59 protein-coding genes, 1 pseudogene, 1 riboswitch and 1 other annotated feature are annotated in these 53,922 nt (G+C 43.1%); of the genes and pseudogenes, 21 read left to right on the top strand and 39 right to left on the bottom strand.

Going from position 1 to position 53,922, the window contains the following annotated elements; all coding sequences use genetic code 11:
* Positions 1 to 279 (top strand): transposase (locus MBEAL2_RS32460; protein WP_082130095.1); only part of this gene is annotated, 279 nt, incomplete at its 5' end.
* A gap of 244 nt (positions 280 to 523) precedes the next feature.
* Here the strand turns inward: MBEAL2_RS32460 and MBEAL2_RS22105 are convergent.
* From MBEAL2_RS22105 to MBEAL2_RS22095, 4 genes are all read right to left on the bottom strand, one after another.
* Positions 524 to 979, bottom strand: coding sequence for a hypothetical protein (locus MBEAL2_RS22105; RefSeq protein WP_047154407.1), 456 nt, complete (start codon positions 977 to 979; stop codon positions 524 to 526).
* 132 nt (positions 980 to 1,111) lie between these two features.
* Entirely contained in the window at positions 1,112 to 1,372 is a 261-nt protein-coding gene (locus MBEAL2_RS34085) for a hypothetical protein (RefSeq protein WP_369405521.1), read from the bottom strand.
* Between the two features lie 189 nt (positions 1,373 to 1,561).
* On the bottom strand, positions 1,562 to 1,777 hold the full coding sequence (locus MBEAL2_RS22100) for an alpha/beta-type small acid-soluble spore protein (protein WP_304511124.1): 216 nt from the start codon (positions 1,775 to 1,777) through the stop codon (positions 1,562 to 1,564).
* 443 nt (positions 1,778 to 2,220) lie between these two features.
* A complete protein-coding gene (locus MBEAL2_RS22095) occupies positions 2,221 to 2,451 on the bottom strand; it encodes an alpha/beta-type small acid-soluble spore protein (protein ID WP_047154405.1) in 231 nt (76 codons plus the stop codon).
* 154 nt (positions 2,452 to 2,605) lie between these two features.
* Here MBEAL2_RS22095 and MBEAL2_RS32315 point away from each other — a divergent pair, with 154 nt between their 5' ends.
* From MBEAL2_RS32315 to MBEAL2_RS22085, 3 genes are all read left to right on the top strand, one after another.
* A complete protein-coding gene (locus MBEAL2_RS32315) occupies positions 2,606 to 2,761 on the top strand; it encodes a hypothetical protein (RefSeq protein ID WP_173427733.1) in 156 nt (51 codons plus the stop codon).
* Positions 2,762 to 2,776: 15 nt separating this feature from the next.
* On the top strand, positions 2,777 to 3,085 hold the full coding sequence (locus tag MBEAL2_RS22090) for a spore coat protein (protein WP_047154404.1): 309 nt from the start codon (positions 2,777 to 2,779) through the stop codon (positions 3,083 to 3,085).
* A 338-nt stretch (positions 3,086 to 3,423) separates the two neighbouring features.
* Positions 3,424 to 4,599 carry a hypothetical protein gene (locus MBEAL2_RS22085; RefSeq protein ID WP_047154403.1) on the top strand — a complete coding sequence of 392 codons (1,176 nt, stop codon included), beginning with the start codon at positions 3,424 to 3,426 and terminating at the stop codon, positions 4,597 to 4,599.
* 569 nt (positions 4,600 to 5,168) lie between these two features.
* Here MBEAL2_RS22085 and MBEAL2_RS22080 read toward each other — a convergent pair.
* A complete protein-coding gene (locus MBEAL2_RS22080) occupies positions 5,169 to 5,750 on the bottom strand; it encodes a C40 family peptidase (protein WP_052947912.1) in 582 nt (193 codons plus the stop codon).
* Between the two features lie 328 nt (positions 5,751 to 6,078).
* Here MBEAL2_RS22080 and MBEAL2_RS22075 point away from each other — a divergent pair, with 328 nt between their 5' ends.
* Complete coding sequence (locus MBEAL2_RS22075) at positions 6,079 to 6,672, top strand: GNAT family N-acetyltransferase (RefSeq protein ID WP_047154402.1); 594 nt, start codon at positions 6,079 to 6,081, stop codon at positions 6,670 to 6,672.
* A 24-nt stretch (positions 6,673 to 6,696) separates the two neighbouring features.
* Here MBEAL2_RS22075 and MBEAL2_RS22070 read toward each other — a convergent pair whose 3' ends face one another.
* Both MBEAL2_RS22070 and MBEAL2_RS33135 read right to left on the bottom strand, forming a co-directional pair.
* On the bottom strand, positions 6,697 to 6,888 hold the full coding sequence (locus MBEAL2_RS22070; protein WP_047154413.1) for a hypothetical protein: 192 nt from the start codon (positions 6,886 to 6,888) through the stop codon (positions 6,697 to 6,699).
* Between the two features lie 333 nt (positions 6,889 to 7,221).
* Complete coding sequence (locus MBEAL2_RS33135; RefSeq protein WP_236692978.1) at positions 7,222 to 7,392, bottom strand: hypothetical protein; 171 nt, start codon at positions 7,390 to 7,392, stop codon at positions 7,222 to 7,224.
* 201 nt (positions 7,393 to 7,593) lie between these two features.
* On the opposite strand from MBEAL2_RS33135, the gene MBEAL2_RS22065 reads away from it, so the two are divergent.
* The gene (locus MBEAL2_RS22065; protein ID WP_152667889.1) at positions 7,594 to 7,773 is read left to right on the top strand and encodes a hypothetical protein; all 180 of its coding nucleotides are present in this window, start codon (positions 7,594 to 7,596) and stop codon (positions 7,771 to 7,773) included.
* A gap of 212 nt (positions 7,774 to 7,985) precedes the next feature.
* Here MBEAL2_RS22065 and MBEAL2_RS29595 read toward each other — a convergent pair whose 3' ends face one another.
* The 6 genes from MBEAL2_RS29595 to MBEAL2_RS33860 all read right to left on the bottom strand — a co-directional run bounded on the left by MBEAL2_RS29595 (position 7,986) and on the right by MBEAL2_RS33860 (position 13,138).
* On the bottom strand, positions 7,986 to 8,912 hold the full coding sequence (locus MBEAL2_RS29595) for a methyl-accepting chemotaxis protein (RefSeq protein WP_052947911.1): 927 nt from the start codon (positions 8,910 to 8,912) through the stop codon (positions 7,986 to 7,988).
* Complete coding sequence (locus MBEAL2_RS29590; RefSeq protein WP_052947910.1) at positions 8,909 to 9,955, bottom strand: HAMP domain-containing protein; 1,047 nt, start codon at positions 9,953 to 9,955, stop codon at positions 8,909 to 8,911. Before MBEAL2_RS29590 ends, MBEAL2_RS29595 begins: the two co-directional genes overlap by 4 nt.
* A gap of 105 nt (positions 9,956 to 10,060) precedes the next feature.
* Positions 10,061 to 10,147, bottom strand: a riboswitch (cyclic di-GMP riboswitch).
* A gap of 474 nt (positions 10,148 to 10,621) precedes the next feature.
* Positions 10,622 to 10,951, bottom strand: coding sequence for a hypothetical protein (locus MBEAL2_RS22055; RefSeq protein ID WP_047154400.1), 330 nt, complete (start codon positions 10,949 to 10,951; stop codon positions 10,622 to 10,624).
* 152 nt (positions 10,952 to 11,103) lie between these two features.
* A complete protein-coding gene (locus MBEAL2_RS29585; protein WP_052947909.1) occupies positions 11,104 to 11,868 on the bottom strand; it encodes a tetratricopeptide repeat protein in 765 nt (254 codons plus the stop codon).
* A gap of 107 nt (positions 11,869 to 11,975) precedes the next feature.
* Positions 11,976 to 12,260 carry a hypothetical protein gene (locus tag MBEAL2_RS22045; RefSeq protein ID WP_047154399.1) on the bottom strand — a complete coding sequence of 95 codons (285 nt, stop codon included), beginning with the start codon at positions 12,258 to 12,260 and terminating at the stop codon, positions 11,976 to 11,978.
* A gap of 410 nt (positions 12,261 to 12,670) precedes the next feature.
* The gene (locus MBEAL2_RS33860; protein WP_304511125.1) at positions 12,671 to 13,138 is read right to left on the bottom strand and encodes a CBO0543 family protein; all 468 of its coding nucleotides are present in this window, start codon (positions 13,136 to 13,138) and stop codon (positions 12,671 to 12,673) included.
* A gap of 287 nt (positions 13,139 to 13,425) precedes the next feature.
* On the opposite strand from MBEAL2_RS33860, the gene MBEAL2_RS22035 reads away from it, so the two are divergent.
* Positions 13,426 to 13,827 (top strand): YkvA family protein, encoded by a 402-nt coding sequence (locus tag MBEAL2_RS22035; RefSeq protein WP_047154397.1) that lies wholly within the window; start codon positions 13,426 to 13,428, stop codon positions 13,825 to 13,827.
* Between the two features lie 110 nt (positions 13,828 to 13,937).
* On the opposite strand, the pseudogene MBEAL2_RS22030 reads toward MBEAL2_RS22035, so the two are convergent.
* The 3 genes and pseudogenes from MBEAL2_RS22030 to cimA all read right to left on the bottom strand — a co-directional run bounded on the left by MBEAL2_RS22030 (position 13,938) and on the right by cimA (position 20,742).
* Positions 13,938 to 15,325 (bottom strand): annotated as a pseudogene (locus tag MBEAL2_RS22030) (peptide MFS transporter).
* A gap of 305 nt (positions 15,326 to 15,630) precedes the next feature.
* Entirely contained in the window at positions 15,631 to 18,732 is a 3,102-nt protein-coding gene (gene ileS / locus MBEAL2_RS22025) for an isoleucine--tRNA ligase (RefSeq protein WP_047154396.1), read from the bottom strand.
* Positions 18,733 to 18,785: 53 nt separating this feature from the next.
* Positions 18,786 to 19,031 (bottom strand) — a binding site (T-box leader).
* 85 nt (positions 19,032 to 19,116) lie between these two features.
* Entirely contained in the window at positions 19,117 to 20,742 is a 1,626-nt protein-coding gene (gene cimA, locus MBEAL2_RS22020; protein ID WP_047154395.1) for a citramalate synthase, read from the bottom strand.
* 175 nt (positions 20,743 to 20,917) lie between these two features.
* Between cimA and MBEAL2_RS22015 the strand changes: the two genes are divergently transcribed.
* Positions 20,918 to 21,664 (top strand): DUF3109 family protein, encoded by a 747-nt coding sequence (locus MBEAL2_RS22015; protein WP_047154394.1) that lies wholly within the window; start codon positions 20,918 to 20,920, stop codon positions 21,662 to 21,664.
* Here the strand turns inward: MBEAL2_RS22015 and MBEAL2_RS22010 are convergent.
* The 6 genes from MBEAL2_RS22010 to MBEAL2_RS21990 form a co-directional block, all read right to left on the bottom strand.
* Positions 21,628 to 22,512: a hypothetical protein gene (locus tag MBEAL2_RS22010; protein WP_152667888.1), complete on the bottom strand. Its 885-nt coding sequence runs from the start codon at positions 22,510 to 22,512 to the stop codon at positions 21,628 to 21,630. The two genes, MBEAL2_RS22015 and MBEAL2_RS22010, sit on opposite strands and share 37 nt — an antisense overlap.
* A gap of 304 nt (positions 22,513 to 22,816) precedes the next feature.
* Entirely contained in the window at positions 22,817 to 23,056 is a 240-nt protein-coding gene (locus tag MBEAL2_RS22005; protein WP_047154392.1) for a hypothetical protein, read from the bottom strand.
* Positions 23,057 to 23,083: 27 nt separating this feature from the next.
* Entirely contained in the window at positions 23,084 to 23,323 is a 240-nt protein-coding gene (locus MBEAL2_RS31990; RefSeq protein WP_161798270.1) for a hypothetical protein, read from the bottom strand.
* Between the two features lie 72 nt (positions 23,324 to 23,395).
* On the bottom strand, positions 23,396 to 24,190 hold the full coding sequence (locus MBEAL2_RS22000; RefSeq protein ID WP_052947908.1) for an ExeA family protein: 795 nt from the start codon (positions 24,188 to 24,190) through the stop codon (positions 23,396 to 23,398).
* Entirely contained in the window at positions 24,190 to 25,572 is a 1,383-nt protein-coding gene (locus MBEAL2_RS21995; protein ID WP_047154391.1) for a DDE-type integrase/transposase/recombinase, read from the bottom strand. Before MBEAL2_RS21995 ends, MBEAL2_RS22000 begins: the two co-directional genes overlap by 1 nt.
* A gap of 151 nt (positions 25,573 to 25,723) precedes the next feature.
* Positions 25,724 to 26,320: a DUF6431 domain-containing protein gene (locus MBEAL2_RS21990; protein ID WP_269082503.1), complete on the bottom strand. Its 597-nt coding sequence runs from the start codon at positions 26,318 to 26,320 to the stop codon at positions 25,724 to 25,726.
* Positions 26,321 to 26,915: 595 nt separating this feature from the next.
* Here MBEAL2_RS21990 and MBEAL2_RS21985 point away from each other — a divergent pair.
* Both MBEAL2_RS21985 and MBEAL2_RS21980 read left to right on the top strand, forming a co-directional pair.
* Positions 26,916 to 27,995 (top strand): N-acetyltransferase DgcN family protein, encoded by a 1,080-nt coding sequence (locus tag MBEAL2_RS21985; protein WP_047154410.1) that lies wholly within the window; start codon positions 26,916 to 26,918, stop codon positions 27,993 to 27,995.
* Positions 27,992 to 29,068, top strand: a complete 1,077-nt coding sequence (locus tag MBEAL2_RS21980) for an alanine/ornithine racemase family PLP-dependent enzyme (protein WP_201780836.1) — start codon at positions 27,992 to 27,994, stop codon at positions 29,066 to 29,068. The genes MBEAL2_RS21985 and MBEAL2_RS21980 overlap by 4 nt, the downstream gene beginning before the upstream one ends.
* 145 nt (positions 29,069 to 29,213) lie before the next feature.
* Here the strand turns inward: MBEAL2_RS21980 and MBEAL2_RS21975 are convergent, their stop codons facing one another.
* Positions 29,214 to 30,446: an MFS transporter gene (locus MBEAL2_RS21975; RefSeq protein WP_047154389.1), complete on the bottom strand. Its 1,233-nt coding sequence runs from the start codon at positions 30,444 to 30,446 to the stop codon at positions 29,214 to 29,216.
* 232 nt (positions 30,447 to 30,678) lie between these two features.
* Between MBEAL2_RS21975 and MBEAL2_RS21970 the strand changes: the two genes are divergently transcribed.
* Entirely contained in the window at positions 30,679 to 31,002 is a 324-nt protein-coding gene (locus tag MBEAL2_RS21970) for a 2Fe-2S iron-sulfur cluster-binding protein (RefSeq protein WP_047154388.1), read from the top strand.
* A gap of 45 nt (positions 31,003 to 31,047) precedes the next feature.
* Here MBEAL2_RS21970 and MBEAL2_RS21965 read toward each other — a convergent pair whose 3' ends face one another.
* Together MBEAL2_RS21965 and MBEAL2_RS21960 are read right to left on the bottom strand one after the other, a co-directional pair.
* Positions 31,048 to 31,242 (bottom strand): twin-arginine translocase TatA/TatE family subunit, encoded by a 195-nt coding sequence (locus tag MBEAL2_RS21965; protein WP_047154387.1) that lies wholly within the window; start codon positions 31,240 to 31,242, stop codon positions 31,048 to 31,050.
* Positions 31,243 to 31,346: 104 nt separating this feature from the next.
* On the bottom strand, positions 31,347 to 32,192 hold the full coding sequence (locus MBEAL2_RS21960; RefSeq protein WP_047154386.1) for a metallophosphoesterase: 846 nt from the start codon (positions 32,190 to 32,192) through the stop codon (positions 31,347 to 31,349).
* A 122-nt stretch (positions 32,193 to 32,314) separates the two neighbouring features.
* Between MBEAL2_RS21960 and MBEAL2_RS21955 the strand changes: the two genes are divergently transcribed.
* Positions 32,315 to 32,677: a hypothetical protein gene (locus MBEAL2_RS21955; RefSeq protein WP_047154385.1), complete on the top strand. Its 363-nt coding sequence runs from the start codon at positions 32,315 to 32,317 to the stop codon at positions 32,675 to 32,677.
* 31 nt (positions 32,678 to 32,708) lie between these two features.
* Positions 32,709 to 33,230, top strand: a complete 522-nt coding sequence (locus tag MBEAL2_RS21950; protein WP_047154384.1) for a PCYCGC motif-containing (lipo)protein — start codon at positions 32,709 to 32,711, stop codon at positions 33,228 to 33,230.
* Positions 33,231 to 33,247: 17 nt separating this feature from the next.
* Here the strand turns inward: MBEAL2_RS21950 and mnmL are convergent, their stop codons facing one another.
* The 3 genes from mnmL to cshA form a co-directional block, all read right to left on the bottom strand.
* Complete coding sequence (gene mnmL / locus MBEAL2_RS21945) at positions 33,248 to 34,204, bottom strand: tRNA modification radical SAM protein MnmL/YtqA (protein ID WP_047154383.1); 957 nt, start codon at positions 34,202 to 34,204, stop codon at positions 33,248 to 33,250.
* A 31-nt stretch (positions 34,205 to 34,235) separates the two neighbouring features.
* Positions 34,236 to 34,679, bottom strand: coding sequence for a DUF441 domain-containing protein (locus MBEAL2_RS21940; RefSeq protein WP_047154382.1), 444 nt, complete (start codon positions 34,677 to 34,679; stop codon positions 34,236 to 34,238).
* 72 nt (positions 34,680 to 34,751) lie between these two features.
* Entirely contained in the window at positions 34,752 to 36,308 is a 1,557-nt protein-coding gene (gene cshA / locus MBEAL2_RS21935; RefSeq protein WP_047154381.1) for a degradosome RNA helicase CshA, read from the bottom strand.
* Positions 36,309 to 36,589: 281 nt separating this feature from the next.
* Here cshA and typA point away from each other — a divergent pair, with 281 nt between their 5' ends.
* On the top strand, positions 36,590 to 38,425 hold the full coding sequence (gene typA, locus MBEAL2_RS21930; RefSeq protein WP_047154380.1) for a translational GTPase TypA: 1,836 nt from the start codon (positions 36,590 to 36,592) through the stop codon (positions 38,423 to 38,425).
* Between the two features lie 175 nt (positions 38,426 to 38,600).
* Here typA and MBEAL2_RS21925 read toward each other — a convergent pair whose 3' ends face one another.
* Positions 38,601 to 40,061 (bottom strand): LCP family protein, encoded by a 1,461-nt coding sequence (locus MBEAL2_RS21925; RefSeq protein ID WP_052947907.1) that lies wholly within the window; start codon positions 40,059 to 40,061, stop codon positions 38,601 to 38,603.
* 228 nt (positions 40,062 to 40,289) lie between these two features.
* Between MBEAL2_RS21925 and cspD the strand changes: the two genes are divergently transcribed.
* Positions 40,290 to 40,490: a cold-shock protein CspD gene (gene cspD / locus MBEAL2_RS21920; RefSeq protein ID WP_201780837.1), complete on the top strand. Its 201-nt coding sequence runs from the start codon at positions 40,290 to 40,292 to the stop codon at positions 40,488 to 40,490.
* Positions 40,491 to 40,532: 42 nt separating this feature from the next.
* Here cspD and MBEAL2_RS21915 read toward each other — a convergent pair whose 3' ends face one another.
* Positions 40,533 to 41,339, bottom strand: coding sequence for an alpha/beta hydrolase (locus MBEAL2_RS21915; RefSeq protein ID WP_047154378.1), 807 nt, complete (start codon positions 41,337 to 41,339; stop codon positions 40,533 to 40,535).
* Positions 41,340 to 41,420: 81 nt separating this feature from the next.
* Positions 41,421 to 41,774, bottom strand: a complete 354-nt coding sequence (locus tag MBEAL2_RS21910) for a hypothetical protein (RefSeq protein ID WP_047154377.1) — start codon at positions 41,772 to 41,774, stop codon at positions 41,421 to 41,423.
* A 386-nt stretch (positions 41,775 to 42,160) separates the two neighbouring features.
* On the opposite strand from MBEAL2_RS21910, the gene pckA reads away from it, so the two are divergent.
* The 4 genes from pckA to MBEAL2_RS21890 all read left to right on the top strand — a co-directional run bounded on the left by pckA (position 42,161) and on the right by MBEAL2_RS21890 (position 46,230).
* The gene (gene pckA / locus MBEAL2_RS21905) at positions 42,161 to 43,741 is read left to right on the top strand and encodes a phosphoenolpyruvate carboxykinase (ATP) (protein ID WP_047154376.1); all 1,581 of its coding nucleotides are present in this window, start codon (positions 42,161 to 42,163) and stop codon (positions 43,739 to 43,741) included.
* Between the two features lie 203 nt (positions 43,742 to 43,944).
* Positions 43,945 to 44,133, top strand: coding sequence for a hypothetical protein (locus tag MBEAL2_RS21900; protein ID WP_052947906.1), 189 nt, complete (start codon positions 43,945 to 43,947; stop codon positions 44,131 to 44,133).
* Between the two features lie 82 nt (positions 44,134 to 44,215).
* Positions 44,216 to 44,467 carry a hypothetical protein gene (locus MBEAL2_RS21895; protein ID WP_047154374.1) on the top strand — a complete coding sequence of 84 codons (252 nt, stop codon included), beginning with the start codon at positions 44,216 to 44,218 and terminating at the stop codon, positions 44,465 to 44,467.
* A gap of 314 nt (positions 44,468 to 44,781) precedes the next feature.
* Positions 44,782 to 46,230 (top strand): amino acid permease, encoded by a 1,449-nt coding sequence (locus MBEAL2_RS21890; RefSeq protein WP_047154373.1) that lies wholly within the window; start codon positions 44,782 to 44,784, stop codon positions 46,228 to 46,230.
* 44 nt (positions 46,231 to 46,274) lie between these two features.
* Here the strand turns inward: MBEAL2_RS21890 and MBEAL2_RS21885 are convergent, their stop codons facing one another.
* The 7 genes from MBEAL2_RS21885 to MBEAL2_RS21855 form a co-directional block, all read right to left on the bottom strand.
* On the bottom strand, positions 46,275 to 47,021 hold the full coding sequence (locus tag MBEAL2_RS21885; RefSeq protein WP_047154372.1) for an HAD-IIB family hydrolase: 747 nt from the start codon (positions 47,019 to 47,021) through the stop codon (positions 46,275 to 46,277).
* Entirely contained in the window at positions 46,960 to 48,225 is a 1,266-nt protein-coding gene (locus MBEAL2_RS21880) for a glycosyltransferase (protein ID WP_047154371.1), read from the bottom strand. The genes MBEAL2_RS21885 and MBEAL2_RS21880 overlap by 62 nt, the downstream gene beginning before the upstream one ends.
* 183 nt (positions 48,226 to 48,408) lie before the next feature.
* A complete protein-coding gene (locus MBEAL2_RS21875; protein ID WP_047154370.1) occupies positions 48,409 to 49,368 on the bottom strand; it encodes an MBL fold metallo-hydrolase in 960 nt (319 codons plus the stop codon).
* Between the two features lie 130 nt (positions 49,369 to 49,498).
* A complete protein-coding gene (locus MBEAL2_RS21870) occupies positions 49,499 to 49,864 on the bottom strand; it encodes a hypothetical protein (RefSeq protein ID WP_047154369.1) in 366 nt (121 codons plus the stop codon).
* 99 nt (positions 49,865 to 49,963) lie between these two features.
* A complete protein-coding gene (locus MBEAL2_RS21865; protein WP_047154368.1) occupies positions 49,964 to 50,938 on the bottom strand; it encodes a methyl-accepting chemotaxis protein in 975 nt (324 codons plus the stop codon).
* On the bottom strand, positions 50,935 to 51,939 hold the full coding sequence (locus MBEAL2_RS21860) for a PDC sensor domain-containing protein (RefSeq protein ID WP_047154367.1): 1,005 nt from the start codon (positions 51,937 to 51,939) through the stop codon (positions 50,935 to 50,937). The genes MBEAL2_RS21865 and MBEAL2_RS21860 overlap by 4 nt, the downstream gene beginning before the upstream one ends.
* A 309-nt stretch (positions 51,940 to 52,248) precedes the next feature.
* Positions 52,249 to 52,527 (bottom strand): DUF1294 domain-containing protein, encoded by a 279-nt coding sequence (locus tag MBEAL2_RS21855; protein WP_047154366.1) that lies wholly within the window; start codon positions 52,525 to 52,527, stop codon positions 52,249 to 52,251.
* A gap of 162 nt (positions 52,528 to 52,689) precedes the next feature.
* Between MBEAL2_RS21855 and MBEAL2_RS31985 the strand changes: the two genes are divergently transcribed.
* On the top strand, positions 52,690 to 52,854 hold the full coding sequence (locus tag MBEAL2_RS31985) for a hypothetical protein (protein ID WP_161798269.1): 165 nt from the start codon (positions 52,690 to 52,692) through the stop codon (positions 52,852 to 52,854).
* Positions 52,855 to 52,976: 122 nt separating this feature from the next.
* On the top strand, positions 52,977 to 53,126 hold the full coding sequence (locus tag MBEAL2_RS30535; protein ID WP_082130092.1) for a YycC family protein: 150 nt from the start codon (positions 52,977 to 52,979) through the stop codon (positions 53,124 to 53,126).
* 74 nt (positions 53,127 to 53,200) lie between these two features.
* Here the strand turns inward: MBEAL2_RS30535 and MBEAL2_RS33855 are convergent, their stop codons facing one another.
* Positions 53,201 to 53,812 (bottom strand): peptidoglycan-binding protein, encoded by a 612-nt coding sequence (locus MBEAL2_RS33855; RefSeq protein WP_047154365.1) that lies wholly within the window; start codon positions 53,810 to 53,812, stop codon positions 53,201 to 53,203.
* Positions 53,813 to 53,922 lie beyond the last annotated feature (110 nt).

Below are 53,922 nucleotides of genomic sequence, written 5' to 3'. Positions count from 1 at the left end.
AGTTCTTCTACTTTCGCTCATGCAGTACAAGGTTTTGAGCGTTGGCTTAATCAAGGCCGTTTCATCCAACATAAAGCGGTCCAATCCTGTCTAAAAACGATGGTCAACTGGCAACAGGAAATCCTTAATTATCACCGTCTTCGTTTTACCAATGCGACCGTGGAAGGTCGCAATAACAAAATTAAAGCCCTTCAGCGCCGCCACTACTTCACACGAAATCCTTTGTATTATAAACAACGGATTCTTCTTGAGTGTAATCAAGAACGTCTAGCTTATTAAATCATGTCAAGATCATTTCGTGGTGTAGAGCCTGAATTCCAATAATATTTAGTGAAAACACGCAACACACTTTTAAGTGTGTTGCGTGTTTTTTGGTATAACTGGAATGCCGATGGCCGTTATGTCAGCTATAAAAGGCCGTATTTTTAGTTCATCCCTTCCGTGATTGTTCTGTTCAATGTATAGATTCGACTACCCTAATGATTTTACTTTCTATTCTTTATCTTTGTTATTCCCGTATACTTTATTTTTCTTCATCATGCAACTGTTCAAACGGACCAAACTTAGAAAAAAGTTCTCTAAACTGTTCAAATTGAACACTATCCAATCCAACACCATGTCCTTCCACTTCAACTACTTTTCCTTGACTGATTATTGGTTTCAATACAACAAACAGAATGACTTTTTCATTTGCAGGTGGGACAAAGTAATACAAGATTTGATTACCTTTCCAGGCCTTATTATATACCTTATACAGTCTATCTGAAATTTCCTTTGGTAGTGTTTCATTATAAATACCTGCTCCAACAAGAAACTCCTGTGGTACATTTGTGATTTCTTCCAGTTTTTTATTTGCTTGTGTACAGATGAAATCATTCTTAACCTTTTCAAAAGTAAAAAAAACTGTTTCGTATTTTCCCCCATATTCCTTTATCATTTTAAGAAGAAGGGTTACCAAATTGATTTCTTTCTTTTCCATAAACGACCCCTTAACTCGTAATTTTCTAACTTCTTATACACAAACACCTATTTAAAAGTTCATCATAAAAAGAACATGCCCGTTTCCCTATTACTCATGGTGCTTAATTCTTTAATGAACGATTCCAATAGTTCATTTCTCCTGACTACTTAGTTTCTCTAATCGAAAGACCCTATGGAAAGAATAAAAAGTCAAATACAAGAACCAGTTTGCAAGATAAGACCACCCATAGTTCCACCATTTTTCATGTGTCATATGATGGGTAGTTATATGAATCCACTCCATTGTGATACCAATTCCAGTGAATAAAAACAAATGGAGAAATACACGCCAGAATGTTTGCTGTTTAGGTAGCCATTGGATAAATAAGTATGCAACAACAATATAGCCCAAGCAATCAAATCCCTAAGTAGAAAGAACACACTGACTTCCCCTGACCACAAACAATATTTGGTAATAATTCTACTGCTGAAAGCGATTCCTATTCAACTGGAAATATAATACATATTCATAAGAGCATACAAAAAAAGGGCACAAACATGCACCCTTTTTCCATCCATCTATCCAGTTTTAAACCCTTGATTAACGAAGAGTTCCAGTAGTTCCACCAATTTGGGACTCGGCTAAAGTAATCATGCGCTTTACCATTTCCCCGCCAACGGAACCGTTCAGACGAGAAACCTGGTCGGCCCCTAATTGGATGCCAAATTCTGTTGCAATCTCATATTTGAACTGCTCCAGCCCTTGGCTTGCTTGAGGAACCAGAAGTTTATTTCGACGACCGCGACTTCCTGACATTCTTTTCATCTCCTTTATGCTAAAGTAGTGACAAGGCTTACACCTTGTTATTGTAGTTTGAGAAGAAAGTGAGCATCGTATGCATAGAATTTTAAGAAAGTACCAAAACAACAAACAAATGGGGAATCTAACAATCGTCATAAAACACATTCCCACGGATGACATGATTTGAGTTATCTTTAGCCTTTGAGAAAAACAAAAAACAGTAAAAGGATAAAATCCGAAGATTTTATCCTTTTACTGTACTAAGGTTCCGTTAGTGGAGAAATGGTAAAACATCCACCCTTTTAGCATGCCCAAGATTTCTTTGTATTATAACAACCGCTGCACTCTTTTGGTCCTTCAAGTTTTGATTTGTTTTTAGGGATACTTCTCTTTTGATGATTACATTTTTTTTAAAGAAAGGGTGCGCCAGCGCACCCTTTTTTCCATTTTATTTGGTTTTAAGCATTCGTTCCACCTGTAGTTCCACCCAGGGTTCCACCGATTTGAGACTCCGCTAGGGTAATCATACGCTTTACCATCTCCCCTCCCACAGAACCATTAAGGCGAGAAACCTGGTCAGCCCCTAACTGGATGCCGAATTCTGTTGCAATCTCATATTTGAACTGCTCCAGCCCTTGGCTTGCTTGAGGAACCAGAAGTTTGTTTCGACGACCGCGACTTCCTGACATTCTTTTCACCTCCTTTACCAAGACTTAGTGACAAGGTTTTATCCTTGTACCTCTAGTTTGGGATGAAACCGGACGTCCTACCCAAGGGAGTTTGAGGATGGACTGCATAGAAAAAGGATGAAATCCCAAGACCTCATCCTTTTTGAATGAACTGATGTCTTTTAAAAGCGTGTGCTGCACAAAGTCTTCTACGATGCAGATGCTGGCAGCAGACGAAGAATTAAAATCTCTTCTACAGCAGGATGTACAAACATCGAAGCGACAAATCCAGGAACTTCAGCAGATTCTATGTCGTGCCAATATCCAATAAAAGAGGGTGAAAACAATGAACCAACTCATGGAAAACATCACTAATACAGGCGCCATGACCGATCAGGTCATCGCTTATGACTTGCCGTTTGCCTCCAAATTCGGGACCACAAGCTATGCAAAGGCGATTACCGAGGCGGCAACTCCGGAAGTTCGAGAGATTTTGCGCAAACATCAGGAAGAAAACATCGCCATGCACGGAAAAGTCACCACCTACATGGTGAACAAAGGGTATTATCATCCATACAATGTGAAGGAACAACTTCAACTTGATATGAAAAAGGCGGACATTTACGTGTCCGCCTTTCCTATTTTTATGCCTTAAGAAAGGCTTGGAATTGGATTGGATTCTTTTGTTTGCCCAACCAAACGGTGTGCTTCCGTTCGGTTGAGTTTAACAAGGAATTACTAGTTGCCACAAACCAAAATTATTGTATCCTACTTCGGCTGTTTTATTCCTTCGTTTTTGAATGGGTTAAAAGTGAGCTTTGTTTTCTTACTGCCTATGTACGTTCATTTTCTACACCCGAAGTCGAGTTTACATCTCATTAGTTTCCCTGTAAAAAGGCCATCCTCCCTTTTAAAGAAAATTTGATACATAAAAAGAAAAACAAAGGAGACGCTATGCTTGTGTATTTGTAACAATAACAAGGAGGAATTACTATGTCTATGTTACCACCATATAACTCATTGGCACAGGTTGGCGGCTTTGCTGGTTCTCCGTCTATGATGGACGGAGCATCCATGATGCAATCAGGATTTGTTGGAGATGGCTCCCCGATTCGGACCGGAATGTTAAATGCGAATCCGGCTTCAGTTATTCAACCTGGATTTGCTAATACGGATGTTCAACGTGTATGGCAGCAAGCGTCCAATGATATTCAACGCCAGCCCATTCAGCGTCAGTTAAACCAAGCACAATTCGGTGGGGTACAAGGTGGTTTCGCTGGAGGTCAAGGCGGCTTCACAGGTGCTTCCATGTATCAACAACCAATGATGGATGGCAATATGATGCAACCAATGATGGATGGCTCGATGATGCAGCAGGGATTTGTTGGGGATGGTTCTCCAATCCGAACAGGAACACTAAATGCCAACCCGGCTTCAGTTATCCAACCTGGGTTTGCCAATACAGATGTTCAGCAGGTAAGACAGCAAATTGCCAATGATATCCGCCGTCAACCGATACAGCGACAATTACAACAAGCTCAATTCGGTGGGGTCCAGGGCGGTTTCGTTGGAGGGCAAGCTCAGTATGGCGGAGTACAGGGTGGTTTTGCAGGCGGTTCCATGTATCAACAGCCTATGATGATGCAGCCCATGATGGATGGCACCATGATGCAGCAAGGATACATGGGAGATGGCTCCCCGATTCGGACAGGAATGTTAAATGCAAATCCGGCTTCAGTTATTCAACCTGGATTTGCTAATACGGATGTTCAACGTGTATGGCAGCAAGCGTCCAATGATATTCAACGCCAGCCCATTCAGCGTCAGTTAAACCAAGCACAATTCGGTGGGGTACAAGGTGGTTTCGCCGGAGGTCAAGGCGGCTTCACAGGTGCTTCCATGTATCAACAACCAATGATGGATGGCAATATGATGCAACCAATGATGGATGGCTCGATGATGCAGCAGGGATTTGTTGGGGATGGTTCTCCAATCCGAACAGGAACACTAAATGCCAACCCGGCTTCAGTTATCCAACCTGGGTTTGCCAACACAGATGTTCAACGTGTATGGCAGCAGGCTTCCAATGACATTCAACGGGGAGCACAACAGAATATGTATCCAGGGCAAGCTGGATATGCAGGAATGCAGGGCGGCTTTATGCGCTAACTTTACGCCACGATTCGATATAAAAACAACGATGTCCTCCTCTTTAAAACGATGGAGGGCATTTTTTTGATAATTCACACCCCCGCTTGATGCTTAGAAAGGACTATCAAAGACTCTAAAACGTAAAATAGATGATTCTATATCACGAAAGAGAATCTGTCCGCCTAATAAAGACGCACTTCGGATTCGATCCAAATGAATATGAAAGTTTCAAGGATTGGGTATTCAAAATAAAAGAACTATCGAAACAACAGGCAGATTGATGAGCTATAAAGATAGTCTTGACCCGCTTAATAATCTATTCTTTTCGGTCTCCCTGGTGAGCAGTCTAAAACTTTATTTTCATCGTTTTAGGCTGATTTCAACGAACAGGAATCGATCGTTCAACTTTCAACCAATGATAAGTTTCATGTTTCGGAGGGTTGCAGGGCATAATAAGATATTTAATACATTATAAACCATGTAGCTAAAAATATATTTCTATCAACAAAAAAAGAGCCTGTAACACAGACTCTTCGTCAACAATCAGTAACCTTATATATTTCTTACACCAGAAACCAAACCATTTCTTATAATACCCGTTTTGCACCAACAAATGTTGATGCCCAGTATTTATCGTTTAAGTTGGCGATAGCTACGCCCCTCTTCGTTGTGGTAGAGATGAAAGTATTATTACCAAGATAGATACCAACAGTGGTTATACCTTTCCCTCCGTTTGTATTAAAGAAGACTAAATCGCCTGCTATAAGAGCGTTTTTATTAACCACCTTGCCTTTTTGAAATAACAGATTAGTTGTACGAGGGATGTTTACGCCGTTCTTCATAAATACATAGTTCACATAACCAGAGGCATCAAATCCTTTAGGACTAGAACCACCCTGTAGGTATCGTGTTCCTTTAAGTGATTGTGCAAGTTTTAAAATTTGGGCTTTTTGCTGCTGTGTGTTAAGTTGAGGTTTTATAGCTGCTTTAGCTGGCACTGTGGCGCGAACAGGTGCTACCGCAGGTGCCTTTGGAGCCGGTTTCGTTATCGTATGCTGCGTAGGAATTGGTGTCACTGTAATCGTATCGGCCGATGCAGAAAAGGCTCCAGATAATAAAAGTGAAGACACTCCAAGACAGGTTGCTGCTTTTTTAAGTTGTTTTTTCATCTTAATATCCTCCTAATTACATGCGATGGAAAGGTTGTTCGTACATTGTACATCTAATAGGCGATTAAATCTTTACAAAAAGGTTAAAAGCAGGTGAAAATTGCTTTTAAACAGGAAAAATATATTTAAACGTGTTGCAGAAATAAATATATGCGGAGGATTAAGAAGTTGTATAGGTGTTTGTCCATTAGGCTTATTAAATAATTTTCAATGGTAAATCCATTTCATTTTCCATGTATACGATTTACACAATAGTAAAGAACCATCCTTTGGGACAAAATGAATATGGCTAAACGTTCATACCATCTGTCATACAGGAGTGAAATATATGTTAGATAAAACGATCCCGTATCATGGCATAATTTTATGCCGCAAAGCCGGCACTCCAATCCCAAAGCCTGCATTACCCAAAGGCTATTCTTTTGTTTCATTCTTTTCAGGAGATGAAAGGGCATGGGCAGAAATTGAAACCTCTGTAGGAGAATTTGAAAATATAGGAGATGCCCTCGCTTGCTTCCAAGAAAATTATCTTCTATATCCAGCTGAGGTAAAACGGCGTACTATTTTTATCCAAAGTGAAAATGGTGAAAAAATGGCTACATTGACGAATTGGTGGGGATACACGGAGGGAAGACGCGATCCATGGATACATTGGGTAGCTGTTAAGCCGGGATATCAAGGCTTAGGCCTTGGTAAGGCTCTTGTGCTTGAGGGGATGTATAGAATGTTACAACTTGAGGGAAATCGGGATATTTACCTCCCGACACAAACATGGAGTTACAAAGCAATTGGCATTTATTTAAAAGCCGGATTTGATTTTATTAATCAAGACAAACAAGTAATGGACGGCTTTATCAATGAATATAAAGATGCAATGTGTGTATTAAGAACAAAGATGAATGTAGCGCCAAACTTTCAATAAGAAAACGATAATTATCTCCTCCCTTCATTTTTTCTTTGCTTCAGAGTCATTACCTACAACAATTAATGGTATGCTCGTTTTTCTTGATGCTAAATAGAGTGAGATAATTTTTCCGTCTTTCTCATTGAAATCTACACCTTTGGCAAATTTAACACTTAATCCAAAACAGGGTTTGTCTTCTCCAATTTTTTTCATGCACCATGCACAGCGCAGCATTAGTAACACCTCAGTTTTTTATTTAGTAATGCTTTTTGTGAAGCTTTCAATTTATGTCAATAGGTTAAACAATAAAAAGTATCTCTATATCCCGAGATACTTTCTATAATCGTACCTGTTAGCTCAATAAAAAACGAGCCGACCGCACTCGGCAGCCAGCTCGTTGATGTTTGGGGAATAATCTTCCCTGTTATGTTAAGAGGTTTCCCATCAATATGATGCGACAGTCGCCTTATCGTTTTTGAAAGTTGTGTAAATGATACAAGCGATAAGAATTAAGATTAGAACGAGAGAAGAGCCGCTCGTACCTAAATCTCCCCCCCCTTTTGCATGTTACTTTGTGAGAAGGTCCCCAAAAGTCGCTCCAAAAGGACGTGTTAAGACAAAGGCAATCCAATAAAGAACTTCAACTTTACGTGTGCTAATATAATTAACATTCAATGACTTCTCACTCAAATACCAATAAGAAAATAGGTTATACTTTTTCGAGATAAGTTGAGACACAAGACTAATCAAAAATAGACTAAATAAAATTAAAGAAAGACGACAGACCCGGGCTGCAGCGTTGTATGATGCGGGGAAAATGACTGTGCCGGAGATAGTCGAAGTTACAGCCCCCGCCTGATGTATCCAAAATCCGCGCAACTTTTAAAACACCGGGTCTTTTTTGTGTACTTGGACATATTAAAATTGGAGGTGAAAAATGTGAAAGAAGATAATTCCCAGCATAAACAGCCTGGAGGCGGAAAAGGACATTCGGAGACTAATACAGAGGGAGGTCGTAATGAAACCCCTTTTGAAAAAAACTCAATTGAAACAGAGAGGGGGACTGCGGTTATAGAACCCTATAGTGACAATCACCCTACCCCTGAAAAGAATTATTAATTTTAATGCAAAATAAAAACCGCTAGGCTAATCGCTACCAGTATATGCTTTGAGTTACAGTCACCTACAAATGGGTGGCTTTTTATTTGCGATTCTTAGTTCTGTTATAATAATAAAAGCCTCCAACCGATAATCCGGCGGAGGCACTGATTGAACCGAGGGGGTCAATTAACGCTATATGTCATCCTTGAGTAACTTCTTTAAACCAAGGGCTATATTTTAAATTTCCCAATCGTCTCTTGTAGTTCTTCTGCCATATTGGTTAAAGAAGAGGCAGAAGCGGAGATTTCTTCCATGGAAGCCAGCTGTTCTTGCGTAGCTGCCGATACATTTTGGGTTCCTGCTGCGGCAACCTCCGCTACTTCTGAAATTAAGTGAATCGAATGAACGACCTGATCCGCAGCAACAGAAATTTGCTGAAGAGAGGAAGACATTTTCTCAACTTGATTCGCCACCTCGCTCACAGAATGCTGGATTTGCGCAAAGGATTCACCTGATAAATTCACAACACCAATCCCCTGTTCCACTTCTTGTGTGGCATAATCCATTGATTGAACGGTCTTATTCGTTTCTTCCTGAATCGCCGTAATCAGCTGTGCAATTTGCTGCGCTGAATTTGAGGGTTGCTCGGCTAGCTTACGTACTTCATCTGCTACTACCGCGAATCCCTTTCCATGTTCTCCGGCTCGTGCTGCTTCAATGGCCGCATTCAAAGCGAGTAGATTCGTTTGAGAGGAAATATCCGTGATGACCTGTACGATTTGGCTAATCTCATGTGAACGCTCGCCTAGGGCTTTGACGGAATCAGAAAGGTTACCGAAAGTATCATTAATCGCACTCATTTGTTTAATCGCCAATTGAATATTTCTTTCACCTTCTGTTGCTCTTTCTAAAGTATGAGTTACAGAAGTGTTAATAGTTTCTCCACCGTTTGCAATATGCTGTATACCTACCGCCAATTCACCAATGGTTCTTGAACTATCCTCCACACTCTGGCTTTGTTTTTCTGTACCTGAAGCAACTTCTTGAACCGTAAAGGCAATTTGTTCTGTCGCTTTATTTGTTTGTTCAGCGCTTGCGGACAGCTCTTCTGCTGAAGCAGCCACTTGCTCGGCATTATTCCCAACCTGTTGAATCACTTCGCGAAATTAGTCGCCATTTGATTGAAACTGTTCCCAAGTTGGCCTAATTCATCATTCGACTTGACCTGGATGACCTCTGTTAAATCACCTTGCCCTATTTTTTCAGAGGCATGAACCAAAGATTTCAAAGGTTTCGTAATGGAATTTACTATAAAGTAGACGATTACAGCTCCAACAAGTAAAGCAATGAACAGAACAAGTACGGTTTTATAAAAAATAGGCTGTGCTTCTTTGCTTACCTCATCCGAATAAAAGGTTCCCCCAACCTTCCAACCTGTTAGTTTATTTGTTGTGAATACCATTGCTTTGGCTTTACCGTTTAATAAATAATCAAAATCCCCAGATTCTGATTGATAAATTTTTTCTGTCGCATCACTATTCATTACCTCCCCAGGTTTAACCGTAGGGTGGACAACGACTTTACGATTCTTATCCTGAATGAAGGCATACCCATCCTGACCAATTTTTACCTGATTCGTAATTGTAGCAATTGCATTAAGATTAACATCAAATCCCAAAACTCCCGAACTGTCTTTTATCACTTTCGCAATCGTTACTACGACATTACCGGTAGTTTTAGATACATATGGACTTGTGATGATTACCTCGCTTTTCCGGTTCATCGCCTCTTGATACCAGGCTCTTTGGCGTGGGTCATACCCATCCGGAACCTTATCTATAGGAGCGTCAATAAATAATCCATCTGTACTTCCCACATAAACCTCTAACATCTCAGGGTTCTTTGAGAGGAAAGGTTTTAGAATATTTGTTTTTAGAATAGGATTTCGACTCTTGTATGTATCAGCTGTAATCCGATCGGCCAGGTAATCGATACTTTGTATTTCAGATTTGAAAAAACTATCAAGGTTGGAGTTTAGTAACTTTACCGTTTCGTTTGCAGAGATTGTCATCTGCTTGTCAACGGTGTCCTTTGCTGTCTGGTAAGACGTCCATCCAATCGTAAGACTTGGAATGAGCAGGATAACGACAAAGGCAATAATTAATCTGCTTCTTACTGTTAAATTTAAAACGTTACGCATAATCCTCTACCTTTCTCTTGTTGTTTTAGCTTATGTAAAGTCTCACAAATAAAAAAGACTAATCCGATATCGGATCAGCCCTGATTATTTCTACTCTAGGGGCTTTTCGGTAACCCGGCTGTCATAGTTTAAGTAAACGTTAGACCCGTGGTTTTGCGTCCCCATTTTTCGATGGGTTTGCTATTATCGAAACAATATTTATTTTTTGCAAGTAACTATTACAAAGTAACACCATTCTACAACTACAAAAGAACCATTACAATAGTTTTGATGTAAAAAAATACAAAATGTATTAAGAACTATTTTTGTTTGTTATTAAATTTGTTTCTCCTTTGTCCCGCTTCACTACAATTTTTTAAACTCCGGTTTTCTTCTTCCTCACGCTTAATACGCTCTGCTTCCTGCTTTTTGCGTTCCGCCTCTTGCTGACGTTTGGCCTAATCCTTCGATTGGGGCCGTTAGAATAGTCCGCAGCCTAATATCCTGCGCCAGAGGTTTCTTACTTCGGTTTTTCGTGTAAAATACAATTCTGGAATATGGGAGCAAATGGTAATGAATCAATCCTTTGTTGTGAAGGTAGCAAGGTGCTGACTGGATTAACTTCTTCCGCTTCAAACTAGCTACGTAACGAGGGATATTGGCCAGTTGTCCTTTTTTTATTGGAATTTAAAGGAACTTTTTTATTTGAATCGCAGATAAACCTTTTCTTCTTCTATCATTATTTGACCAGTTACCTGCTCCATACATTTTATAAGCAATTAAACGAATAATTTCAGCTATATCTCTTCCTTCCTCTTCACTTTTTAACCAATAATACATTTGTCTTAAGTCAGTATTATGTTTTCCAAAGTGAAGATAGTGAACTGGCATTGTCAATTCATCTTGCATGTCATACTTCTTAATAAAGACTATAAGGTCTCCGAAACTAAAAACCACCCTTACATCACAATCATATCCATCTATGAGCATTTTCTCTTCTAGTAAAGCATCTTTCAATTTTATACTTTGCTCCCCCTTTAAAATCACTTTGAATTAATATCATCCTCATTTTACATTTTTTACACTATTGACTCGACACAGACAGTAAAAAAACCCGCATTTTATTGGACTAATGATTCCCATTAGGAAAGCAACGAAAAATTTGCCACTTACTCACTTAAGCGTTTATTTATTGCAGTTATCCCCTCTAAAGCACTTTTATGATGGGGGTCAAGTTTTAAAATTTCATTGAGCAACTTTAAAGCAGTAGGGTGCTCTTTCAGTTTAAAGTACGCGTAGGCCATTTCATTGAGGTTTTCTATATCATTAGGGTCGTGTTTATAAACTTTTTTAAAACATAGGATTGCTTTATCAAACTGCTCAAGCGAACATAACACTAATCCCTTGTTCCACAACGCATCAAAACAATCATTATCATAATGGTAAGCTAAGTCAAACTCTTTTAAGGCTTTCTCCTTGCCATCTAAATACCAATACATCATTCCAAGATTCAAATGAGTTTCTGCCTGTTCAAAGTTTATTTCTAATGACTTCTGGTAATACTGTTTTGCTATTTCGTATTCACTTATTTTTTCGTAATATACGCCAAGATAATAATAAGCATCTTCACTAGTGGGATTTACCATGGCTGCTCTGTTAAAACAAGCAAAGGCTTCTGTATTGTTCCCAAGTGTTAAGTAGGCACGACCTTTATTAAACAGCAACCTTTCCCATGTAGGATTTAGTTTTAGTGCTTTGTTCAGTAGTTCTATTGCCTGTTCTGAATTATCTAATTGTATTTGACAACATGCCATATAATTAAGGCAATCCGCTTCGTTTTCTTCCTCATTAACATAAGCCAACTTAAATTTTTCATATGCTTCTTGGTAAAGTCCATTGGCATACAGCTCGTCCCCTTGTTCAAACAAGTTCAATTATCTTTCACCTCTAAAAATCGCTCTCTTAGCTTTTATCCTTTGATGAAAACTATTTAATTTTAGCATTGAAAGGAAAGGAGCGGTAACATTATGCCAAACTAAACTTAATCATCATACGGAAAAGTGTAAAAGATGGCAGCGACCCCGTAGAGTACAGCTTCATCAAAACACTTAAGCGACTCTATTTTAGCATCATCCTTCTCATACCATTCACGTTTAGCGATAAACTGCTCTTCAATCCTTATGACTTCCCAGCCCTCGTCGTTAATAAAACCTTTCGCTTTACTTAATGCCGAGTTTAAATCTATCGAGTTAACCCAGCATGTAACAAAAGCTCCTGCATACTCCTCTTTCTCTGGATTATCTAAATTTGGGATAGCTTCAAACATAAAATAGTAAATTATAACCCTGCACCTCTAGCTGTATGTTTTTCTGTCTAATCATTTCATAAATGAAATGCGGCAACCGAAGCAGCATTATTGATTATTAAATTCCCATCAGCACAATAAGTTTCAATTCTTTTTCAAAATATATCGTGGTGGAGCACCATACGCTTGTTCACTTTCAAAATACGTAAGTTTGCCTGGGATACAGGAGATGATAGAAGGCATCCCCATACAATCTACACATTATATTATAACCTTCCATTTTCTAATGCAGTTTATTATCGTTTTTGTATCATAAAAGCAACTTACCACAAAGTAAGAATACATAAGATTATACATATAGTTTCGCTTTGCTAAATTTATGCAAATATCATCAATTGTTACCCCGCTATACTGCCCAATCGGAACAAATTTTATTTAGAGAGAACAGGAATTGCAAAAATAAAGATTATAGCAATCTTCAGGATGAAAAAAATCAACCAACCTAATAGCGGATAAGAATAATGAATCCTTAGCGTCAAAAACATAATGAGATTGTTTAAAATAGAAGCCCATATATTCCAACCATGATGGTGTGAAATTAATCCTAAATTTAAATTGATAAATTCAATGATGGAATATAAAAACACCCATAAAAAATAATGAAAAGCGAACTGTTTCCATCCTCTTACTGCATACTTAAGGTAAATAAGTATCGTTGCTGGATAGGCTACAAAGTCGATTAACAAATTAATCAGTAAATGATTGGGTGGTATTGCTCCATGATATCTCCATAACGGGTAGTTTAGAAATGAAGTTACAAAGTTATAGGTTAAATCCCCCGTTATAAAGAATAGAATCGTCGGGTAATACCTTCTCCAGTTTTTCCAGTCACCGAACATCCAACCAGCAACAAAAAAAGAAATGTTATATACTATGTGTAAATAAGGAATCAACATATTTTCGTCCTTTTTGGTTTATATCCCTTATTCTCCCCATGATTACCATACAAAATTCTATTCTTATCAAGTTATGAATTATTGCATAATACTGCCTGTTAGCTCAATAGTTCGTCTATAAAAGGACAGGTTTATAAATGCCTCACCAATTACAATTACTTTTAAATTACATGACGTAAGGTATAAGGTAAAAGGAATAGATTGTTTATAAGTGGAGGTGTATTTCTTAAATGGAAGAAGCAACGGCATTAACTAAACTAAAAAACTATGCAAGAAAATTAAAGAGAGACTTATTTGCACTTTACCTATCTTACAAAGATGATAGAGTCTCTTGGTACGCTAAATTGGTTGCAATTTGCGTGGTAGCGTATGCTTTTAGTCCAATTGATTTAATCCCTGATTTCATTCCTATATTAGGTTATCTGGATGACCTTATCATCGTTCCTCTAGGTATTTCACTTACTTTAAAATTAATACCCGCTCATATTATTGAGGAAAACAGATTGAAAGCAGATGAACTAAGACAGAATGGAAAACCAAAGAATTGGTTTGTTGGTACTCTCTTCATTATCATTTGGATTTTACTGGCTTATTGGGTAGGAAAGATTTTTTATGGAGTGATGTACTCTTAAAAACGACACCAACTTTTCGATTAACCTTATTACGTTAAACTGTCCGTTCGCACAACAAACAAAAAAACCTGGCAAACGCCAGGTTTCTCGCACTATCTTAAATGTGATTTTTACTGCATCATTTTGTTCAGCTTGCCTGATACAAGCAGGAGAACAAAGCCTAGCACGATTGCCATCAAACCAATTAAGCTAAACACTTCGAAATACCCTAAAGACTCGATAGTCGAAGCCAGGTATCCCCCGAGGATGTTGGCCACTCCTGTGCTAGCCAGCCATACGCCCATTAAGAGAGACGCTAACTTCACCGGCGCAATTTTACTTACGAGGGACAAGCTACAGGTGAGAGGAATAATTCACCAAGCGTATGGAGCAAATAAGTGAAGATAATAAACAGCATGTTTGCTTTGACGGCAAGGTGCTGTTCGTCACTGCCTGTTTTTAATACTCCCATGAGCAATACCATATAGCCCACGCCAAGCATAATCATACCAAACGCCATTTTTGTCGGGATTTTCAAATCGCCCTTTTTCGTATTGGAAAGCTTAACCCACAGCGCTGAAAGAAGCGGCGCCAGCAGTACGATAAACAGTGGGTTTAACGATTGGAACCAAGAAGTTGGAACCGTCCAGCCAAACACCTGTCTGTCGATAAATTTGTCCGTATACATCGTCAGCGAACTTCCTGCCTGCTCAAAGCCTGCCCAGAAGAAAACAACGAAGCACGTAATGATGACAATCACGGCTGTTCTTTGCTTTTCCTTTTTGGTTAATGGCGTGTTTTCTACCTTCCCGCTCGTTGTTTTGACCGGTTTTCCAACCGCTTTTTTTCCTATATCCCCCAAATACTTATTTCCCAGGAGATTAAATAAAATCTGTCCAGCAATCATTCCGATACAGGATGCTAAGAATCCATATTTAAAGCCGTAATGAACGACACCGTTCAATGTGGTTTTAAAGTAAGTTTCTGCCAGGAAGCCCACAATAAGGGGCGAGAAGAAGGCTCCGATATTAATACCCATATAGAAAATCGTGAAGGCTGCGTCTTTTCGCTTGTCCTCTTTATCGTATAATTCCCCAAGCAGAGTAGAAATGTTCGGTTTGAAGAAACCATTACCAATAATCAATAGAAGTAATCCCAAATATAAGGCCCCTCTACTCTGATTGGCGAATAAAGCGAAGTTGCCAAGCGCCATCGTAATACCACCGATCGTAATCGCCAGTCTTCTGCCTAAGAAACGGTCAGATAAATAACCACCCACCAGCGGGGTGAAATAAACGGCACCTGTAAAAAATCCATAAAGAGCCATTGCGGAGCTCTTACTAAATCCGAGTCCACCGCTAACCAGCTCTGCTGTTAAGTAGAGAACCAAAATCGCCCTCATACCATAATAACTAAATCTTTCCCACATCTCAGTGAAGAACAGCAAGTACAATCCCGGAGGATGTTTCTTTTTCGGCTGCTGGTTCTCCGCCTGCTGTATTTCTACGGCTGCTCCCATATCTTTATGCCTCCTACCATATTAAATCTATTTCTTTATTATATTGAACTGTTTAATTATTTTATCAACAAAGTAAATAGAAAACAACGGAAGCTTCTGGGATTCAGGGATATCACCCTTTTAAAGTTGCATATCATAGAATAATTCGATTTATTTTTATAGTGACTCTACTATGATTCGCTAATAATTTACGTTATTTATAAACTAATTTACAGTATACTCGGTTCCTGGATTTGATTATGGTGATCACAAAAAGCTGCCCATGTGAGCAGCTTTTCATATTAGAGGTATTAAAATTCTTTAGCTTATGGTTGATTTACGATGCGAACAGTAACAAATTCGCTGCCTGCCTTCAGTTGCTCCCCTGCCTCTACCCCACTGGATAGCTTAAGAGAATTCATAAGTACATTCTCTTTCAAAAGACCTTCATAACGTGTTACTATCTGTTCCATTTTCTTGTTCGCGCTCATCTCAATATCAATACGTAAGTTCACAGGCAAGTTTAACTTCTTTCGATATTCCTGAATACCACGCAGCAATTCACGGGCCAGGCCTTCCTGAATTAATTCCTCCGTTAACGTTGTATCCAGGATGACCGTATACATTCCATTTGATGCGACTGCAAACCCTTCTTTCGGTACTTTCTCAAGCAGTACCTCTTCTGCTGTTATGGTTAATGTAGTGCCGGCAGGAGTTTGAAAGCTTTCCTTCCCTCTTTCCAGGAATGCTTTCACCTGTGTATTCGTTAGGCCCTGCAGCCACTCATTCACACGGTTTGTCTGGCTGCCGAATTTCGGACCTGCTTGTTTAAAATCCAGCTTTAGTTTATAAGATAAGAAGCTCTCATCGTCCTGTTTAACCTGAAATACTTTTACGTTTAATTCATCTTTAACAATATCGCTATAGGATTCCCATGTGATATCCTGATTTTCACTTAAGATGAGCGACAAACTTGCTAACGGCTGCTTTACTTTTAACGAGGTTGTATTGCGGATACTGCGCCCTAATTCTACAACCTGCAATACAGCATCCATCTCTTCTTCTAGCTTCTCGTTAATCTTCGTTCCATCATATTCCGGGTAATCGGTTAGATGAACACTCCCGCCTTCGAGATTAGAATAAATATCCTCTGCCACAAAAGGAGTAAAGGGTGCCAGCAGTTGGCTTGTTTTTACCACGACTTCATGCAGTGTTGCATAGGCAGAAACTTTATCCTCGCCCATGACATGGGACCAGAAGCGGTCTCTTGAGCGGCGAACATACCAGTTGCTTAGCCCCTCGACGAACACAGCTATTTCACGTGCAGCATTCGTGAATTGATAATCGTCCAGGCTTTGTCTGACTCGTTTTATTGTGCTATGCAAACGGGACAAAATCCATTCATCCAGTTTGGTATGCTTTACTCTGCGTTCCTTATCCGGCTGATAACCATCCAGGTTTGCATAGAGCACATAAAAACCGTATACGTTTACCACTGTATCTATTACCTTTGACTTTGCTTCCTGTACAACACGTTCAGAAAACCGTTTTGGATTCCAGGGAGCGCTGTCCGCCAGAAGAGCCCAGCGCAGAGCGTCTGCTCCGAACTTCTGTACCAGATCAACCGGGTCCAGGGCATTTCCTTTGCTTTTCGACATTTTCTGCCCGTTTTCATCTAAGATGTGGCCAAGGGATAACACTCGCTTATAAGGAGCTTTTCCGGTAAAAAGGGTCGATACGGCCAACAAGCTATAAAACCAGCCGCGTGTTTGGTCGATTCCTTCCACAACCACATCGGCAGGAAATTGTTTCTCAAATCGTTCCTTGTTTTCAAATGGATAGTGATACTGGGCAAATGGCATCGAGCCGCTATCAAACCAGACGTCAATGACTTCCGGCGTACGTGCCATTGTACTGCCGCACTCGGAACAGTGTAGTTTTACTTCATCGACGTATGGCTTGTGCAGCTCAATCGTGTCCGGAACGGAATGAGAAGCATGGCTTCTTAATTCCTGTATGCTTTTCGGTGCATATTGATGGCCGCATTCCTGGCATTGCCATACGTTTAACGGGGTTCCCCAGTACCGGTTTCGGCTTATATTCCAATCCACCATATTTTCTAGGAAGTTCCCGAATCGTCCATGTTTAATATGATCGGGGTACCATGTGACCCCTTCGTTATTTTGGATGAATTGTTCTTTTAGAGCCGTTGTTTGGATGAACCAGCTTTCATTTGCATAATACAACAGCGGAGCGTCGCAGCGCCAGCAATGCGGATAGCTATGCTCATGCTTCTCTTTGTGATACAGAAGACCTTTGTCCGCTAAATAACGGACGATATCTACATCACAATCTTTGACAAATCTGCCCTCGAACGGGGGAACTTGGCTTGTATACTGCCCCTTTCCATCCACTACGTTAACGAAAGAAAAATCGTTTTCCCGAACAACCTTGTAGTCATCTTCCCCATACGCTGGTGCAATATGAACAATTCCGGTGCCGCTTTGCTCGGTTACATAATCTGCCGCAACCACTTGATGGCCTTTTTCCACGTTTACAAATTCAAACACAGGTACATAGGAAAGACCGGCTAATTCTCTTCCTTTGTGCCGGGATAACACGCGATACTCTTGTTTTAACACCCTGTCTGCAAGTGCTTGAGCAACAATGTAAACACTGTCTCCTTCTTTCACCCGCACGTATTCCATATCAGGATGGACAGCGAGCGCCACGTTTGCCGGAAGTGTCCAGGGCGTTGTCGTCCACCCTAAGAAGTACTCATTCTCCCGATCCTTTATTTTAAATTTAGCAGTAGCGGTTAAGTCTTTTACATTCTTATACCCCTGTGCTACTTCATGGGAACTAAGAGAAGTCTGACAACTCGGACAATAAGGCGACACGCGGTGCCCTTTATATAATAAACCCTTTTCGTGCAGGGTCCCGAGAATATTCCATACGCTTTCGATATAAGAATTATCCAGTGTGATATACGGGTTCTCCATATCTACCCAATAACCAATTTGCTCTGTAAACTTACGCCATTGTTTTTCATACGTAAATACGCTCTCCTTGCATTTCGCAATAAAAGCTTCCACTCCGTATTTCTCAATTTCATGCTTTCCGGAGATGCCAAGCTGTTTTTCTACACCCAGTTCAACCGGCAGCCCATGCGTATCCCATCCGGCTTTGCGGTGTACTTGATGGCCCGTCATTGTTTTGTACCGCGCTATTGCATCTTTAATCGTGCGCCCTAACGCGTGGCCGACATGAGGAAGCCCGTTTGCCGTCGGCGGCCCTTCATAAAATACAAAAGACGGTTTTCCTTCCCGGTTTTGAATCGATTGCTGGAAGGTGTTTTGTTCTTTCCATTGCTTACGAATCCGTTGTTCCCGTTCTGCTGCAGATTCTTTTACATTGACCTCTTTCATGTGATACCACTCCTCATATAGGTTAAAAAGCACACAAAAAACCCGCCCCTATGACTAGGGACGGGTTTACCCGCGGTACCACCCTGGTTTCTATTGATCACAATCCGTTCATCAATAGCACTCAGCAACGTACAATCATACGCGTTCTTTTTAACGGTAGACTACCGTTCAAGCTTACTGGTCTTCAGCTTGACTTCTCGGAGGGGATATTCGGCTGTGAACTAAACACCGGCTTTCAGCAAACGCCGGCTCTCTGGGGAATAGCTTCACAACGTACTTATTCTCGTCATCGAATTTGTGTGCTTTAGTTACAAAACATTATATGCACTGGGAAAGCAATTGTCAATTCACACAAGGGAATTTGCAGTAGTTACCAATAACCGATTAATGATTTAAAATCCCCTGTCGCTCCTGCACCGTTTCATCCCAGTCTGCTGCATCATCCTGGCGCCCCATGAGCGCATAGCGCATACTGTCAATTAACGCCTCCCAGCTAGCTTCGATTACATTAGCCGACACGCCGACCGTACTCCAGCTGTTGCTTCCGTCTTTAGTCGATTCCACCAATACGCGAACTTTAGAAGCCGTTGCGTCCTGTTCGCTGAGTACGCGCACTTTATAATCCGTCAGATACATGTCCTTTATATCCGGGAAGAACGATTCAAGCGCTTTGCGCAGCGCATTGTCCAGCGCGTTGACCGGCCCATTCCCTTCTGCAACGGTATGAACGATCTGTCCGTTCACACATAGCTTGACCGTGGCCTCGGTCCGAATGTCCTCATCTCCCTGTTTCTCCATAAAAACCTTAAAGGACTCAACGGTAAATACCTCTTCGAATTCATCAAGCCCTTTGCGAAGCAGCAGTTCAAAAGAAGCTTCGGCTCCCTCATATTGATACCCCTGGTGTTCCAGTTCCTTTATTTTCTGTATGATACGGCGGCCCTCGGGTTTCGTTTTATCAAGTTCGATATTAAGCTGTTGTGCCTTAAACAACAGGTTGCTCTGCCCGGAAAGCTCGGATACAAGGACACGGCGCATGTTACCGACAACGTCTGGGTTGATATGTTCATATGTTTCTCCCGCTTTAAGAATGGCACTGACGTGCATTCCGCCTTTGTGGGCGAACGCGCTGTGTCCGACAAATGGCTGTGTGTTCGCAGGTGAAATATTCGCAATTTCGTATACATACCGGGATGTGTTCGTTAATTGCTTAAGCTGTTCTTCCGGTACGCAGGAATACCCCATTTTCAACTGGAGATTCGGAATAACAGAAATAAGGTTCGCATTGCCGCACCGCTCGCCAAACCCGTTGATTGTCCCCTGCACCTGGGTCGCTCCCGCGCTAATCGCTGATAGTGAATTGGCAACAGCGAGTTCCCCGTCATTATGGCAGTGAATCCCAACCGGCGTAGGGATTTCCCTGCGCACACGGCTGACAATCTGAAGGATTTCACTGGGCAGCGATCCTCCATTCGTATCGCAGAGCACAAGCCAATCCGCTCCTGCCTCCGAGGCTTTCTGAAGGGTGGCAAGCGCATACTCCGCGTTATTTTTATACCCGTCAAAAAAATGCTCCGCATCATAAATGACTTCCAGTCCGTTCTCCTTTAAAAAACGAACGGAGTCATAAATCATATGCAGGTTCTCTTCAAGCGTTGTTCCCAGTGCCTCGGTAACATGGAAATCCCAGCTTTTGCCGAAGATTGCGACAGCTTCAACCCCGCTCTCGATAATCATTTGCAAGTTTTCATCTGCCTCCGCCTTAATACCGAAGCGGCGCGTACTGCCAAATGCCGTTATCTTTGCATGGGTAAGCTGCAGTTCTCTCGCCCGGACAAAAAACTCCATATCTTTCGGATTGCTCCCGGGCCAGCCTCCCTCTATATAATGGACACCTAATTGATCCAGCTTTTTCGCGATTTTAAGCTTGTCGTCTACCGACAGGCTGACGCCCTCCCCCTGTGTCCCATCACGCAGTGTTGTGTCATAAATGAATATTTGTGGTTTCATGCACAGTCGCCCCCCAGTTCTTGTTTCTTCTCTCATCCACACGATCTCTATTTTTCTGAATTTAACGTTTTTTTCAATAAAGTATATCACAAGACAAACAGGGTAGCTATAAGAAACTTTTTTGGCTATGATAAAAACAAACACTATGCAATGCCAAAAGAAAGTAGGTTACACTATGCGCAGCCGGTACTATGGCACACCTGAACAACTCGGTTTTACGGAAGCACTTTCCGTATACCACTATATAACCCGCCATTTAGGAAAAACGATCCACAGATACGATCGGTTTTTAATCGATGAAGCTCTTATGACACCGGCAAACTTAGATTGTTTTAACTGCCACCTCGTACATGGGCGTAACTGCTGCGAGAAGGGGCAGCCCTATTCCATGGATGGGGAGAATCTTGAGCTTTTTGAGGAGCACGCTTTCGCCATATTAGAAAGGCACACCCACGATGAGCGAGTGCGCCTGGCAAAGGAAAAGGGAGTTTTTGAGCAGACAAGGGACACAAATTATTATGCATCCATTCGAACACACAATGGAAACTGCCTGTATCTTGTAGAAGAAAACGGGAAGCGCATTTGCAGTATTCACCGCTATGCTCTCGATAACGGCATCGACCCCGCGAAGCTTAAGCCGTTTAGCTGCTCGCTTTTCCCGCTTGAAATTATTGAATGTGATGAAGGAATTCTAGTGACGGCCATTACGGAGGAAACGGAAAGTTTTAGCCGCTGGGGAGACTTTTACCGTTCCACCTATTCGTGCGTCAATCCGCTCCGCCGCCCGCCGAACACTCCGGCTGAATTTTTTAATGAGGCCGGCTATGTTCCGGCATGGGAATGGGGACGCGATCTGCTTGCAGCCTATTGGGGCAAGGAAACGATTCAGGAATTCGAAAAGCTGCTTCCTCTTGTGAAATGAAAACCATCGACCAGTTCTTCATTATAATAAATACGAATGTCTACAAGACCGGTCCCTCTATCGAGCGCTTTATTGAGTAATGTTCTGCTAACATCATGAAGCAAGTCATCACTCGGTGCCTGGCTGAGGTTTACTGTAATATCTGTGTTGCCGTCCTCTCCAACCAGGAGGGCGGCTTCGCCTATTTTTTCCTCGCCCTCGTCGTATAACTCGTACACCGATTCATCCTCGTCCTCATCTTCTTCAGTCGCATACTCATCATTTGCTTCTACAATGGTCTCCTCCACGGCTTCCCCATTTACTGTATACGTAAAGTGATATTTATCAACCAGATCGAGATCATAATCCTTAATGAGAAGAGCTTCCAAATCGTTCATTTCTTCGTTTTTTGGCTCGCGAATGAAATTGATGTCACCGTAAATTTCGGTCCCTCTAATATCAACAACAGCTTCAGCGAATAATTCTTCATCCTCATCGTATACTTGATACTCGATTCCTTCCTTCCCTACTCCTACGATCCACCTTTCGTACCCATTAACCTGTTCACCCCATACTTCATCCTCTTCCTCATCTTCAAGAAAGCTATATCGGCCAAACACAACATTAATGCTTGTTTCCTCCAAATCCAACGCAATGCGTAAGCTATGAATATACGGTCGAATATAAGCAAGCACTTCTTCTTTATCATCTTCCTGGATAAAATTCGCATCGAAGTGGATCGTACCTGACAGCAATCCGTTTTCGCGATAAATAAGGTACATATCCCCGATCCATTCGCCCCTTCGATAAATGGATACCGCTTCCCCGCCCGCTGTTCTTAGTTCCGGAAAAAATTCAATATCAGCCATGTCTGGTTCCCCTTTCACATAGTATTCCTTCCTTATTGTCGCATTTGCGTGCCTACACTATACGTAATACCCTGCTGTCTTCCGCTTTCCACAAAAAAAAAGGATTAAAAACCAGCCCAATTTCGGCTGGTTTTTTCCTTATTATGGATTCATGGCTAAGCGGATTCCTTTTATAAGCATATCTACATCCGCATTGGTGATTTCTTTTCGGAGTGACCGTAAGTTTTTCACAGATCGATCTCGTATAGGATGGGAAATCATCTTGGAAAAGCATTTCCATACACAAGGGTGTTCCGCTCGTTCCTTATTTTCGACAACGGTCAAGCTTTTTCTCTATTGTTGTATGCCCGTAGACAAAAAGCTTATCAAATCCATTTACCTCGACTTCATCTCCTTCTGACCATGTAATCGGTCTGATGTGAGCGCGATGAGAATCTCCCCCATATGAAAATACCGCTAGGTCAGCTAAATGATTACAAAATCTCTTTGACGGTCCTGTAAGCTTAAACATTTCTATTACTTGTTCAGATGTTAAAATAGACATTGTATGACACTCTTTCGTAATTTGAGTTTAGATAGAAAAGACATCAAACAGAATATCTTTAATTTTTTCGATGCGAGCATGTTTCAGTTGTACGGATTTCGTATTTCCAATATTTTTTGTTGCTATTAGCGCTTTAATTGCCTCCAGCATTTCCTCATCGGTCATAGTGTATGTGGCTACATCCATGTTAACTGTCCGCAGCCATCTTCGATGGCGGATGTTTAGCCAGCCGCATTGGCGTAGCCAATGTGATACGGTCACATTCATTGCCGTTGGCTACTAGTGTGCCGCCTATTTTTGTGTCGGAAATACAAAACGGAGAGGAAAAGATCCCCTCCATTATTGCTCGTTAATGACTCGTTGAATATGAGATTCACCGACAATTTTATTTCCTAATACGCAAGCATCTAATAAGCTTTGACTACATAAGGTATTAATTTTTCGAGGTACGCCTTGTGTGAAATGATAAATTGCTCGAAGAGCTTCTTCTGAAAAGATATCGTGTGGTGTTTGCGCAACTTGAAGATGGTGCCGAATATAGGCGTGTGTTTCCTTTTCCGTTAACCCAGTAATTTGGTAACGGAGTTGAATTCGCTGATCAATGGCTTCTAAATGCTTGCTTTTCAATTGGTTTCGCAAACTTGGTTGACCAATTAAAATCAATGACATAGGGGACATGGAATCCTCTTTGAAATTCAAAATAAATCGGAGCTCTTGCAACATATTATCTGAAAAATGATGGGCCTCATCAAGGGTAATAACCGGAATCTTTTTTTCATTTTCATAAATATCTAGCATCAAGGTTTGAAATTGTCGCTTTGCTTCTGTAGCTCGATAAGCAGGTTGCATCCCAAAAAAGTGTAAGACTTCGTGGTAAAAAAGCTTAGGTGTAAGTGCTGAATCACACAGGTATACATGCCGGTACTTTACCTGATCGGAATGATAGATAAGAGAACGAACAGCGGTAGATTTGCCTGTTCCCGGGTCCCCTGTAAGAAGACAACACTGCCGATGATGAGTAGCGTATTCCAGTCGGGCTGAAGCTTCTTGATGCGTTGCTGAACCGAAAAGATGGGTAGGTACAATTTCGCGTGTAAAGGGCACCTCTTTCATTTCGAAAAACTCTAAGATCATTACTTTTCACCTCGCTTCTTCTCTTTCCATGTGACGAAGCTCGGTGTTCCTAACTCTCTACGTTTTTCATCCTCTTGTTCTTTCTTCAGTTTTTCTAAGTAATCTGACACCACCGTCGGTGGTGTATCGTTGCCAGAGTCTGTCGGTATCCTAGAGTGTTGTTGATTACGCAGTTGTGCTGGAACGGCATCAGGAAAGCGCTGTTCGTCCTTCCATACCTGGATAAGAGATAAGTCAAAGGGGTTATATCGAATCTTCACTTTCTTCCCTCGAAGAGAGGAATCAACATCATAATTACTTCCTTCTAACTCAATTATCGCTGTTTTTCTTACGGTACGCTCTTCTTCCCACAGAAAGCATTCTTTTACCTTTTCTGCATCGAGATAGCGAACTTCTTCTTTTTTGGCTTCATATCGTTTCTTCGGTGTTTGTCCTGTTCCACGATGAATCCGATTATCGTAAGATTCTAGCCAAGAGCGAAGATATTGATTAAGTTGCTGCAGGTTTTTCAATTTGCCTTCTTGAATTAAAAGTTTTGCCTCACCAGTGAAACTGCTGTCAACATACTGGAAGAACTTTTCTATTTTCCCCTTTGACTCCGGTGAGTACGGTTTGGCATGAATGAGTTTTGTTCCGAGTTTGGCACATATAATCTTAAATTGCTTGGCACTGTATACAGACCCATTATCGCAATAGAAGATGTGGGGAACACCATGTTTAAGTACAGCTTTTTGCATACATCTTTCAAGCCTGGGAGAACGCTCTTCAAAAAAGAACTCGGCGTGCATAATACGACGACTATGGTCATCAAGGATCGCAATTAAGTAAGCCTTCTTCCGTTTGGACGGATTATCCGGGTCAGGAAGATGTAAAGTATGTTGCGTATCTGCTTGCCAGCAATCATTTGGCGCATCATGTTCGAACATACGAAATTCTTTTGTAACCGCTCGATACATGTCTCGTTTGTTCCAGCCATGCTCTTGAAAATAACGAGAGAGGGTACGAGATTTTAACACACCGCGTTCTATAACCTCCTCTAATTCAAGAATTCGGATGATTTGATCAACGCTGCGACTGGGCAATTCTTTTCTCAGTTCGAGAGCTCGTTGTAGAATGGTCGGCTCGAGATGATGCAAGCTTCCTCTCTTTTCCCTAATCTGAGGCTTTAGCGCATCAAATCCCCCACTTTCATAAGCTTGAAGATATCGCTCTAGCGAGCGGATACTAATTTTTGTTTTTTCGCTACATGGAATGGTGTACGTTTGGCCAGCGATTTCCCGCAAAAGGGCATACCTTTCCCCTGGAGCCAGTCTCCTCTGCACCACCGGTGCAATTAAACCAAAGCGAAAAGCAGCAATCTCATTTCGAAGATTGTCATCCATCTCTTTTACTCCTCCTCTATATGCAAAATAAAGCTATGACTAGTTTCTCATACAGAAAAAAGGGGAAGAGAGTGACATATTTTGTTGATACATAATTTGGATATATAGTCATATCGCGTCTGTTCGCCAACCAATCCTATAGGCTAAACCCTTACCACATTTCCAAATATGGCAGGCGGAGATTCAATTTGGAAAAAAGGGTACCCATTCGGGGGAGGTTACCTGCCTGGTTGAAGAATAGAGAGAGAAGCAGTCGTTGCTCCTGTTTGCTATTCATCCCCTCTCGATAGAGAGGAAGTAACCCCTCTCCCTCCTCATATCTAGCCGCAACTATGGCTCTTTGTCTATGCATCCAATTGTGAACTTTCGCCTTTATTTTTGCTTGCCAACGATAGAGCGTCCGTAAAGAAACAATCGATACGTTTTCCGTTGTTAAGCGCACCGGAAGGTGCGCAATAGGTACACCCTCTCGTACCCATAGCCCCATGTATTCTCGTATGTGATTGGCGAATCGTTCATACGGAATGATGAAAGAAGGCAGCAAAGAGTACACCTTCTTACAGTGCCGACATCGTCTTCTCAGAACTGGAATCTCATACACCTTTGTTTTACAGATCACATTCCGCTTGTATCCTGTATGTTTTCTCATCCGTTCTCCGCAACAGGGACAAACCACTTCTATCTCATACCTGTAAATATTTCGAATATACTTCTTGATGCTATACGCGCATTCTAGTAAAATAATCATTAGTTAGTGAGAGTCATTTGCGATAACCTGGCAGGGTGGAGGCAAATGGCTCTTTCCTTTTATCCATAGTAAAAGCCGACACGAAATCTGACTCTTCTTACTCTGTCAAATTCCCTGTCGGCTTTTATTTTCCTGTTTTTACGACAAAATAACCGGCGAACTCACTCTCTATCTCGACAAAGAATCAGTCTGCGGACAGTTAACCACGTTCTCATTCACAGGTAAGGCTTCTTTCTTAGCCTGTAGATGAAATTCATCTCCGATGATAGGTAATTTTTCAAAAACCTCTTCGGATTCTTCGGGTGTATGTTCAAATTTGGTGGCAGTAAGCAGCTTGGGGACCTTATGGGAGTAATTTGTCTACCGGTTATTTATATTTTTTAATTAAGCACTTTAAAGTAGTAACATGTGATACACTTAAAGGTAACAAATGGAATAAATTTCATATTTTAAAAACATCTTACATGATTAGTGTCTTGGCCATAAGCCTGCTTGCTTTCTTCTATAGTGTTAAGGTGTTTTTTTGTATGGATATGTGAAATTTTCCTAATCCGAACGCATAGATGCAAAAAAAGTTTTAGGAAGGGAAGTTATGATGAAAAAAACGGCAATTATTTATTGTGAAGGTCATTTTGGAGCGATGGACGGAAAGACCGCAAATGGGCTTATAAGAAGCTCAAGAAAATATCAGATCGTTGGAGTAATTGACAGTACGAAGAGTGGAATGGATGCAGGTGAATATCTTGAGGGGGAAAAAAATGGAATCCCGATATTTGCAAGCCTTGATCATGCCGTTGAAAAATTGTCTTTTTTACCAAATCAATTCATTTACGGGATCGCGCCTGCGGATGCATTTTTAAAAAATGATGAAAGAGAAATCGTTATGAAAGCAATGGAACTCGAGATGGATATCATAAATCCACTCCATGAATTCTTTACGGAAGACGCGGAATTTTTAAATCAATCGATTGAATATGGAGTTACCATTCATGATGTTAGAAAGCCACCACAAAGTAAGGATTTACACCTTTTTTCAGGAAGAATTTTAGACATTCAAACCCCAATTATAGCCGTTCTTGGAACAGATAGCGCAGTTGGCAAAAGAACGACTTCTGTTATTCTTGAAGCTGCTTTATTAGAAAAGGGATTGAATGTTGCTTTTGTGGCCACGGGACAAACAGGTATTATTCAAGGAGCTAAATATGGGGTGGCGATAGATGCCATGCCTCTCCAGTTTATGATTGGTGAAATTGAAAATGAAATTATGAAAGCCTATGATAATGAGAATCCTGACATTATTATTGTTGAAGGTCAAGGAGCTTTAAGTCATCCTGCATATATAAGTTCCTGTGGCATCTTAAGAGGGTCAAGACCTGGAGCGGTTATTATTCAACATCCCCCGAAACGCAAAAATTTAGGAGATTTTAGTTTTATGGAAATGCCAACGATTAAAAGTGAGATTGAGTTAGTCGAAAACTTTTCAAGCTCAAAAGTAATTGCTATTACCATCAACCATGAAAACATGTCAAATGAAGAAATTGAGGATGTTGTTTCAGAGTATGAAAATCAATTCCAACTTCCAACGACTGATGTTTTAAAACATGGATGTGATAAGCTAATCTCTAGCATCTTTAAGGCATTCCCGGAAATGAAGAGTAAAGTGCTTACCAATTGATTAGGCTTAGGACACCTAGGGTTGAAATTAACCTCGTTAAGCTTGCACATAATGCAGAAAAACTTTTCAATTTGTATGGTTCAAAAGGAATTGGAATTATGGGCGTTACAAAAGCAATTTGTGGGGGGCCAGAGATTGCAAAGGTTCTTGTCAATAAAGGCATTCGTATTTTGGCAGATTCAAAGATAATAAACCTTAAGAAAATGCGTGATGCAGGTATTCAGGCAGAATTTGTTTTATTACGAACACCAGCTTTAAGTGAGATTGACTTAGTCATAAAGTATGCTGATATTAGTATGAATACCGAGATAGCGGTCATTAAGAGACTTTCAGAAACCGCGATAAAAAACAAAACTCTGCATAAAATTATCCTCATGATAGAAATGGGTGATTTAAGAGAAGGTATTAGCCCACTCAATCTCGATCAGTATGTTCAAGATGTGTTGAAACTTCCGGGAGTTAAAATGGTTGGGATTGGAGCTAATTTTGCTTGCTTTGGAGGAGTCAAACCGAATGAAGACAAGATGGAAACGCTATCTTCGCTCGCTATCCAAGTTGAGAAGAAATTTGCTTTGCCACTTAGCTATGTTTCAGGAGGAAATTCAGCAAATTACAGGTGGTTTGCAACTGCTGATGATATAGGGAATATCAACAATTTAAGGCTGGGAGAATCCATATTTTTGGGAAGAGAAACTCTTTGCCGTAAGAGAATACCAGAATTATTTACGGACGTCTTCACATTCATATCTGAGGTTATAGAATCAAAAATAAAATCATCCATACCTAATGGAGAAATAGGTCAAAATGCATTTGGAATCTCTCCAAAATGGAAAAATCGTGGGCAAATTAGAAGAGCTATCCTTGGGGTTGGAATTCAGGATGTACTAGTTAGTGGACTAACGCCAAAATTAGATATTGAAATTCTAGGTTCAAGCAGTGACCATACTATTCTTGATGCTAAAAAGGTAGATTTGAAAGTAGGAGACGAAGTGGCGTTCAATCTTGACTATGGAGCACTTCTCTCCGTTATGACCTCCCCATATGTCATGAAAGAATATATTCATACTATGTAAAATAACCTTGTTTTCTAGGAAGTAAAACTAGAAAACAAGGTTATCTTTTTCGACCAGCCAAAATTTAATGTGCCATCCGATATGACTATGTGTCGCCCTTTTTAGGATTAGTTTTTAACCGATTATATACGCTAGCACATACCTTTTATTTTACATGCATGACATGGGACAGCAGCGCCCGGGGGGTTTCACTTGGATGGAGTTTGATTTTAACCCACACTGTATTCACAATAAAGAGAGCGGCCGACAGGAAAAACAACCCGTGCAGTCCGATAGCTCCGCTCAGTGACCCGCCAATGATCGGCCCAAGTAAGTTTCCAAGATTAAGCGCGCTTGTGCTGTATGCAAACGTGCTGCTTTCCATTCCCCTGGGGGAATATTTGCGAATCAAATTATTAACCGACGGGAGCAGCCCGCCGATACAAATTCCAAGCAGAAACCTGAAGAACATGAGCCACCAAACGGATTGAACGAAGGCCTGGGGAATAAAAAACACGGCTGTCCCAAGAAGGCTGAACAATAAAACATACTTTGCTCCGATTTTGTCTGACCATTTACCGAGCCAGGTTGAGAAAAGCATCGTCGAGATGCCCGCCGACGACACAACCAGACCAACAATGAGAGAAATATAATGGCTGCTGTGCCATAATTCCTGTACGTACGACGACATAAACGGACTGGTGCTCATCATGGCAAACTGAATTAAGAACCCGGTTAGAAACAGCACAGGGAGTGGGGACGTATGAATGATTTTATCAAAATCATTTCCGAATCTTTTGTCATCCGCACGCTCGGCCGGCTTTGGCTTATTAATTTCTTTTACGAGCATAATAACGAGAACAGAAGCTGTAAACAGCATAATCCCGGTTATAATAAAAATCTGGCGAAAGCTAACCCATTCGGCAAGCAATCCGCCCAGCAGCGGGCCGAGAATCGAACCGGCCACAGCACCTGATTGGAGGAACCCGAGCGCGTATCCTGACCGCTCCTTCGGCGTATTCGTCGCTACGAGTGCAACTGCAGCAGGGATAAATCCGGAAATAACGCCGTTTAGCAGCCTTAGTCCAAGCAGTTGTAAAGGCGAGGTGACAAACCCCATGCATGCTGTAACGATCGCCATCCCTAAGCCTGACCGGATTAGCATTAGCTTCCTTCCTGTTCTATCTGCGACCTTTCCCCATATCGGGGAGAAAAGGAAAGAGGTTAAAAAGTTCGCAGCAAAAATCCACCCTGTCCAGTGCTGAATAAGAGCAGGATCAGATATACCTAAGTCCTGATGAAGATACAGGGGCAAGAACGGAACAACGAGACTCATAGCTGCCATAACGATAAACTGAGCGAACCATAAAATGTACAAATTCCGTTTCCATACTTCCAAATTGATGCGCTTCCTTTCTGTTTTCACTAAAAAGCAAAATAAAAAAACCCTGACACAAGCGTGTAAGGGACCGTTGCAGAGACAAATTGTTGGAATAGCTGGCCGGACGATTCTTATACTCCACAGTATACACTAATTTTTCCAGAAAATCTATAGCAGCAGCTGCCCGTTAAAAAGGATGCGTATCGGGTAAAAAGGAAACGAGCAGATAAAACAACCAGGAGGGATTACCATGCCAAAAATTACAGTAGAAGGCTTTGACAGTTTTGAAGTAGAAGAAGGAAAAAAACTTGTGCTTGCGCTTGAGGATAACGGGGTGCCGATTATGCATCGGTGCGGCGGGAACGCTCGCTGCACAACCTGCCGGGTAGAAATTGTTGCCGGTGATGCGGGTCCTCTTAATGAACTGGAGGCACACATTATCGAAGCGAGAAATTTCGAGAAAAATATCCGGCTCTCCTGCCAGCTTCACTGTCATAACGACCTCACCGTCAAACCGGTCATGCTTTCTACGGATTCCGCTGCGGACGCCGGACCGCGCCCTAAGGATGATTAATCCAGAAAGAGGAAAAAAAGGATGCCGCCGGGGCATCCTTTTGTATTAATTCAGTTCTTTTAACTGATTTGATTTTTTCTCTTCTTCCTCATCAGCGGTTAAATCACGTGTAGATTTCTTAAATTCCTTTAAGGTTTGTCCGAAAGCCCGGCCAATCTCCGGCAGCTTCTTCGGTCCAAAAACGACGAGTGCAATAATAAGAATTAAAATTAATCCGGAGGGTCCGATATTTCCAAGCATGCAAATCTCTCCTTTTTAGCCGATCATAGGCTTATTATAAACCAAAAGCTTGCATATATCACGAAATAAAGGAGGCAAATGTCACAATTTCTTGAATCATTATGTTACGCCCTGTTACAAAGGGTAATGATATGCCATTCCGGAGGGCAAAGAAATCTTACAGGCAGTTTGGTCATGCCGATTCCTCTTGATGTGTGTACCCACATATCACTCTTATCCGCTTTCTGCAGGCCATCCGAATACTTATCCCCTAGCGGAGGGTAAACGGTAGCCCCAATAAACGGGAGGCGCACCTGCCCGCCGTGGCTGTGCCCCGACAATTGGAGCGAAACATTGTATTTCTTTGCCCTGTCCGCCAAGTTCGGCTCGTGAATCAAAGCGATGGTGCAGCTATCCGGTGGAATCCCTCCAAACGTCTTACTCCAACTCGGGTATCCCCACGCGTCATCCAATCCTGCCAGGTAGAGAGGTGTTCCCGTATCCCGGTGCACAATACGGACGTTTTCATTGACGAGCGGCTTGAACCCTGCTGCCCTGTAAGATTGCAAAAGCTGCTCCGTGTCTATTTCTTCCCATACATCATGATTCCCCAGAACAGCAAACTTGCCGTATGGGGCAGTTAATTCTCCGAGTACCTCCGCGGTTTTATTCAATTCGCTCATTTCATAGTCAAGCAAATCTCCCGTGAAAACAACCATATCCGGCTTCGCCCTGTTTATTTTCCCGACAAGCGGGATGAGGTCCTCAGCAGTCAGGCCTTTGCCAATATGAACATCGGAAAAATGGGCCATTCGAAATCCGTTAAACCCTTCAGGCAAAGCATCGAGCGGTACGGTGACATCCTTTCTTCGAAAAATACGGGGCTCAATGAAAAAGCCGTCCAGCGCACTCAGTACAGAGATTCCAAGCACTCCAACGAAAATCTTCTTTATAAACTCTCTCCGGTTCATTTTCTCTTCTCCTATTAAGTTAAGAACAAGATCGTTCTATTCTCGCGCTTTCCCTCCAAATAAGCTACTATATTATAGAAGTTATCGCAAGAACGACTTAATTATACCGGAGGGAAATCGTTATGACCGAAGAACAGGTTCGCCGGACAATGGATAAAGTAAGACACGCAATATACCTCGGGGAACGGCTGCCGGAAGGTATTGCGCCGAACACCCAGGAGGAATACCTTCAGTTTTACGAAGAACGCACCGAGCGAAATCCGCTTGAGGAAAAGGCGCTATTCAGTGATGCTGTCGCGCCTCTCCTCTCTAATTATCAGAAGAAATGGCGGGAGGAAAACGCGGCAGCGGCCATCATGACCGGGGAAACGATAGAAGAGCCGGCGGATGAAGAGCAATGGCTATTCGAGCTTTATGATGAAATCATGAGCATCGATACGGAAGAAGAATGGGGACAATTTGTCACACGATTTTTCAGCAAATGACGCTATAATCGATTTATTAGGAGGCGTTTTTATGATGAAAGGTGCATCACGCAAGTTTTTCTTCACTACAATTACAGGGGTGCTTTTACTGGCAACGGGCCTTGCCGGGTGTTCTTCAAAACCTGCCGGCGAGCACGCACAGCACGCTGCATCGAATCAACAGCAGCTGGCTGGCGGCGACACGCTTGAAACAACGTCCGGTCCGAAAGAACTGCCCACCTTCCTGAAGAATCTTGACCCGCAAATTGCTCAGATTTACGAATTAGCAGCATACAACCATGATACAATGGACCATATCGCATGCTACTGCGGGTGCGGGGAAAGCGTCGGCCACAGAAGCAACCGCGAGTGCTTTATTAATGAGGTAAAGCCGGATGGAAAGATCGTATGGAACTCTCACGGTACAACGTGTGCCAACTGTATGAATATTGCGGTTGAATCGATCCAAATGAAGCAGCAGGGGAAAAGCATCCTGGAAATCCGAAAATATATTGATAATAAATATAAAGAAGGCTATGCCAAGCCGACCCCGACTCCAATGCCGGGGGCATAGAAAAAAGCATCCCACAGTTACCCGCGGGATGCTTTTTTCCCTTGCCACGAATTTCTTCGCATCAGCTCTGCGTCAAATGCATTGAGCACTTCCCATTTTTTCCGGCTCCACATCGGTCCAATCAGAAGATCCGGCGGGCCATCCCCGGTGAGGCGGTGCACGATCATTTCCGGCGGCAAAATTTCAAGCGCATCGACGACAAGGCGCACATAATCATCTTTCTCCATGAACTCCAGCAGTCCGGCTTCATACTGTTTTACCATTGGCGTCTTTTTCAGCAGGTGCAGCAGATGAATTTTAATACCCTGTACATCCATCTTGGCCACTGCCCGCACCGTTTCCATCATCATTTCCTCTGTTTCCTGCGGCAATCCGAAAATAATATGCGAGCACACCCGAATATTATGTTTACGCAGCTTCTCCACCGCTTCGTAATAACAATCCGTATCATGGGCACGGTTGATAAGATTCGACGTCGATTCATGAACCGTCTGCAATCCGAGTTCGACCCACAAGTATGTTTTCTCGTTTAACTCGGCAAGCAATTCTACTACATCGTCAGGCAAACAATCAGGCCGTGTCGCAATGGAAAGGCCCACGACACCTTCCTGTTCAAGAATGACTTCATAGTACTCCCGCAATACGTCAACCGGTGCATACGTATTGCTGTACGCCTGGAAATAGCCGATATATTTCGCATCCGGCCACTTCTCATGCTGTCTGTTTTTTACTTCATTAAATTGTGTCACAAGATCATCGCGTCTCCAGCCGGCAAAATCGCCGGAACCCCGGGCGCTGCAGAAGGTACAGCCTCCGATCGCGATGGTGCCGTCCCGGTTCGGACAGGTAAACCCGGCATCCAGCATGACTTTAAATACTTTCTCCCCAAAATGCTGGCGCAGGTGGTAGTTCCATGTATGGTATCGCTTATCTCCCCACAGAAGAGGAGTTTCAACTTGCTGTACTTTGTTCATTTTGCTCAAACCTCCATTCTTTCAGTGTATCTTACTTAAACATATCCGCAAACAGGGCAAGCATACCTGCGGCGATGAGCGGGCCAACCGGAACCCCGCGAAAAAAAGCGACACCGAGAATGGTTCCAACGAGCAATCCTGTGACAATGTGCGGCTGGGCGGTAAGAAGGCCTGCTCCCCGCCCCCCAAGATAGGCCACAGCAACACCGATTAGAATGGATGCAATTCCATATCCGCTTTTCATCGCTTCCAGCAGATGAGTAAGATTAATTTTCCCCATCCCAACCGGGGCAAGAACACCCATTGTAAGAATGGCGATGCCAATTTTTACAGCGTATTGATTTGTCCAAACAAGGAGCTGTTCCGAATGGGTAAACCGAAAGATGACAAGTATTCCTGCTGCTATCCAGACTGCTACATTTTTAGAGAACAGACCGAGAGCAATAATAACAGCAAGGATGATATAGGAATCCATAATGTATCCCACTCCTTTAAACGAAAAAGGACAAAGCCTGCTGGAAAACGGGCCGTGTCCTTTCTGTATCCTTTATTTTCTTTTTCTCTTATCTTTATCGCCGGTCGTATTCTTTTTGGCATCTTTGTCATGATCACGCTTGCGGCCGGAAGGCTGATCATTGTTGTAGCGGCCTTCCTTGCGTCCATCTTTGCTGCCGCCCTTTGGGCCGGAATATGATCTTCCCCGGTCTCCGCCGCGTTCTCCACCACGGCCTCCTCGGTCCCTTCCACCCCGGTTCCTGTCATCATTTCGCTTGATTTTTTTTGTGCGAACCGGTGCCTCAGCGGTAAGCTGAATGTCCACATCACTCGTTGTTTTCGTCATCAGCTTGAGCGCAGCGGCAACCAGTGCAACGGAATCATAGTCCTCCAGCACTTCCTGAGCGAGATTTTTGTAATCTCCCAACTCGCCTCCTTGTACGATTTCCACCAGCTTATCAAGCGCGATACGCTGCTTTCCTTCCAGCGCTTCAACGGAACTTGGGATCTGTCTGCGATCCATTTTCCGCTTCGTAAGCTGCTCAATTACTTTGCGGTGCTCTGTCTCGCGGGACGTTACGAACGTGACAGCCGATCCTGTTTTTCCGGCACGGCCGGTACGCCCGATACGGTGTACATAGCTTTCCGGATCCTGCGGGACATCAAAGTTGTATACATGTGTAACCCCGCTGACGTCAAGCCCGCGCGCAGCCACGTCTGTGGCAACGAGCACTTCCAGCTGTCCTTCGCGGAACTTGCGCATGGCCACATCACGCTGGCGCTGGCTTAAGTCTCCATGAATGCCTTCAGCCATATATCCGCGCTTATTTAACGCATCATTAAGTTCATCCACCCGGCGCTTCGTACGGCCAAATACAATTGCAAGCTCCGGTGAATCGGTATCAAGTAAACGGCAGAGTACATCGAACTTCTGCCTTTCGTGAAGTTCTATATAGTATTGCGAGATGTTTGGAACGGTAAGTTCTTTCGCCTGAATAGCCACATGCTTCGGGTCACGAAGAAACTTCTCGGTAAGCCGTCTGATTTGCGGCGGCATCGTTGCTGAGAAGAACAGAGTTTGTCTGTCTTCCGGAATTTCTGTAAGAATCGTTTCAATATCTTCCACAAACCCCATGTCCAGCATTTCATCCGCTTCGTCGAGTACTACCATCGATACATTTTGCAGGCGAATCGTTTTCCGTCTGATGTGATCCAGGAGACGGCCCGGCGTTCCGATGATAACCTGAGGCCGATTTTTCAGCGCACGAATTTGCCGGCTGATTTCCTGCCCGCCGTATACAGGGAGTACTTTAACGCCGCTGTTGCTGCCCAATTTCCCAATTTCTTCTGCCACCTGGATGGCCAATTCGCGTGTCGGTGCCATAATGAGCGCCTGGATTGCGGGGTTGTCCGTATCAATTTTTTCAATAACAGGGATACCGAAAGCCGCTGTTTTTCCCGTTCCGGTTTGTGCCTGTCCGATAATATCATGTCCCTCTAAGGCAAGCGGGATTGTTTTTTCCTGTATGGGCGTTGCTTCCTCAAATCCCAAATCACTAATCGCTCGTACTACTTGAGCGGATAATCCTAATTCATTAAATGTCGTCAATCTTTTCAATCTCCTTTTTTCTATGCTTTCGTTTCATTCAATCTGCCTATATTTTGCAGTCATTACTGTAGTATACCCGTTTTTTGGATAAATATATAGGAAAACTTTGTCGAAAGTATAAAAATGCTTGCTAAGAGGTAGGAATTACGATTATGATTGAAGGGTTGTAGTATAATACAAATAATACAAACAGATAAACCAGCTAACACATCAGCAACGAACCACTACACTGATTACTACCTAAGGCAGGTAAATATAAATATAAGGAGCTTTTACATTAAATGAAATTAAGAGAAGACCTACGCAACATTGCGATTATCGCACACGTTGACCATGGGAAAACAACACTTGTGGATAAGATGTTAATTCAGTCTGGTACGTTCCGTTCAAATGAGCAGGTACATGATCGAATGATGGACTCTAACGATTTGGAAAGAGAACGCGGAATTACGATTCTTGCTAAAAATACCGCCGTTACGTACGAAGGTAAAACGATAAATATTATGGATACACCTGGCCACGCCGACTTTGGCGGTGAGGTGGAACGCATTATGAAAATGGTTGACGGCGTTCTTCTTGTCGTTGACGCATTCGAGGGCTGTATGCCGCAAACGCGCTTTGTATTAAAAAAAGCGCTCGAGCAGAAGGTAACACCGATCCTTGTTATCAATAAAATCGACCGGGAAAATGCCCGTCCTGCTGAAGTTGTCGATGAAGTATATGATTTGTTCATCGACCTTGATGCTACGGAAGAACAGCTTGATTTCCCGGTTATTTACGCTTCCGGTATTAATGGAACGGCAAGTACAAGCCCTGACAAGCAGGATGAGAACCTGAAGTCACTTTTTGAAACCATTATCGAACATATCCCTGCTCCAGCGGCTGACTTCGATGCGCCTCTTCAATTCCAGGTAACCATGCTTGACTACAACGATTACCTCGGACGGATCGGCATCGGACGCGTTCATCGTGGAACGATCCGTAAAGGAGATACCGTTGCCCAGATTAAACGGGATGGCACTGTTAAGCAAGTGCGCATTAACAAACTGTTTGGCTTCATCGGTTTAAAACGCGTGGAGATTGAGGAAGCGAAGTCAGGCGACATTATTGCCGTTCCTGGTTTAGATGATATTAACGTAGGGGAAACCGTTTCTGACGTTGAAGTGCAGGAAGCACTGCCTTTGCTTACGATTGACGAGCCGACCCTGCAAATGTCTTTCCTTGTAAACAATAGTCCGTTCGCCGGAAGAGAAGGAAAACATGTTACCTCACGTAAATTGCGTGACCGCCTTATGGATGAGCTGGAGACAGATGTAAGTCTTCGCGTGGAAGAAGTAACGCCGGAGCTTTATGTCGTATCCGGACGCGGAGAGCTTCACCTTTCCATTTTAATCGAGAACATGCGCCGTGAAGGGTACGAACTGCAAGTATCGAAGCCGGAAGTTATCATTCGTGAAATTGACGGTGTACGCTGCGAACCGACGGAAAGACTTACAATTGACGTACCTGAGGAGTATACGGGCGCTGTTATGGAATCGCTCGGCGCTCGTAAAGCAGAAATGATTAACATGGTTAACAATGGGTTTGGTGCTGTTCGCCTTGAGTTTATTATTCCTTCCCGCGGCCTTATCGGATACCGTACCGAATTCCTTACCCAAACACGCGGCTATGGAATTTTGAACCACTCTTTCGATAGCTACCGTCCTGTTGTACAGGGAAATGTCGGCGGACGCCGTGCAGGTGTGCTTGTATCGATGGCAAATGGGAGTTCCACCATGTATGGAATGCTCGGGATTGAAGACCGTGGAATTCTTTTCGTAAATCCGGGAACTGAAGTTTATGAAGGAATGATCGTGGGCGAACATAACCGTGACAATGACCTCGTTGTGAACATCTGTAAAGAAAAGCATGCAACAAATGTTCGTTCCGCTACGAAGGATGAAACTGTGAAGCTGAAAACTCCACGTATTCTTACCCTTGAGGAAGCACTCGAATATTTAAGCGATGATGAGTATTGCGAGGTTACACCGGAATCGATTCGTCTCCGTAAAAAATACCTTAACAAATCAGATCGTGAACGTGCAGCGAAGCAAACAAAATTCGGCGCGAACGTTTAAGAAGAAAAAAGGGAGTTCCTTCCACTTGCCTTTCCCTTCCGCGAGGGAGGTGGAGCTGGGTTAGGAAGGCCGGACAGCGTGGACTGCCCTCCATTTTTTCTGACATTGTTTGACCTTGCGGTCACATTCTTTATTACTAAAAAAGCGATGGACATTGTTGTCCATCGCTTTTTTTCTAGTTCCCACTCTGCCGTTTTGTTTGCGGGCTTTGCGGTGGTTCAGGTGAAGCGGGCTCACTTGGTTTTTCCGGCGCTTTCGGGGCTTCGGGGCCGCTGTTTGAAGGACCATCCGAAGGCACGCTCTCGCTTACCGGTTTGTCCGGATTAAGAAGATTGTCTCCCCCTGTTTTTCCGCTGTCCGAATGTTTCTTGCTTCCTGTATCGGACGATGTACTATCAGTGCTGCCTGTATGTTTCGTCGTGTGTTTTTTTGTCTGCTCGCCTGCAGCAGCGGATTTCTCTTTTTTCTTCGTTGGTGGTGCTGTTTCTTTCAAATTCGATGTTTTTTCCTGTGTATTCAGGCGCTTCTTTTTCGAGCGGCTGCTTCCGCCTGCCGGGGAATCATTATAGGTTGTAATCGTGGATGGATCAACTCCCATTGATTCCTGAAGCGCTAACCGGTTTTTATTCAGCGTCTCTATCGGGATAACCGTGCGGCTGTTTGCCCTATCCCAGTCCACGCCTGTGTTCTCTAATGAAACAATGTTATTTGTGTCCATCTTTCCAAAATCCCCGACAATGCCTTTCATCTGGTCTGTGGAGAGGTCTGTCTTGATGTTTTCTCCTGCCGCTTGAAGCACGCTAAAGAAGCTGGTAATCCCGGTAAACGACTTCATTTTATCGACAGCCGCTTTCACAACGATTTGCTGGCGGTCATTACGTTCATAATCCGTTGAGAAGTATTTTTCTCCCCGGTCGTCATGGCGGTGGCGCACGAAACCGAGAGCCTGATCCCCATTCAGCGTTTGAAGGCCCGGTGCAAGATCAATGCTCGTCCCATCCGTAGGATCGTGGTAGACAAGCTTCCGATCGACATTTACCTCGAGTCCTCCGAGTTCGTCGACGACTTTACGGAAACCTTGAAAATCTACGGTAACATAATTGTTAACAGGAATGCCGTATACACTCTCGAGCGTTTTTTTCACGAGAGAAATTCCGGTCTCTTCCGGCTGCTCTCCTTTGGCTTGTGCCTCTTCCCTCAATTGGTCTCCTCGTTTATACACAGAATTAATTTTCCGGTCCGTGTCTTCATCTGGAATGACAACATTTGTGTCACGTGGGATAGAGAGCATCGTTACTTTTTTTGTCTGCGGATTTAATGTCACTAAAATCATAACATCGGTCAACCCGCCGCCGTACTTCCCTCTCGTGTCTTTACCGAGTACAACGATAGACATCGGCTCCTGGGCATGATATAGTGTTTCTGCCTTCGCAACACCCGGCTCACTTCCGCCCGGCTCTGCCTCGGCCTGAATGCTTTTCAGGAAACCTTCCACCTTCCACCAGGCTGCGGCACCTGAGCCTCCAATAATGAAGAGGACAATCGTAATAATGAGTAACCATCTGCGCTTCTTTTTTGCATTGCGAGGTTTATTCTTCTTTTGATAACTTGCCTTGCGGGACAATCGTTGTTCCATATAGGAATCTCGCACCTCCAGAAATCCTCTTAAACTATCACTACTATTATTTGACGTGAGAGTTCGACCAAAAGTTACATATCTTCCAATTATATCTATCAAAACGATAATAGACAATCAGTTTTTATGCAACACTTTCAGGTAAAATCATAATTGTACATAATGTGAAATTGTGGTATAGTTTTCATATTGTGATTCACAATATGAAATGCTTTGTGCAGGAGGTTTATTATGACAGGTAAAGTGAAATGGTTCAACGCAGAAAAAGGGTTTGGCTTCATTGAAGTAGAAGGCGGCGACGACGTATTCGTTCATTTCTCCGCAATCCAATCTGAAGGCTTCAAATCCCTTGAAGAAGGACAAGAAGTAGAATTTGAAATCGTTGAAGGCGCGCGCGGACCTCAAGCTGCGAACGTAATGAAACTATAATTTACTTCCCTTTAGAAACAAACATCGGCCCCTGGCCGATGTTTATTTTGCGTTGACTGCTTCTCTCTCCTTGTTCATCCATTCAATCGTTTTTTGCATAACCTCCTCCTTTTCCGGCTCATTAAATAGTTCGTGATACGTCTCTTCCCACTCGATGTATTCCTTGTTTTGAACGGAAAGCTTCTCCACCCATTGCCTTGTAACAGCTGCCCGCACAATCCGATCGGCTCCCGCCTGCATGATGAGTGTTGGCACATCGGGGTAAGAATGTATTTCTTCACCGGCGAGATTCATAGCGCGGACCAGTTCTTTATACCACCGTACACTAACGAGCTTTGTAATATAAGGGTCCCTCCCGTATTCAACCGCAATACCGCTATCCCTGCTCACGTCCCTGGCTTTGATTCCCGCCGGGAGTTTAAAAGAAGGATAGATCGTATTAAGCAAAGAGGCAATGCTCTCCAGCACAGGCGAAACAGTGCGAACAAGCCCAAGGCACGGTGAAGACAAAATGACACCATTGACGTCAGGCTTTCTCTCCTGGATGTAGCGTGTCACGATAAGTCCCCCCATGCTGTGGCCAAGAAGAAAAAGAGGGCGCGCGTGCTGCCTGGCAGCCGCTACCCATTCATCCAGCGCCGCATAATAATCCTCAAACCGATCGATGTGCCCCTTGCTGCCTCCAGAACGTCCTAAGCCAGGCAAGTCACCACCGAGGACGGAATAACCCGCCTTGTTCAGTTTTCCTGCGAGCCAGTGGTACCGGACAAAGTACTCACCTGCCCCGTGAACGACAACAACCGTTCCCAGCTCTTTATCAACCGGCCATTTTTCACTATAAAATGACATACCTTTCTCACCTTTCCCTGCTTTTCTTTCAGTATACAGTAAAAAACCTCCCTGTTGAGGGAGGTTCGCTTTCGATTTATTTTATATGTCAGATGTGCGATCGCATGCAGCGAGGTAATCTGCCACCTCCGCAAGCTTGCTTTCTGCAGCCCAGGATATAGAGCTTGGAATGCTATCAACACCATTCGTCCTCGCGGTAGAAGGACCAGGTGATACATACGGTTTTCCGAAGCGCGCAATCTGCCCAGTATTTTTCCCTTCTTCCTTAAAAGGAATATCGAGCGAATACGATTGGCGTGTGCAGCAATCTTGAATATTCATTCGAAAAACAGGCTCCTCTTTACTTCCCTTTCTTTGAAACCCATGCTGCGTAAACACTTCTTCTACCAGATTCAGTGGTTTGGAAACACCGGATAATTCTTTACTTCTTAGCACTCTTTCATCCTCCTTCTTGTTCTGCGTGACACGAGAACGGGGCAACATGATATACAGAGGCGTAAGCATAAAGTGGCTGAAGTCGTAATATTTTGTTGTTTTTTCATCCTATCATAAAAGAAGAGAGGTGAAAAATGATAGATTTCGCCATTTATCGCAATCTTTACACAAATACATACAATATCTTACTTATTACCCCTTTATCTTAACATTCCTTTCATATTATCTCTTTTTGTCCCGGTTCAACTTTTCAATAATTTTTGCCCTGATGTGTTGCACAACGATTCAATCCATACTATTATTAAGACATACTAATGAACAGATAAATGACATACTAATCTCATGGAAACGGGAAAGTTAAAGTAATTCGGGAAAGGATAGGGAAAATGGAGACAAAAACAAACAAAGAATTAACGGATATTCTTACAGGAGAAAATGTACATTATAATTTATCGGTAGCTAAGCTTGTTGAGATAGCAGTATTGCGCAAACGCAGTGAACTGACTTCAACAGGAGCCGTTACTGCAAAAACAGGTAAATATACAGGCCGCTCTCCCAAGGATAAGTTTATTGTAGACGAACCCGGTGTGCACGACAAAATCGAATGGGGGGCAACAAACCGTCCGATTTCTCCGGAAAAATTCGATAAGCTTTACCAGGATGTTTTAAACTATTTGAACGAAAAAGAGCTCCTTGTATTTGACGGATTTGCCGGTGCCGATAAGGATTACCGCCTTCCTCTTCGTATCGTAAACGAATTCGCATGGCATAACCTGTTTGTGCATCAATTATTTATCCGTCCGACGGAGGAAGAATTAAAATCCCATGTTGCGGAATTTACCGTTATCAGTGCTCCAACCTTTGAAGCGCAGCCAGAAATTCACGGTACAAACTCCGAAACATTCATTATTATTAATTTTGCTAAAAAAATCGTTCTTATCGGCGGAACAAGGTATGCGGGCGAAATGAAAAAATCGATTTTCTCCGTCATGAACTATCTTCTTCCTGAGCGAAACGTTCTTTCCATGCACTGCTCCGCCAACATGGGCAAAGACGGGGACGTTGCTCTGTTTTTTGGTTTATCGGGTACTGGCAAAACAACGTTGTCCGCCGATCCGGATCGCAAGCTGATCGGTGACGATGAACACGGGTGGTCCGATAACGGTGTATTCAACATCGAAGGCGGCTGCTATGCGAAATGCATTAACCTGTCCGGGGAGAAAGAGCCGGAGATTTTCAACGCGATTAAATTCGGCTCCGTGCTTGAAAATGTAGTCATTAATGAAAAAACGCACATCGCTGACTACGATGACAACAGTTTGACTGAAAATACCCGTGCGGCTTATCCGATTGACTATATTCCAAACGCCCTGATTCCGGGAGTAGCCGGACACCCAAACGTTGTTGTCTTCCTGACAGCCGATGCGTTCGGGGTTCTGCCTCCTATTTCTAAATTAACAAAAGAACAGGCCATGTTCCATTTCCTTTCTGGATATACAAGCAAGCTGGCCGGAACAGAGCGTGGAGTCACCGAGCCGGAAGCAACGTTCTCGACCTGCTTCGGTGCCCCATTCCTTCCTCTTCCTCCGCGTGTGTATGCGGAAATGCTCGGTGAAAAAATCGACAAACACAAGGCGCAGGTATATCTTGTGAACACCGGCTGGTCAGGCGGCCCGTATGGCGTCGGAAAACGGATGAATCTTCCATACACCCGCGCCATGATTACGGCCGCGCTCAACAGAGAACTGGACACTGAAGAATTTATGCCACACCCTGTGTTCGGTGTATTTATGCCTTTGAACTGCCCGGGTGTACCTGAAGAAATCCTCAATCCGCGCAATACGTGGAACGACAAAGAAGCATACGATGTACAGGCGAAAAAATTAGCCAGTCTCTTCGTAAAAAACTTCGAGACATTCTCGGATATGCCGGAAGCGATTAAGCAAGCCGCTCCAAAAGCTGAATAATGTTGCTATCTGTATCAATTAAAAAAGGGTCTCCGTGCCCTTTTTTAATTGATATATGAATATACTGCACGATTTGTGGTATAATTACATAAGATTACTTCTTCACTCCCTCGCTGAGGGCACATAGATTACCCGGCAGCATCAATATCATTGCAGTACCAGTTCTAAAGTATGACCAATACTGATTGAACGAGGTGATGTCCGTGGAAACAGTGAAGTTAGCAACAATTATTAATACGGTAATGCCAGAAGCACACCATGTGCTTACGCAGGAAGAATTAAGTGTTTCAATTGTTTTACGGGACGGTGTCAACTCATTAAACAGGCATGATGTCCTGGAAATTGTTGAAGCAACGATCCATAATGCAAAAAGAAGCGTCCTGTTGCACTAAGGCGCTTCTTTTTATAAAAGTATTGTTATACATAATATCGTCTACAATAATACTCATAGTTAATAGAAAAGGAGCGTTCCCCATGAAATGCCTTACTGTATACACCGATAATTTAACCGTCCTGTCTGACATCCTCCCTACTGTATTTACATTGTCACTGGAGGAAAACGAAGAAGCCCAGGTAGAAGGAATTACCGTCTCCGATGTTGGAGAAGTGCCGGAAGACTACGTGGAGAAAATGAAAAGCAAGCCGGAGGTTGCTGTTCTTTATACGAAAAACCCTCCTGCTACCATCCTGCAGCATAGCAACGTATTCGAACTTCTAATAAAGTAACCAGCCCAAAGCTAAGGCCTGTCCGACAAGGACAGGCTATTTTTTTGTTACCGGGCATTTTATTTCTTGCCTTCTCAATTTTTACTATTGATTTATAGTTAATCCTTTAGTATAGTAAAGAACATTATTGATAAATTAATAATCACCCTCATCATAGGAGCAGAACTGTCATAGTTAACAGCCAATTAACTATGAAGAGCTATCTTCAACGGAGGTAAAAGGTGCGGGTTTTTACGACACCGTCAGGCATTATGACGGTGTTTTTTATTGCCCAATCCTTCCTGCGTAAAATTTAAGGAGGATTGAATCATTGTATGGCAAACAATAAATTAGGTTTTTGGGTACTTACCGCACTCGTTGTTGGAAATATGGTGGGCTCAGGGATTTTCATGCTTCCCCGCTCCCTGACTGAAGCTGCGAGCCCTGCCGGCGTTATATCAGCCTGGCTTTTAACAGGTGCAGGCGTGCTTCTTACCGTATTCGTCTTTGGCAATCTGGCGACGCGTAAACCTGAAATTACCGGTGGACCGCAAATGTACGCAAGGGAATTGTTTAACCCCGATTCTGAAAAAGGCATTCTTACCGGCTACCTTGTATCCTGGGGCTATTGGATCGCGAATGGTGCGGGAAATGTCGCTATTATTACGACATTTGCCAGCTACCTTTCCACCTTTTTCCCTATAATGACAAGCAAAGCCCCGCTCTTCAACATTAGCTCTGTAACGATGACGACAGGTAACTTTATTACCTTTGTTGTTTGTTCCACACTGTTATGGGGCGTCCATTTTCTTATCCTGCAAGGGATTGAAGGGGCGGGGAAAATCAACTTTGTTGCAACAGCAGCCAAAGTACTCGGATTCCTCTTCTTTATTATCGTGAGTTTAGCTGCCTTCCAGGCAAGCAATATCGTTCCGTTTTACGAAACCCGTACAGACGAGACAGGAGCTGTGTTCGGGTTGATGGGCCAGTTAAACCATGCGGCCATCGCTACGCTATGGGCGTTCGTCGGTGTTGAATCTTCTGTCGTTTTCTCTTCACGTGCAAAACGGCAAAAGGATGTCAAGCGCTCGACCATTACCGGGCTCCTTATCGCCCTCTTTATTTATGTCGGCATTACCATCCTCGTGATGGGGGCTATGCCGCAAAATAAGCTAATCGCATCTGAAAAGCCACTGGCTGACGCACTGTCATACGTTCTTGGCAGTTCCGGAAGCTACATGATGGCAGGTCTTGCCCTCATTTGTTTAACAGGGACTTCTATCGGGTGGATCTTATTAAGCGCGGAGGTACCTTATCAATCAGCGAAAAAAGGGATTTTCCTTCCCCAGTTTTTGAAGGAAAATAAAAAGGGAGCCCCTGTTTCTTCTTTGATCATTACGAACGTGCTGTCACAGCTGTTCATTTTTTCAACGATTTCACAGTCCATGGCAAAAGCATTTGATTTTGTTATCTTTATTGCTACCCTGTCTTACCTGATTCCATACATTTTCGCTTCCGCCTACCAGCTCAAGCTGGTCGTTACCGGAGAAACGTATGCCGGGCAGCGAAAATCGCGCACTGTGGACGGCATTATCGCTTTACTCGCAACCGCGTATTCGCTCTGGGTTATCAAAGCCGGAACGGCCGAATTGAAAACCTTTATGTACGGTATGGCAATGATTGCAGCGGGCATCATTTTTTATCCGCTCGTCCGAAGAGCGTGGAAAACTTCTGCTCCTCAGGCAACAAAAGAAACGCTCACACCGGCGGAAGCGCAAAATTAAGAGCTTACTAAAAAAAGTGCACCGATTCGAATCGGTGCACTTTTTTATTTGGAAACCCCTGCTTTGCTTGTTCCGTAAAAATATTCCCATGCCTCATGGATACCGCCCGCACAATACTGAACAGCCCGGAAAATATGCGGCTGTTCCGCCATGGCGTATAGTTCCTGCTGGGCATTGCCAACAATGACGGCCGGATAGCCAAGCGCAATCATTTCATGGTCGTTTCCTGAATCTCCGGCTACAAGAATATTCGCGCTTTGCCAGCCTCTTGATTGAAGTACATAGCGGAGCGCCTCTCCTTTTCCTGTGTTCGGAGGCAAAATATCTACGTCCCGTCCACTGCTTACGATAAGCTTATGGGGGATTTGCAGTTCGGCCAGCTTTTTTTCAAGCTCTCTTACCGGCTCCTCCGACTGTATCGTATAAGACAGCCGGTGCCGGGAAGGAATATCCTGAGGAATGAGCCCCTTACACGAGGCTGCAGCAGCGGCCAGTCGCTCAGGAAACCATTGGGCTGTAATTTGCGCTCTCCACTGCCGGTCCGGCTGCCCTGAAATTCCCTCGTAAATTTCCGTGCCTACGTCCGTAATTAAGATATGAGGCGCCGGAAGTCCCTCCTCCTCTATGAGAGAAAGGGCGGATTGAAGATGCCGGCCGGTGCTGTAAATAAGCGTTACGTCATACGGTTCGTCTTCATAATAATGGAGGAGCCTGCGGAGTGAATCCGCATCACCAACCAGCGTTCCGTCCAGATCGGTAGCTAACAGATGTGTTACGCTGTGCGGCTTCATCAAGAACCTCCTTATATAATCCTTCAATTCTTTCCGAAATGCTCGACCACTGGTAATCCCTTTTTGCAAGCTGTGCTGCCTGCTTGCCAAGGCGTTGGGCCAGCAAGTCGTTGTTCGTAAGAACCTCAATAGCGAGGGATAAGTCCTCGTCATTTTTTGGTTCAACGAGAAGGCCTGTCTCTCCTTCGTTCACTACGTTTTGCAAGCCGCCCACGCGGGAGGCAATAACCGGGCTTCCGCATGCCTGTGCTTCCGCAGCAACCATTCCAAACGACTCATAATAAGAAGGAACAACGGTCACTGTTGCGGCATTAAATAAAATAGCTAACTCCTCTTGGCTCTTTGGCCCGAGAAACTCAACATCTTCTTCGATTCCATTAATCCATTGCTTTATTTTTTCATCGCGTGGCGCTCTTCTCTCCATGTCAATCGCTTCCTGCTGCCCTCCGGCCAGCACAAGCTTCGTGTGTGCAGGCACACCATCCCGCTGCTTCAGGCGTTTAAAAGCGTTAAGAAGCGTTTCCACTCCTTTTGTTTCCTCCAGACGGCCGGCAAAGAAAACGAGCGGGCCATTATATCCAAGGCTCCTGCGCAGCTGCGGGCGGTTATGCTGAAGTTGAAACGACGGTGCGACCCCGATCGGAATAACCGACACATCCGCTGGCTTGTCTACAAACTCGCCGATTAAATTACGCTCATTGTTTGTCGTAGCGATAACCCCATTAGCTGAGCTGAGGATCGCCTTTTCCGCATCCTGCCGCCTTTCGTCCTTCACACCTGTTGCTTTTTCTTTCGCGATACCAAGAGAATGGGAAGTATGTACGAAAGGCGTACCGTACTCTTCTCGGATCCATGTGCCCAGAATACCGGATAACCAGTAATGGGTATGAACAATATCATAATCGTCTATCGAAAGCTGCCTTGTCATCTCTTTATAAAAAGCCGGGAGCATGCCATACATTTCATTTTTTGATACAAAACCTTTGTATCCTGCTGTAATTCGTATAACTCTACATCTATCTCCAAACGCTTCTACGCGCGGCGCATCCGCCTCGCACCAGTGAGTAACGACATCAACTTTCCATCCGCGCTTTTCGAGAGACAATGCAAGCTGCAAAACATAATTGTTCTGTCCCCCGGATTGTACCCCTCCAAGCTTGGCCAAAGGATCGCCATGATCAGAAATAAACAACACTCTCTTCATGCGTTTCCGTCCCCTTTCTTTGAGCGGGCTAGTACGTTCTAAAAAGCCATACTATACATTTACCCGCATAAAAAAAGGTTAAACGAAACACAGTCCATACCGCCTAGAGATTTAAGTCTTTTTACCCAGTCCCGCACCGAAGAATCCACCGATGGCATGCCGGGAGCCGAAAAGAAAACATAGTTAAATTATAGAATAATGAAGTATCCCTTTTTCATCTTCCGCCTTCTGGATTTCATCCTCCGAAAGCAAATAATTCAGGTGGGCAATCGTTTCTCCCATGGCAAACCTCTGTTCATGTACAGAAAGTTCTCTGTTAAACAAAGAACACGAGATTTGAAAGGCGGTCATGTGTCCCTTTATGTGCTCAAGAATGAAGCCAAGACGCTCTTCGTGGTGGCCAATGATTTCGGCAACACGTTCATGAAAATCTGTGAAAATCGGCCCGTGTCCTGGCAGCACAAGGGCAACGTCAAGCGACTGCACCTTCTTTAAAGATTCCAGATACGTCTTGAGAGGATTTTCATCTCCGTATCCATGGTATGAAATATTCGGGGTAATTTTCTTTAGTACATGATCTCCGGCGATGAGAATTTTCTCTTCCTTGTTATAAAAGCAAATATGCCCTTCGGCATGGCCGGGTGTATGAATGGCTTCATACATCAGTTCGCCTATCCGGTAATGTTCGCCTTCACGCAATGCACCTATTCTTTCCGGAAACGGGCGAACGAGCGAATAAAAAGCTTGATCGTTTTCCTCAAGACTGGCCGCAATGTCCTCCGGGACGCCTGCCGCCCGCACGAATCGTTTGTTACGGGCAAATGTGGCCTCAGTCCAGGCATCTAAAGCAATTTTCTTTGCCGCCTCATTCATATGTATATTGGCCCCTGTCCATTCCTGCATGGCGCCTGCATACCCAAAATGATCGGGGTGGTAATGGGTAAGAATGATGCCATGAATGCTTTTTTCCGGATGAATTCCGCAGGCAGAAAAAGCTTCTTCCCAAGCCCTTCTCGTTTCCTCCCGGTTCAAACCGGTATCAACTATCGTCCATCCCTCGCCATTTTGTGCCAGATAGCAGTGTACATGATTCAACCGGAAAGGGAGGGGGATCGTTACCTGGTGCAGTCCGTATTTCTCCATTGCTTCTCCTCATTTCTCTCTCAATGCTTTCTTTTTATCTTATCATTTATTTTGTTCCTGCATAAACTTTCCCACAGAAAAAGACAGCCGTTATATAACAGCTGTCTCTATCATTCCTATTTACTTTGGATTATTGTACGGATGAATCGGAAATCGCTTTATCGGCAATTTGCTGAATGGACTTTGAAGCTTCCTGGGCAACGGAAGAGATGACCTGAGACTTTTCCTGAATTTTGTTTACAAACCCCTGCGGGTCATTTTTCAATTCCTTTGCAATTCCTACCGTCATATCTTTTAAGCTGGAAGCTCCGCTTGAAACATTGGAACGGCTGCCTTTATCCATAATAAGGACAGCTACAGCCCCGGCAACGGCTCCTGCAAATGCGCCAAAGAGCAGCTTCCCGTAATCCGATCCATTCGCTTCTGTGTTATTGAAATTGGAATTATTGTAAGCTGTATCGTTGTTGTAGTTTGTGCTATTCATTTCATTCTGCATGCTGTATCTTCCTTTCTCAATAAATAGTGTGTACTTACTACTACCCGTAGAAAAGAAGGATCAAACAGGAGCAGGGCACCTGTCCCTGCTCCCGTATGTCTATTTATTTGTTTTAAATTCATCTGTAATTTTTTCTAAAGAAGTGGCCAGTTCGCTGAGCATCTCCGCATCCATTGCAATCTGGTGTGCCGCCGCAGACTGTTCCTCGCTTGCCGCGCTCACTTCCTCCGCGCCGGCGGAAGCCTGTTCTGTCACCGCTGAAATATTGTCTATATTTATGCCAATGATCCCGCTCTTCTCTTCGAGCAGCTTCATCGCACCCACCAGCTCATTTGCATATTCTACCGCTTTGTCGATCGCTCCGTTAATGGTTGTAAATGACTGTCCTGTTGTTTGTACCATTTCCACCCCAACCGCCACATCACGCTGCCCTTCTTCTATTGATCGGATCGCTGTGCGCGTTTGTTCCTGTGTTTCAGCAATGATTCGCTCAATGTTGCTTGCCGCACGGGAAGATTCCTCCGCCAGCTTTCTAACCTCTTCGGCCACAACAGCGAAGCCTCTTCCGTGTTCGCCGGCACGGGCCGCCTCAATGCTTGCATTTAGCGCCAGCAAATTCGTTTGAGAAGAAATGTTCGTAATGAGCTTTACAATCTCACTGATTTCCTTCGTCTTTTCGCCAAGGTCACGCATTAAGGTTACATTTGCCGATACCTTATCGTTAATTTCCGACATTTTATGGGTCGTCTGGCCAGCCTCGTTATTTCCTCTTTGCGCGATAGTAGACGTTTCGTTAAAAATCCCCACCATTTCAGACGTAATTTGATTTACTTCTTTTATTGTGGCAATCATTTCATTTACTCCCGAAGCCATATCCTGAACAGAAACAGCGATGTCGGTCGTTCCATTTGCCAAATCAGAAATCGTAACGGCCACCTGCTCGGATGAGTCGCGCGTCTCCTTACTGCTCTGTTCAAGGGTTTCGGAAGAAGCGTTTAACCGCTGCGATGTATCTTTCACTTTGAGGAGCAGATTTTGCATACTTTCTACCATATGGTTAAAATGCTGGCTCAACTGGCCCACTTCATCCGTTGAATAACTTCGCTTTTCATCGTTAAGTCTCCCGTTGCAATCTGCTGAGTTAGATTGCTTAATCGTCGGATCGGACGGACCAGACGGGTTGCGAATACAATAAGAGTAACAACGGTAAAGAACAGAACAACGGCTGCTGTAGCAAAAGACAGCTTGGCCAGGTATACCATTTTTTCCGTAGCTTCACTAATAGGAGCCGTAATGGTTATTCCCCAGTCCGCGTTTTTTATTTTTTTATAAAACGCGTATTTATCAACACCTTCGAACTTATATTCAATTAAGCCATTCTGTCCCTGAATCGCTTTCGCAACGGATTCGGAAAGTTCCTTGCTGCCGACCGAGTGAAGGTTTAACTTTAGAATATTTTCCTTTTTTGGATGAGCAATCACCAGCCCATCTTTGTTGAACATATAAGCATAACCCGTTTGGCCGATTTTTTGCTCATTTACGACGCCAATCAGCTTTTCCACCAGAACGGTCGCACCTACCATTCCCGTTACTTTACCTCCACTATACAGCGGAGCTGCCGTAACGATAACCATCTGATTTGTCGCCCGGGAGATCAAAGGATCCGTAACGACCACATTTCCTTTCAGAGCCTCCTGAAAATAAGGTCTGTTCGAAATATCAATCGTTTTACCTTCTGTAGTAATCGCTTGCTTTCCCGTTGTATCGTTGCTCACATACAGCATTTCAAGATCAGGCTGATCCTTTAAAATCTTATGGAAAAATTCAAGCTGTTTTGATGTGTTTCTGCCGGTAACTTCATCCGTCACGGCAAGCATTTTCACTATATCTTTTTTATGCTGAATCCAGTCGTCTACTTTCTCCTGAGTAGAATTCAGCTTAATGACAGCTTCATTCTCAAAATTCTCACGGAGAAATCCTTTCGCCTTATTGTGGTTAATATACGCAACGGCACTTAACGATAAAATAAAAATAGGGATAATTAACAACAAAAGCTTGCCCCGTAGTGTCCTCATCCTTCTCTTCCCCCTCTTCCACCCGTATTCCATAACGTTTTCTCTATAAACATATTTTTAACGACAAAAATATGGAATACTTTTACATTCCTTTGAATCTACCTAGGTAATTATAACTATGAATTTTTTGTTTTTCAATGTGATTCGCTTCAAATAAACAAATAAATACGAAAAATTACGAATATAGACAAAACCTTCAGCGAACTGTTCCCAAAAAACAGCAACTTTTTTTACTGCGATTATTTCCATGAGTATAATCTAAAAACACATTTTCATGTCCTGCATAATTTGCATTTATTTCGTTTTTTTTTACTTATAAAACCAGCCTGTAAGAAGAGCGAGATGAAAAAGAAGCAGCAGCGGCATACCAACGATAAATTTTACGTGCTTTGTTTTATGCCGGAACATATACATTCCAACGAGGCAGCCTGCCGCTCCCCCAAACAAAGCAAGCATGAAGAAAGAAGACTCCCGTATCCGCCACTTCCCCTTTCTTGCCCTCGATTTGTCTGCTTTCATTAGAAGAATTCCCAGCATATTTAAACTAATAGCATAAAGAATAAGAAATAAAACAGGTACCTGTTGCATGTTGACCCTCCTGGTTTTCTATTAAATTAGGAAACACAAATTATTAACATATTTTATTGATATTTTCAATAAAATTAGGTAATTTTTACGTAAACTTTACATATAATTAATAAAGTGTTAATATTTATTTAACAAATTTCTGCATAAGAGGAGGCTATCTACATGTTTACGATTTTTAATGTCCAAACGAAAAGCGGCATGGATAAAGTTCTGCTTCAGCAGGGAACGGTTATAAAAGAAACCGAGAGCGACATTTACCTCTTATTTGCGGACGGACGCTGTAAAATTCCGCGTGAGCAATATGAGCGTATCTTTACCGGCATGTAAATATAAGCAGCTTCCTATGGCGAATGCCATAGGTTTTTTTATTTCATTTGTTAAGCAATTGTGGAATAATTTAAAGAGATGACAGACTCATAATCAAAAAACAACAAAGGAGCTATCGTACCATGAAACCAAACCCTATTTCTCTTGAAACGGCAAAAATGCTGTCTGAGAAGTTAAAAGTACCGATAGAACAAATTATGCACATGCCCCAGCATATCTTGCTGCAAAAACTAACGGAAGCGGCAAAACAGGAAGAACAAAACGAAAAATAGAAAAGAAAGCAAAAAAGAAGGCAGTTTGAACGGCTGCCTTCTTTTTTATATCCATTTCCCTCATAAAATTCTGTTTACCGTAAAATTTTTACGCGGACTGTTTTATGGCCCCAATCGAGCGCCTGGTCACGGTTAGGAAAGAATAAATCAATTTCTTTGCCTTTAATTCCGCCGCCTTTGTCTCCCGCAATGGCTGTACCGTAGCCTTCCACATATAATTTGGAGCCGAGAGGAATGACAGACGGGTCGACCGAAGCAACTTTCAGGCCCGGATTTTCATGCAAATTAATGCCTGTCGCCGTAACGCCTGAGCATCCTTCACAGTCTGCTGTGTAAGCGGTGCTGTCCACTGTTAATTCCGGGCTTGCCTCGCCACTGCTGCCAGCGTCGGAGCCCTTTAAAGAGCGAAACGTTTGCGGACCTGCAATGCCGTCAATCTGCAATCCATTTTCTTTCTGGAAATCTTTTACCGCCTGTGTGGTAATCGATCCGTAATAACCTGTCGCCGACTTATAATCGAAGTTCCCTTCTGCTTTCAGCGCATTTTGAAGCTCCGCAACATCCGGGTTTCTCATTCCCTCACGAAGTATCTGTTCCCCCATCGAAGCGTGACTGACAACCGGAGTCGCCAGAGCAATCCCTGACATCAGTGAAAAAGCAACTAGTTTTGTTATCGGCTTAAGCATTTTGTTAGATTCCTCCTGTTGATTATCCAAAATGCTTCCGCTTCTTCTTCCTTAATCTATTTACTGATTATATAAAAACAACGGAAGATGAAAAGAGATTATTCCCTTTT

Source organism: Aneurinibacillus tyrosinisolvens, from assembly GCF_001015055.1.
In the GTDB taxonomy this organism is placed as follows: domain Bacteria; phylum Bacillota; class Bacilli; order Aneurinibacillales; family Aneurinibacillaceae; genus Aneurinibacillus_A; species Aneurinibacillus_A tyrosinisolvens.
This window is presented reverse-complemented; position numbering and strand designations above follow the sequence as displayed.

Excerpts from the sequence above, each read along its gene's own strand:
- MBEAL2_RS21955 (WP_047154385.1), top strand. The coding sequence starts at position 32,315 with ATGACCGAAGAACAGGTTCGCCGGACAATGGATAAAGTAAGACACGCA.
- typA (WP_047154380.1), top strand. The coding sequence starts at position 36,590 with ATGAAATTAAGAGAAGACCTACGCAACATTGCGATTATCGCACACGTT.
- pckA (WP_047154376.1), top strand. The coding sequence starts at position 42,161 with ATGGAGACAAAAACAAACAAAGAATTAACGGATATTCTTACAGGAGAA.
- cimA (WP_047154395.1), bottom strand. The coding sequence starts at position 20,742 with ATGAAACCACAAATATTCATTTATGACACAACACTGCGTGATGGGACA.
- MBEAL2_RS21970 (WP_047154388.1), top strand. The coding sequence starts at position 30,679 with ATGCCAAAAATTACAGTAGAAGGCTTTGACAGTTTTGAAGTAGAAGAA.
- MBEAL2_RS22035 (WP_047154397.1), top strand. The coding sequence starts at position 13,426 with ATGGAAGAAGCAACGGCATTAACTAAACTAAAAAACTATGCAAGAAAA.
- MBEAL2_RS22085 (WP_047154403.1), top strand. The coding sequence starts at position 3,424 with ATGTCTATGTTACCACCATATAACTCATTGGCACAGGTTGGCGGCTTT.
- MBEAL2_RS22005 (WP_047154392.1), bottom strand. The coding sequence starts at position 23,056 with ATGTCTATTTTAACATCTGAACAAGTAATAGAAATGTTTAAGCTTACA.
- ileS (WP_047154396.1), bottom strand. The coding sequence starts at position 18,732 with ATGAAAGAGGTCAATGTAAAAGAATCTGCAGCAGAACGGGAACAACGG.
- MBEAL2_RS22075 (WP_047154402.1), top strand. The coding sequence starts at position 6,079 with ATGTTAGATAAAACGATCCCGTATCATGGCATAATTTTATGCCGCAAA.
- MBEAL2_RS21860 (WP_047154367.1), bottom strand. The coding sequence starts at position 51,939 with ATGAGGACACTACGGGGCAAGCTTTTGTTGTTAATTATCCCTATTTTT.
- MBEAL2_RS21855 (WP_047154366.1), bottom strand. The coding sequence starts at position 52,527 with ATGCAACAGGTACCTGTTTTATTTCTTATTCTTTATGCTATTAGTTTA.
- MBEAL2_RS21875 (WP_047154370.1), bottom strand. The coding sequence starts at position 49,368 with ATGGAGAAATACGGACTGCACCAGGTAACGATCCCCCTCCCTTTCCGG.
- MBEAL2_RS22090 (WP_047154404.1), top strand. The coding sequence starts at position 2,777 with ATGAACCAACTCATGGAAAACATCACTAATACAGGCGCCATGACCGAT.
- MBEAL2_RS21870 (WP_047154369.1), bottom strand. The coding sequence starts at position 49,864 with ATGCAGAATGAAATGAATAGCACAAACTACAACAACGATACAGCTTAC.
- MBEAL2_RS21985 (WP_047154410.1), top strand. The coding sequence starts at position 26,916 with ATGAAAAAAACGGCAATTATTTATTGTGAAGGTCATTTTGGAGCGATG.
- MBEAL2_RS21940 (WP_047154382.1), bottom strand. The coding sequence starts at position 34,679 with ATGGATTCCTATATCATCCTTGCTGTTATTATTGCTCTCGGTCTGTTC.
- MBEAL2_RS21960 (WP_047154386.1), bottom strand. The coding sequence starts at position 32,192 with ATGAACCGGAGAGAGTTTATAAAGAAGATTTTCGTTGGAGTGCTTGGA.
- MBEAL2_RS33855 (WP_047154365.1), bottom strand. The coding sequence starts at position 53,812 with ATGCTTAAGCCGATAACAAAACTAGTTGCTTTTTCACTGATGTCAGGG.
- MBEAL2_RS21915 (WP_047154378.1), bottom strand. The coding sequence starts at position 41,339 with ATGTCATTTTATAGTGAAAAATGGCCGGTTGATAAAGAGCTGGGAACG.
- MBEAL2_RS22015 (WP_047154394.1), top strand. The coding sequence starts at position 20,918 with ATGCGCAGCCGGTACTATGGCACACCTGAACAACTCGGTTTTACGGAA.
- MBEAL2_RS21950 (WP_047154384.1), top strand. The coding sequence starts at position 32,709 with ATGATGAAAGGTGCATCACGCAAGTTTTTCTTCACTACAATTACAGGG.
- MBEAL2_RS22080 (WP_052947912.1), bottom strand. The coding sequence starts at position 5,750 with ATGAAAAAACAACTTAAAAAAGCAGCAACCTGTCTTGGAGTGTCTTCA.
- MBEAL2_RS21925 (WP_052947907.1), bottom strand. The coding sequence starts at position 40,061 with ATGGAACAACGATTGTCCCGCAAGGCAAGTTATCAAAAGAAGAATAAA.
- MBEAL2_RS22000 (WP_052947908.1), bottom strand. The coding sequence starts at position 24,190 with ATGATCTTAGAGTTTTTCGAAATGAAAGAGGTGCCCTTTACACGCGAA.
- MBEAL2_RS29590 (WP_052947910.1), bottom strand. The coding sequence starts at position 9,955 with ATGCGTAACGTTTTAAATTTAACAGTAAGAAGCAGATTAATTATTGCC.
- MBEAL2_RS21965 (WP_047154387.1), bottom strand. The coding sequence starts at position 31,242 with ATGCTTGGAAATATCGGACCCTCCGGATTAATTTTAATTCTTATTATT.
- MBEAL2_RS21895 (WP_047154374.1), top strand. The coding sequence starts at position 44,216 with ATGAAATGCCTTACTGTATACACCGATAATTTAACCGTCCTGTCTGAC.
- MBEAL2_RS31990 (WP_161798270.1), bottom strand. The coding sequence starts at position 23,323 with ATGAATGTGACCGTATCACATTGGCTACGCCAATGCGGCTGGCTAAAC.
- MBEAL2_RS33860 (WP_304511125.1), bottom strand. The coding sequence starts at position 13,138 with ATGTTCGGTGACTGGAAAAACTGGAGAAGGTATTACCCGACGATTCTA.
- MBEAL2_RS22105 (WP_047154407.1), bottom strand. The coding sequence starts at position 979 with ATGGAAAAGAAAGAAATCAATTTGGTAACCCTTCTTCTTAAAATGATA.
- MBEAL2_RS31985 (WP_161798269.1), top strand. The coding sequence starts at position 52,690 with ATGTTTACGATTTTTAATGTCCAAACGAAAAGCGGCATGGATAAAGTT.
- MBEAL2_RS21990 (WP_269082503.1), bottom strand. The coding sequence starts at position 26,320 with ATGATTATTTTACTAGAATGCGCGTATAGCATCAAGAAGTATATTCGA.
- MBEAL2_RS22070 (WP_047154413.1), bottom strand. The coding sequence starts at position 6,888 with ATGCTGCGCTGTGCATGGTGCATGAAAAAAATTGGAGAAGACAAACCC.
- MBEAL2_RS22010 (WP_152667888.1), bottom strand. The coding sequence starts at position 22,512 with ATGGCTGATATTGAATTTTTTCCGGAACTAAGAACAGCGGGCGGGGAA.
- MBEAL2_RS21890 (WP_047154373.1), top strand. The coding sequence starts at position 44,782 with ATGGCAAACAATAAATTAGGTTTTTGGGTACTTACCGCACTCGTTGTT.
- MBEAL2_RS32315 (WP_173427733.1), top strand. The coding sequence starts at position 2,606 with ATGTCTTTTAAAAGCGTGTGCTGCACAAAGTCTTCTACGATGCAGATG.
- MBEAL2_RS22095 (WP_047154405.1), bottom strand. The coding sequence starts at position 2,451 with ATGTCAGGAAGTCGCGGTCGTCGAAACAAACTTCTGGTTCCTCAAGCA.
- MBEAL2_RS30535 (WP_082130092.1), top strand. The coding sequence starts at position 52,977 with ATGAAACCAAACCCTATTTCTCTTGAAACGGCAAAAATGCTGTCTGAG.
- MBEAL2_RS21885 (WP_047154372.1), bottom strand. The coding sequence starts at position 47,021 with ATGAAGCCGCACAGCGTAACACATCTGTTAGCTACCGATCTGGACGGA.
- MBEAL2_RS21995 (WP_047154391.1), bottom strand. The coding sequence starts at position 25,572 with ATGGATGACAATCTTCGAAATGAGATTGCTGCTTTTCGCTTTGGTTTA.
- MBEAL2_RS22045 (WP_047154399.1), bottom strand. The coding sequence starts at position 12,260 with ATGTTTGAAGCTATCCCAAATTTAGATAATCCAGAGAAAGAGGAGTAT.
- MBEAL2_RS21880 (WP_047154371.1), bottom strand. The coding sequence starts at position 48,225 with ATGAAGAGAGTGTTGTTTATTTCTGATCATGGCGATCCTTTGGCCAAG.
- MBEAL2_RS22100 (WP_304511124.1), bottom strand. The coding sequence starts at position 1,777 with ATGTCAGGAAGTCGCGGTCGTCGAAATAAACTTCTGGTTCCTCAAGCA.
- mnmL (WP_047154383.1), bottom strand. The coding sequence starts at position 34,204 with ATGAACAAAGTACAGCAAGTTGAAACTCCTCTTCTGTGGGGAGATAAG.